This is a genomic window from Microbispora catharanthi, assembly GCF_006334915.2.
GTDB classification, from domain to species: domain Bacteria; phylum Actinomycetota; class Actinomycetes; order Streptosporangiales; family Streptosporangiaceae; genus Microbispora; species Microbispora catharanthi.
Map to the genome: position 1 here is coordinate 517,441 of NZ_VDMA02000002.1, position 45,295 is coordinate 562,735.

The following is a 45,295-nucleotide window of genomic DNA, read 5'->3' on the forward strand; positions in this document are numbered from 1 at the left end:
GAACTGACCACTCCCGCCGGGACCGCGTTCATGATCCGGGAGCTTCACGGGCATACTTGACCAACCCGATCTTGACCGGTGATGATTGCGTGCATCCGTCCCCCCGGGGGTGACGTGAACGGGACCGAGCACGCGCCGCACACCGGAATCCGGCTGGTCGTCGTGGACGACGACGACATCAGCCGTGCCGGGATCACGGCCATCCTCTCAGCGGTCGAGGAGCTTGAGATCGTCGCCTCGCTCGACCATCCCGCCGCGACCGCGTGGGGCGAGCAGTGGCGTGGCGTCGACGTCGTCCTGGTGGACGCCGCGGACGAGCGCAGGAACGACGACCAGTTCCCCGGCGTCTCCGTCGTCGAGTCCGTACGCCGCCACCGCGACCGGCGCGAGACCCGCGTCATCGTCTTGACCGGGCATTTCTTCGACGGCGCCGTGCGGCGCCGGGTCCGCGAGGCCGGGGCCGACTTCTTCTACCACCGCAGCGAGCTGGCCGACGCCGCCGCCCTGCGGGCCGCCGTGCTGCGCCGGGCCGGCCGGCCGGTGCCCGAACCGGAGGACCCCGAGGAGGAGATCCGCCTCGGCGTCTCGCCGCACAGCCGGGTCAACGCCGCCGTCGCGCACGCGCTGGCCGAGAGCCTGCCAGAACGGCTGGCCGAGCGGGCCAATCCCCGGTCCCGCGCCTGGGAACGGCTGCGCCGGGAGTTCAACCGGCACGCCCGCCTCCAGACGATGACGTCCGACGGCCGGCTGCCCGACCGGACGCAGGACACGCCGTCGCTGCCGCAGATCTCCCGATTCCTGACATGGGCGACCAAGGTGAAGACCCGGCGGCCCCCGCCAGATGGCTGAGCCGCTGCCCCCCATCGGCGAGGTGGCGGCCGGCTCGGTCCCGTACGGCCTGCGGCGCGTGTACCTCAACATCCGGCTGGCCTGCCGGGTCGCCTGCGTGATGATGACCATCGCCATGGGCACGCTGCCGCCCGCCGTCGCCTGCGCGGCCGGAGCCGCGTGCTGCGCCTACGACCTGCTGGCCTTCCGCTTCTTCCGCCGGGGCGGCCGGATCCGGCTGCGCTACCGCCTCGCCCTGGACTCGGCCGACGTCGCCGCCTGGGCCCTGGCGCTCGGCCGTCCCCTGGACGCCCCCTCACTCCTCGCCGCGCCGCTCGCCGCCGAGACGGTGATCGAACGCGGGGCCGCCGGCGTGCTCGTGCCGCTGGTCGTGGGCGGCGTGACGTCCCTCGCGTTGCGTCTCGGGAGCCGTCCCGAGTCGGTCGCCCCTTTCGTCTGGCCCGCGTTCGGCCTCGTCCAGGGGCTGCTGCTCGCCCGCTACCTGCAACGACGGGTGCACCGGCGGCTCCGCACCGCCGCCGCCGAGCGGGAGGCCGCCTACAGTCAGGCCGTGCTCGCCGGGCGCAACAGCGTCGCCGTGGGGGCCGACACGATCGTGGACGTGCTGACCCGCACCTGGCCGCTGCTCGCCGTGCCCGGCCGGTCGGCGGGCTCCCCGCTGTCCGCCTGGCGGCGCCGCCTCGCCGAGGAGACGGCGGACCACGCCGAATACCTGCGTACGGCGTTGCTCCGCTGGGAACAGCGCCACAACGCGTCCAGCCCCGACCTCTCCCGGGACGTCGAGTTCCCGCCCGCGGCGGACGGCGGCCTCCTGCTGTCGCCCCCGCAGGTGGCCGCGCTCGGCGCCGCCCTGGACGCCCTGGGACTGTCCGGCCGGGTGGAGGTGGCGGTGACGCGGGCGTCCCCGCTGGGCGGGGAGCAGACCCTGCGGGTGGCCGGGCGGCGCGTGGTCCTGCCCGCCGACGGGCGGCCCTCCGTGCCGCCGCTGGATCTCGGCCCGCCCATCATCGCCATCGGAGGCGCGGGCTCGCTCGTGCACTCCTGGCCCGACATGGACGGCGTGCCGCTCGCCGCGACCGTCCCCCTGGCCCTGCTCGCGTGGTGCCTGGCCTGCTGGGCGCACGTTCTGGTCGCCCGGCGCGGGACCGCCGCGCACGGCGCCGTGCTCGCGGCGGCGCTCGGCTACGGCGCCCTGGACGCGGCGGTCTCCACCACACTGCTCGGCAACGTCAGCGCCGGAGGGCTCACCCGGCTGCCCTTCCTGCACTTCCTGCTCTGGACCGGCCCCCTGGCGGCCATGTACCTGCGAGACCTCACCCCTCGCCGTCGCGCGGGCGCGGTGGCGTTCCTCCTCCTCGTGGTGTGCGGGTGCGCCTGGCTGCTGCCGCACGTCGTCTCCCTCGCCGACCTGTCGGCCCTCGTGTGGCCGCTCGCCCTGACCGCCGGCGCGTCCGGGTTGCGCGACCTGCTCGACCACGACACCCGCGCCTTCGCGGACTCCGTCGTACGCGCTCACGACGCGGCCGCCGCCGCGGGCTTCGCCACCGGCCGGGACGACGTGCTGCGACTGGTCGAGGACGCGGTCAACGAGGCGTCGGAACGCGTCGCGGTGCATCGCGACGTGCTCGACCCCGCCTTCGTCCCCGAGATCGAACGCCGCCTCGCCCTGGTCAACGAGCGGCTTGTCGCCATTCGATGCGGCTGATGTTCCCATCGGGCCGGTGCGCGATCCGGCCCCGCGAATCGCGCAGGACGTGCGGTTACCGTCGAGAAAACCCTCTTCACGGCAGGGGATTCCTCTCATGCGCGGATTCATCGCACTCACGGCGGCGACGACGGCCGTCGCAGCCCTCGCGCTCATTCCCGTGAGCGCCGCCGAAGCCACGACGACCACCTTCCAGAGCCTTCGGTCCTACCGGTCCGTGGTCAGCGCCACCTCGGGCTGGCAGAGCACCGGGGTGAACGTGCGGCGGGGCGACCGTTACAGCGTCGAGTACCTGCGCGGCTCCTGGACGGTCGACGCCGCCAGGTTCGACCGGGTGGACGCCGACGGCTACGACTGGGACACCGACGCCCGCATCTACCAGGGCTGCAAGATCCTCGACGACGAGACGTACGGAACCCTCCTCGCCAAGACGGGGCGCTCGCTCACGGCCGTGGGAGGCTACGGCAGACTGCGGGCGGGCGGCTCCGGGCCACTGCGGCTGCGGATCAACGACGCCGACGGGTGTCTCGGTGACAACGCCGGCCGGATCACGGTCGTGATCCGTGTCTGGAGCGATCACTACTGGGGCTGAACCGCCGCCGGGCATGACGAGGCCCCCGATCCGGGCGGGATCGGGGGCCTGTGCCGTACCGGAATCAGCGGCGGAGCCGCGTCACCTCTAGTAGATCGGGCGGGAGGAGGAGCGCAGCCGCTCCAGCGCCTCGGCGAGAATCTGCGCGCCGTCCTTGTCGCTACGGCGCTCCTTCACGTACGCGAGGTGCGTCTTGTACGGCTCGTTCTTCGGCGGAGCAGGCGGGTTCGACTGGTCCTGCCCGGCCGGCAGCCCGCACCGCGGGCAGTCCCAGAACTCGGGGACGGCCGCGTCACTGGCGAAGCTCGGGCGCGTCTCGTGCATGTTCGCGCACCAGAACGGGACCCGCACACGGGGGGCGGCCTCGCCGCGTTCGGCCTCTCCCATGGGGCCGGCGCCGACTCGGCTGCCACGGATCGCGTTGCCACTACCCACCGATGAACTCCTTGCTCGATCGCCCCGCGGACGGGGGGAGGTGAATCTCTGTCACGCGTGGCCGGAGGCCGTCCGCTACGGCTTGAGCAGGAAGCCCAGCGCGATGATGCAGACGAACCAGACGATGCCGGTGATGATGGTGAGACGGTCCAGGTTACGCTCCACCACCGACGAACCGCCGAAGGAGGACGAGAACCCGCCTCCGAACAGGTCGGACAGGCCGCCGCCCTTGCCCTTGTGGAGCAGGACGAGCAGCACCATCAGAGCGCTCGACAGGATGAGGGCGATGGAGATTCCGATTGTCACCGTAGACCTGTTCCTATGTCCGGGCGTGCACGACGCGTTGTGCACGATGCCATCGGCGTGACGATTCAATTGTGTTCTTTGAGGGTACGACCTGGTGTCAAGTCGCACCCCCCAAACGGCTCAGCTAGCCGGCGGTCTCGCCAAATCGGCAGATCTTGGCGAATTCTCCCGCGTCGAGGCTGGCCCCTCCCACGAGGGCGCCGTCGATGTCGGCCTCCGCCATGATGCCGGCGACGTTGTCCGACTTCACCGAGCCACCGTAAAGGATACGGACAACAGAGGCCACATCATCACCGTAAAGCTCGGCGAGTCGCGTCCTGATGGCGCCGCACACCTCCTGGGCGTCCTTCGGCGTGGCGACCTCGCCGGTGCCGATCGCCCAAACCGGCTCGTACGCGATCACGATGGACTTCGCCTGCTCGGCGGGCACGCCCTCCAGCGCACCGTCGAGCTGCGCCAGCGTGTGCTCGACGTGGCGGCCCTCCTGGCGCACCGGCAGCCCCTCGCCCACGCACAGGATGGGCGTCAGCGAGTGCCGGTAGGCGGCCTTGACCTTGGCGTTGCACAGCGCCTCGTCCTCGCCGTGGTACTGCCGCCGCTCCGAGTGCCCCACCAGCACGTACGTGCAGCCGAGCTTGCCCAGCATGACCCCGGAGATCTCCCCGGTGTACGCCCCGGAGTCCTGCGCCGACAGGTCCTGGGCGCCGTAGGCGATGCGGAGCTTGTCGGCGTCCACGAGCGTCTGCACGCTGCGCAGGTCGGTGAACGGCGGGATGACCGCGACGTCCGCCTTGTCGTAGTCGCGGTCGGTCAACGTGAACGCCAGCTTCTGCACCAGGTTGATGGCCTCGAGGTGGTTGAGGTTCATCTTCCAGTTGCCGGCGAACAGCGGCTTGCGGGCCATCTACTCCTCCAGCGCCGCGAGTCCGGGCAGCGTCTTGCCTTCGAGGTACTCGAGGCTCGCGCCGCCACCGGTGGAAATGTGCGAGAAGCCGTCCTCGGGCAGGCCGAGCCTGCGCACGGCCGCCGCCGAGTCGCCGCCGCCGACCACGGTGAACGCCTTGGAGTTCACCAGCGCCTCGGCCACCGCGCGGGTGCCGCCGGAGAACGCGTCGAACTCGAACACGCCCATCGGGCCGTTCCAGAACACGGTCTGGGCGTCGGCCAGCTTCGAGGCGAACAGCTCCCGGGTGCGGGGGCCGATGTCGAGGCCCTCGCGGTCGGCCGGGATCGCGGTGGCGTCCACGACGTCGTGCGGCGCGTCGGCGCCGAACTCCGTGGCGGCCAGCACGTCCACCGGCAGCACCAGCTCGACCCCGCGGGAGGCCGCCTCGTCGAGGAAGCCCTTGACCTGGTCGATCTGGTCTTCCTGCAGCAGCGACTTGCCCACCTCGTGGCCCTGGGCCTTGAGGAACGTGTAGGCCATGCCGCCGCCGATGAGCAGGCGGTCCACCTTGGACAGCAGGTTCGCGATCACGCCGAGCTTGTCGGAGACCTTCGCGCCGCCCAGCACGACGACGTACGGCCTGGCCGGGTCCTCGGTGAGCTTGCGCAGCACCTCGACCTCGGCGAGGATCAGGTCGCCCGCCGCGTGCGGCAGCCGCTTGGGCAGGTCGTAGACGCTGGCGTGCTTGCGGTGCACCGCGCCGAAGCCGTCGCCGACGTAGAGCTCGGCGAGGGCGGCCAACTTGCCGGCGAACTCGCCCCTGACCGCGTCGTCCTTGGACTCCTCGCCCGGCTCGAAGCGCAGGTTCTCCAGGAGAGCGACCTGCCCGTCCTGCAGGCTCGCCACCACGCTCTGCGCGGACTCGCCGACCACGTCGGCGGCGAACGCCACGTCCTCGCCGAGCAGCTCGGCCAGCCGCCGGGAAACCGGGGCGAGCGAGTACTTCGGCGTGACGGAGCCCTTGGGGCGGCCGAGGTGGGCGGCGACGACGACCTTCGCGCCGCGCTCGATCAGCTTCTTGATCGTCGGCACCGACGCCCGGATGCGACCGTCGTCGGTGATCGTCTCCCCGTCGAGGGGGACGTTGAGGTCGGCGCGCACGAACACGCGCCGGCCCTTCACGTCGAGCTCGTCGATTCCGATCATCAGAGGGAGGCGCCCACGTACTCGATGAGGTCCACGAGACGGTTGGAGTAGCCCCACTCGTTGTCGTACCAGCCGACGACCTTCACCTGGTTGCCGATGACCTTGGTGAGGCCGGCGTCGAAGATGCAGGACGACGGGTCGGTGACGATGTCGCTGGAGACGATCTCGTCCTCGGTGTAGCTGAGGTAGCCCTTGAGCGCGCCCTCGGCGGCGGCCTTCAGCGCGGCGTTGACCTCCTCGACGGTGGTCTCGCGGCCGACCTCGACCGTGAGGTCGGTGGCCGAGCCCGTCGGGATCGGCACGCGCAGCGCGTAGCCGTCGAGCTTGCCCTTCAGCTCCGGCAGGACCAGGCCGATGGCCTTGGCGGCGCCGGTGGAGGTCGGGACGATGTTCAGCGCGGCGGCGCGGGCGCGGCGCAGGTCCTTGTGCGGGCCGTCCTGCAGGTTCTGGTCCTGCGTGTAGGCGTGGATGGTGGTCATCAGGCCCTTCTCGATACCGAAGGTGTCGTTGATGACCTTGGCCATCGGGGCCAGGCAGTTGGTGGTGCAGGAGGCGTTGGAGATGATCGTGTGAGCGGCCGGGTCGTACTTCTCGTGGTTCACGCCCATGACGATCGTCACGTCTTCGTTCTTCGCCGGGGCGGAGATGATGACCTTCTTCGCGCCGTTGTCGGCGTGCACCTTGGCCTTGGTGGCGTCGGTGAACAGACCGGTCGACTCGACGACGACGTCCACGCCGAGGTCGCCCCAGGGCAGCTTGGCGGGGTCGCGCTCGGCGAACGCCTTGATCGCCTTGCCGTCAACGGTGATCTCGTCCGCCGAGGCCTTGACCTCGTACGGCAGGCGGCCCAGGATGCTGTCGTACTTCAGCAGGTGGGCCAGCGTGGCGTTGTCGGTGAGGTCGTTGACGGCGACGATCTCAATGTCCTTGCCGCTGGCCGCCACAGCGCGCCAGAAGTTGCGGCCGATACGGCCGAAGCCGTTGACGCCTACGCGGATGCTCACGGATCCGATCTCCCTCGTACGTCGTGCGCCGGGTACCGGCGCCAGGGCTGTGTTAAACCTCAATGACAGACCTTATCGGACCCAAATTGGTGTAGACCACCGGGCCGTGCTTTGACGGCGTGTCAGGCCGGACGAGCCGGTGAGCGGGCCCTTCCCGCACGACGGCGACCCCGCCACACCCGGTCCACCGGGCCCTCGCCCAGGCGCCCGCCGCCGCGTCCTCGGGCGGCTGAAAGGTGGCGCGGCGCGCACGCCGCACCCGGTGCGCCGGGCCGGGACGGAGCCGGGAAGGCGTCGCTACTGCACGAGCATGTCCGCGGTGAGGTTGGCCTCGGTGTTGGCGATGCCGAGATCCTGGGCGCGCTTGTCGGCCATCGCGAGCAGCCGCCGGATGCGCCCGGCGATGGCGTCCTTGGTCAGCGGCGGGTCGGCGATCTGGCCGAGCTCCTCCAGGGACGCCTGCTTGTGCTCGACCCGCAGCCGGCCGGCGATCACCAGGTGCTCGGGGGCGTCGTCGCCGAGGATCTCCAGTGCCCGCTGCACCCTCGCGCCGGCGGCGACGGCCGCCCTGGCCGACCTGCGCAGGTTGGCGTCGTCGAAGTTGGCCAGGCGGTTGGCGGTGGCCCGCACCTCGCGGCGCATCCGCCGCTCCTCCCAGGCCAGCACGCTGTCGTGGGCGCCTAGCCGGGTCAGCAGCGCGCTGATCGCGTCGCCGTCGCGCACGACCACGCGATCGACGCCGCGCACCTCGCGCGCCTTGGCGTGGATCTTGAGCCGCCGGGCCGAGCCGACCAGGGCCAGCGCCGCCTCCGGCCCGGGGCAGGTCACCTCCAGCGACATCGACCGGCCGGGCTCGGTCAGCGAGCCGTGCGCGAGGAACGCGCCCCGCCAGGCCGCCTCGGCGTCGCAGGTGGCCCCGGAGACGACCTGCCGTGGCAGCCCGCGCACGGGACGCCCGTGGTTGTCGATCAGGCCGGTCTGCCGGGCCAGCGCCTCGCCGTCCTTGTAGACGCGCACGACGTAGCGCGAGCCCTTGCGCAGCCCCGCGGGGGCCAGGACCAGCACCTCGGCCTTGTGGCCGAAGACCTCGCCGATGTCCTTGATCAGCCTGCGGGCGGTGGCGTTGGTGTCGAGCTCGGCCTCGATCACGATGCGCCCGCCCACCAGGTGCAGCCCGCTGGCGAACCGCAGCAGCGTCGAGACCTCCGCCTTGCGGCAGCAGGGCTTGAGCACCGGAAGGCGGCTCAGCTCGTCTTTCACCACACCCGTCATGGCCATCAGCTCGTGTCCTCCCCCAGACAGACTCTGCCCGTCAGTCTCTCGCACCTGGCGGACACGCAATCACCGCTTCTCACGGAAAATCTCATCCAGGACAGCGGCAAGACGTGGTCCGTCGTGCCGTGCAGATCCGTCAGAGGCGGCCACATCGGCCAAAACGACCCGGCCGCCCATCGACCAGGCCGCCTTCTCCAGCGCCCTCGGGTCGGCGACCACACCGCCGTCGGCGATGACCGCGTCGACGACCAGTGCGGGGGCGTGCTCACCGAGCACCTCCAGGTGCCGTTCCGGCGAGAAGCCGTCGGTCTCCCCCGCCTGCGGCGCGAGGTTGAGGATCACCAGCCGCCTCGCGCTCGTCTCGTGCAGCGCCCGGGCGAGTCCGGGCACCTTCAGGTGCGGCAGCACGCTGGTGAACCAGGAGCCCGGCCCGAACACCACCCAGTCGGCCGCCTCGATCGCCTCGATCGCCTGGGGGCAGGCGGGCGGGTCGGACGGCACCAGCGAGATGGAGCGCACCCGCCCGGGCGTCAGCGCGCAGGCGACCTGCCCGCGCACCGTCGTGACCGTCCCGTCCAGCTCGACCTCCGCCTGGATGTCGAGCGGCACGGAGGCCATGGGCAGCACCCGGCCGTGCGCGCCGAGCAGCCGGCCCACCCATTCCAGGCCCACGACGGGATCTTCCAGCAGCTCCCAGAGCGCGACGATGAGGAGGTTGCCGACGGCGTGGCCGTGCAGTTCGCCCTCGCTTCTGAAACGGTGCTGGACGACTTCGCTCCAGGTCTGGCCCCACTCGTCGTCGCCGCACAGGGCCGCGAGCGCCATCCGCAGGTCACCGGGCGGGAGAACCCCCAGCTCGCGCCTGAGACGCCCACTGGAGCCGCCGTCGTCGGCCACCGTCACCACGGCCGTCAGGTCGTCCGTGACGGTCCTGAGGGCCGACAGGGAGGCGTACAGGCCGTGGCCGCCGCCGAGCGCGACGACCTTGGGACCGCTCGCGGCGGTGGCGGGGTGCGGGGAAAGCATCGGTCTGCCGGGGGTGGGGGACTTCCGGGGATGATCGGGGACGGAGGGGTCCGCGGGTTTTTCCGGGGCGGGGTCCTTCATCGTCCTCCTCGCCTCGCCACGAGCACCGCTCTGCGGAGCCGTGGCGCTCATGTCGTGCCGATCGGCCCGGCCCCGGCGCCTGCCGGGGCTCGCCGTACGAGGTTCCGCCCGCGGGCCCGCCGGCGGACCGGGCGGGGGCCGTCACTCGCGGCCCGTGTCCCGGTGGCTGACCTGGACGTCCATGCCGCGCTCGCGCAGGCGGGCGCCGAGCTGCTCGGCCATCGCGACGCTGCGGTGCTTGCCTCCGGTGCAGCCCACGGCGAGGGTCGCGTAGCCCTTGCCCTCGCGCGTGTATCCGGCGGCCACGACGCCGAAGACCTCCTCGTAGCCGTCGAGGAACTCCTTGGCCCCGGGCTGGCTGAGCACGTAGTCGCGCACGGGGGCGTCGAGCCCGTTCATGGGCCGCAGTTCCGGCACCCAGTGGGGGTTGGGCAGGAACCGGCAGTCCACGACGAGGTCGGCGTCGACCGGCAGGCCGTACTTGTAGCCGAAGGACACCACGTTGACCTTCAGCCCCGGGCGGTCCTCGCCGCCGAAGAACGACACGATCTTCTTCCGGAGCTCGTGGACGTTCAGCAGGGACGTGTCGATGACGAGGTCGGCGTTGGCGCGGACCTCGCGCAGGATGCCGCGCTCGCGATCGATCCCGTCGACGAGCCGCCCGTCACCCTGGAGAGGGTGGGGACGCCGGACGTTCTCGAACCTGCGGACCAGCTCCTCGTCGCTCGCCTCCAGGAACACCACTCGGACGCCGACGCCGCGCCCGTCGAGTTCCTCGATCGCCGCGTTCAGGTCGGTGGTGAAGGCGAGGCTGCGCACGTCGACCACGGCCGCGACGCGGTCGGTCGCCATGTTCACCCGGCCCGCCTCCTCGGCGAGCGAGGACAGCAGCCCCGGCGGCAGATTGTCGATCACGAACCAGCCGAGGTCCTCCAGAGCCTTCGCGGCGGTGCTGCGCCCCGCCCCCGACATTCCGGTGATCACCACGAATGCCGGCTCAGTCGTGCTCATCGCCCGCTCACCGCCTTGCCGCCCATGTCAGCTCGCCCAACGTCAGCCCCGTCCACCGTCCGCCCACGCCGGGATGGCCTGGCCCGCCCGCAGGGGACCGGGCCCCCTCCCCACGGGAGGGACCTCTGGTGCCGGAGCATGACACCTCTTCACCTGATCGCGCCACCGCCACGCCGGGCGACCCCGACGGCGCCCTCCCCGCTGCCCCTGCCTGCTGCCCCGGCCGGGACGGGACATGCCGAGGTGCTCGCGCGAGCACCTCACGACCCCTGCCCCGCCGGGGACGGGCTCTCACCGCGCAGCGCCGCGACGATGGCCTCGGCGGTCGCACGGCCGATGCCGGGGACCTCGCGGATCTCCTCCGCGCTCGCCTCCCGCAGCCGCTTCACCGAGCCGAAGTGCCGCAGCAGGGCCTGACGGCGTGCCGGGCCCAGGCCCGGCACGTGGTCGAGCGCGCTCTCCTTGAGCGATTTCGACCTCTTCGTCCGATGGTAGGTGATGGCGAACCTGTGCGCTTCGTCGCGGACGCGCTGTAACAGATAGAGGCCCTCGCTGCTGCGCGGCAGGATCACCGGCTGGTCGTCGCCGGGCAGCCAGACCTCCTCCAGCCGCTTGGCCAGCCCGCACACCGCGATGTCGTCGATCCCGAGCTCGTCCAGGGCGCGCTGGGCCGCCGCCGCCTGCGCCGGGCCGCCGTCCACCACCACGAGGTTGGGCGGGTAGGCGAACTTGCGAGGACGGCCGGTCTCCGGGTCGATCGGCGTCGCGGCGCCGCCGCGCTCGGCCGCTCCGTACCCGTCCGCGTCGTACCCTGCCCCGTCGTGCGCCGCCCCGTCGTGCGCCGCCGCGTCCTCCGTCTCCGCGTCCAGCTCGCCCGTCGCCGCCCGCTCCTCCAGATAACGCTTGAACCGCCGGCAGATGACCTCGTATATCGAGGCGACGTCGCCTTCCGCGGTCCTGATGGAGAAACGGCGGTACTCGCTCTTGCGGGCCAGGCCGTCCTCGAAGACCACCATCGAGGCCACGACGTTCTCGCCCTGGATGTGCGACACGTCGTAGCACTCGATCCGCAGCGGCGCCTGGTCGAGGTCGAGGGCGTCCGCGATCTCCTGCAGGGCCCGGCTGCGCGTGGTCAGGTCGCTCGCGCGGCGCAGCTTGTGCTGGGCGAGCGACTCCTTGGCGTTGCGCTCCACGGTCTCCATGAGGCTCTTCTTGTCGCCGCGCTGGGGAACGCGCAGGTCGACACGGGAACCCCGCTGCTCGCTCAGCAGCTCGATCAGTGCGGCCTCGTCCGGGGGCCGCGCCGGCACCAGGATCTCGCGGGGAATCGTCGCCTCGCCGTACATCTGGAGCAGGAACTGCTCCACCAGCTCGCCGGGGCCGGCCTCCTCGACCTTGTCGACCACCCAGCCGCGCTGCCCGCGGATCCTGCCGCCGCGCACGTAGAAGACCTGGACCGCCGCCTCGAGCGGGTCCTCGGCGAGGGCGATCACGTCGCAGTCGGTGTCGTCGCCGAGCACGACCGTCTGCTTCTCGAGGGCCCGTTGCAGCGCCTGGATGTCGTCGCGCAGCCGCGCGGCCCGCTCGTACTCCTCCACGGCCGCCGCCTCGCGCATCTCGCGCTCCAGCCGCTTGATGAAGCGGCCGGTGTTGCCGGCCATGAAGTCGCAGAAGTCCTCGGCGAGGGCGCGATGCTCATCGGGGGTGACCCGGCCGACGCAGGGCGCGGAGCACTTGTCGATGTATCCCAGCAGGCAGGGCCGCCCGATCTGGCCCGCCCGCTTGAAGACCCCCGCCGAGCACGTCCGCACGGGGAAGACGCGCAGCAGCAGGTCGACGGTCTCCCGGATGGCCCAGGCATGCGAGTAGGGGCCGAAGTAGCGGGTGCCCTTCCGCTTGGCCCCGCGCATCACCTGCACCCGGGGGAAGTCCTCCCCCATCGTCACGGCCAGGTATGGGTACGACTTGTCGTCGCGGTACTTGACGTTGAACCGGGGGTCGAACTCCTTGATCCAGGAGTATTCGAGCTGGAGCGCCTCGACCTCGGTGCCGACCACCGTCCAGTCCACGGACGCCGCGGTCGTCAGCATGGTCTGCGTCCGCGGGTGCAGGCCGGCGAAGTCCGCGAAGTACGAGTTGAGCCGCTGCCGCAGGCTCTTCGCCTTGCCCACGTAGATCACCCGGCCACCCGGGTCGCGGAAGCGGTAGACGCCTGGCGACTCAGGAATCGATCCGGGCGCCGGTCGATAAGTTGCCGGATCCGCCACACCCAAAGACTACTGGGCCCCGCCGACATTCCCGTCGCCCTCGCGGCGGCGGGACACGAACCGGCCTTTACGCTGTAGATCGCCGTGCCGCCCTGCCCCATGGAGACGTGGCCGGTCGCCGGTGCTCTCGCGCTTGACCGTCAGGATGGCTGGACTTCGTCGAAGAAGGCGAGGGCTTCGGTGGGGTCCGGGCTCACGAGGCGTTCCAGACCGGCCGTCGTGATCTTCGCCCACCTGCCGGCCCGTGCCCACATCTGCTCCTCGAAAGCGCGGATGGCCTCGTCCAGATCGCCAGGGCCCTGGCTGACGGCGACGGACTCGGCGAGTTCGGCGCCTTCCAGCATCGCGAGGTTCGCACCCACCCCCAATGGGGGCATCAGGTGGGCGGCGTCGCCCAGCAGCGTCACCCCGGGGACGTGGGTCCAGGTGTGGGGCGCGGGCAGGACGTAGAGGGGGCGGTGGACGAAAGCGGTGCCGTGGCGGAGGAGGTCGAGGACGGGAGCGGCCCAGCCGTCGAACAGAGCCAGCAGGCTTGATCGCACGGCCTCGGCGTCAGCCAGGTCCAGACCTGCGTCCAGGCCCGCGCGCCGGTTCAGGCCCATATGCCGGTCCAGGTTCGTGTGCCAGTCCAGCGGCGCGCGGAACTGGGCGTACACCTTGACGTGGCCGCCGCTGTTGCGCTGGGCGACGAGATTGCGGTTCACGCCGTACACAGCCATGGCACCGTCGCCGATCAACCGGGCGAGGTCGGGGTAGCGGGTGTCGACGTCGTCCAGGGAGGTCTCGACCGAGGTGACGCCGGTGTAGTGCGGCGTCGCGGACGAGACCGCCGGGCGGACCCGGGACCAGGCGCCGTCCGCGCCGACCACAAGGTCGAACGTCTCCTGTCGCCCGTCCGCGAAACGGACCAGCACGCCATCCCCGGTCCCCGGCACCACCTCCGTCACACCCCGCCCCCACTGAACGTCCAGGGGGCCGAGCAGCAGGTCGCGGAGTTGCCCGCGGTCGATCTCCGGATTGGCCCGGTCATCCGGACGGGGTTGCCAGTCGCGGAGGACGGTCCCGTCCGGGCCCAGGATGCGCATGGCCTGCCCCTCGGGGCGGGACAGCGCCTGGAACTCCGCCAGCAGCCCCGCCTTGTCCAGCGCGAGCTGGCCCAGATTTTCGTGCAGGTCCAGCGTGCCACCCGGGGGACGGGCGTCGGGGGCGGGATCGCGTTCGAGGACGGTGACGGGGTGATCGTGGCGGTGCAGGACGCGGGCGAAGGTAAGGCCGGCGGGGCCGCCCCCGATCACGGCGATACGATGTCTCATATCTATACACTGTATTGCTCTGAGACGGTGTATCGCAACCAGTACGATGCATGCATGACTGTGTGGGACCGGCCGGAGCCGCCGACTCGCCCCGTGCCGCTCGACCGGGAGCGCATCGTCGCCGCCGCCATCGCGCTGGCCGACGAGGGCGGGCTGGAGGCGGTGTCGTTGCGCAAGGTCGCCGCCCGGCTGGACGTCGGCCCGATGCGGCTGTACGGATACATCTCCACCAAGGAGGAGCTGTTCGACCTCATGGTGGACGAGGTCTACGCCGAGATTCTCCCCGGGGAGCAGCCCGGTGACTGGCGGGAGGTGCTACGCATCCTCGCCCACCGCACCAGGCAGGCCGCTCTCCGTCACGAATGGCTGGCCGACCTGCTCGGCGGCCGTCCGGCCCTGGGCCCGAACGCCCTCGCCGTGACTGAGGCCACGCTGGCCGCCTTCGACGGCCTCGCCGACCTCGAGACCGTCATGCGCGCTGTGGAGACGGTCAGCGCCTACTTCACCGGCGCGATCAGGCGCGAGATCGCGAACCTGCGGGCCGAGCGCGCCACGGGCCTGTCCGAGCGCGACTGGCAGCGCGCCTCCGGACCGCATGTGATGAGGATGCTGGCCACGGGCCGCTTCCCGGCACTGGCCAAGGTCGTGCACGACGGCACGGAGGTGGACGCTGAGGCGTCCTTCGCGACCGGCCTGGACTGGGTCCTCGACGCCGTGGCCGCCAAACTCGCCCGGCCGCCGGCGTGACGTTCAATCGCTTGGGATGCCGTGGGCGGCCGCCCGCCATCGCGCACGCTTCCGCGCGATGACGGGCGGCGAGGTCTCCTGGCGCCCGCAGGCGAGGGAGTGCTCGCCCGCCTGCGGCCACCGGGCACCGAGCCCGCCCGAAACACCGGACCCGGTGGCCCCCGTCAGGCGAGGGTGATGCTGTCGCCGCTCACCGTGATCTTCTTCTCGGCCAGCGGCTTGGCCGCCGGGCCGTTGGTCACGGAGCCGTCCTTGGCGCTGAACTTGCTGCCGTGGCACGGGCAGACGATCTCGTTGTTCGAGACGCTCGCGACCGGGCAGCCCTGGTGGGTGCACTTCGCGCTGAACGCCTTGAACTCGCCGGCCGCCGGCTGCGTGACGACGACGTCCTGGTCCTTGAAGACCTTGCCGCCGCCCTCGGGGATGTCGGAGGTCTTCGCGAGCTCGCCTCCGCCCTGTGCCGCCTGGGACTGGCCGTCCTGGGACCCGCCCTGGTCCGCCGACGCCGTCATGTCGTCCCCGTCGGAGGCACCGCACGCGCTCAGCGCCACCGCCAGCCCGGCGCCTCCGGCGCCGAAGATCACGGCCCGGCGTGTCGTATCCGTCATGCTCATCCTTCCCTGATGCGGCGGCCCGGGACGTCCACGGCCCCGGGTCCTTCCCCTGCGCGACGCGTCACCCTGTGTGTCCTCAGGTACGGCCATCACCCCGTGGCCGGTTCACAGTGACGCGGTCGGAAGCAGAACAGTAGGGAGAAATCATGAGACGAACACTCATACGCCCAAAATCTTGCGCAGGAACGCGCCGGTGTGGCTCTCCTCGACCCGGGCGACCTCCTCGGGCGTGCCGGCGACGATGACCCTGCCGCCTCCGGACCCGCCCTCGGGCCCCATGTCCACGATCCAGTCGGCGGTCTTGATGACGTCGAGGTTGTGCTCGATCACGATCACCGTGTTGCCGGCGTCCACGAGCCGGTTGAGCACGCCGAGAAGCCGCCTGATGTCCTCGAAGTGCAGGCCGGTGGTGGGCTCGTCCAGCACGTACACGGTGCGGCCGGTCGAGCGCCGCTGCAGCTCGGAGGCGAGCTTAACCCGCTGCGCCTCGCCGCCGGACAGGGTGGTCGCGGGCTGGCCCAGCCGTACGTAACCGAGACCGACGTCGTTGAGGGTCTGCAGGTGACGGCGGATGGCGGGGATCGCCTCGAAGAACTCCAGCGCCTCCTCGATCGGCATGTCGAGGACCTCGGAGATCGTCTTGCCCTTGTAGTGGACCTCCAGCGTCTCCCGGTTGTATCGGGCGCCGTGGCAGACCTCACAGGGGACGTAGACGTCCGGCAGGAAGTTCATCTCGATCTTGATGGTGCCGTCGCCGGAGCACGCCTCGCAGCGCCCGCCCTTGACGTTGAAGCTGAACCGGCCCTGCAGGTAACCGCGGACCTTCGCCTCGGTCGTGGCCGCGAACAGCTTGCGCACATGGTCGAAGACGCCCGTGTACGTCGCCGGGTTGGACCTCGGCGTACGGCCGATCGGCGACTGGTCGACGTGGACGACCTTGTCCACCAGGTCGGTGCCGACGACTCGGGAGTGCCGTCCTGGCACGGTCTTCGCGCCGTTCAGCTCCTTGGCCAGCGCGGCGTACAGGATGTCGTTGACCAGCGTCGACTTGCCGGACCCCGAGACGCCGGTGACCGCCGTGAAGACGCCGAGCGGGAACTCGACGTCCACCCCCTTCAGGTTGTGCTCACGGGCGCCCTTCACGACGAGCTGCCGCTTCTTGTCCCGCGGACGCCGGATCTCCGGCGCGGTGATCGCCTTGCGTCCCGACAGGTAGGCGCCGGTCAGCGACTCCTCGCTGGCGAGCAGGTCCTGCACGGTGCCGGACACGACGACCTGGCCGCCGTGCTCGCCCGCGCCGGGGCCGATGTCGACCACCCAGTCGGCGGCGGCGATCGTGTCCTCGTCGTGCTCGACCACGATCAGCGTGTTGCCCATGTCGCGCAGCCGGATCAGTGTCTCCAGCAGGCGCTGGTTGTCCCGCTGGTGCAGGCCGATGGACGGCTCGTCCAGCACGTACAGCACGCCGACCAGGCCGGAGCCGATCTGGGTGGCCAGCCGGATCCGCTGCGCCTCGCCGCCCGCCAGCGTGCCGGCGGCGCGGTCGAGGGTGAGGTAGTCGAGGCCGACGTCGAGCAGGAAGCCCAGCCGGGCGTTGATCTCCTTGACCACCCGCTCGGCGATGTGCATGTCCCGCTCGGACAGCCGCAGGCCGGACAGGAACTTGGCGCAGTCGGCGATCGACATGCCCGAGACCTCGGCGATCGAGGCCTCACCCACGGTCACGGCCAGCGAGACCGGCTTGAGGCGGCGGCCCTTGCAGGCCGGGCAGGGCACCTCGCGCATGAAGCCCTCGAACCGCTCCCTGCTGGCGTCGCTCTCCGACTCGGCGTGCCGGCGCTGGACCCAGGGGATCACGCCCTCGAACTCGGTGTAGTAGGACCGCTGCCTGCCATACCGGTTGCTGTAGCGGATGTGGACCTGCTCGTCGTGGCCGTGCAGGATCGCCTTCTGCGCCTTCTTCGGCAGCCGCTCCCAGGGGGTGTCGAGGTCGAAGCCGAGCGCGTTGCCCAGCGCCTCAAGCAGCCGCACGAAGTAGTCGCTGGTGTGGCCGTTCGCCCACGGGCTGACCGCACCGTCGCCCAGCGTGCGCTCGGGGTCGGGCACAAGGAGGTCGGGGTCGACCTCCATGCGGGTGCCGAGGCCGGTGCACTCGGGGCAGGCGCCGAAGGGCGAGTTGAACGAGAACGACCGGGGCTCCAGCTCCTCGAACGACAGGTCGTCGTAGGGGCAGTAGAGGTGCTCGGAGTAGAAGCGCTCACGGTTGGGGTCGTCGTCGGGAAGGTCGACGAAGTCGAGCGTGATCGTGCCGCCGGACAGCTGCAGCGCCGTCTCCACCGAGTCGGTGAGCCTGCGCCGCGCGCTCTCCTTCACCGACAGCCGGTCGACGATCACCTCGATGTCGTGCTTCTCGTACTTCTTGAGGGTGGGCGGCTCCTCCAGTCGCACGATCGTGCCGTCCACGCGGGCGCGGGCGTAGCCCTTGGTCTGCAGCTCGCGGAACAGCTCGGCGTACTCGCCCTTGCGGCCGCGGATGATCGGGGCGAGGACCTGGAACCGGGTGCCCTCCTCCAGTTCGAGCACACGGTCCACGATCTGCTGCGGTGTCTGGCGGGCGATCGGGCGCTCGCACTGCGGGCAGTGCGGCTTGCCGATGCGCGCCCAGAGCAGACGCAGGTAGTCGTAGACCTCGGTGATCGTGCCGACGGTCGAACGGGGGTTGCGGCTGGTGGACTTCTGGTCGATGGAGACGGCCGGGGAAAGGCCCTCGATGAAGTCCACGTCGGGCTTGTCCATCTGACCCAGGAACTGCCGGGCGTACGCGGACAGGGACTCCACGTATCGCCGCTGTCCCTCGGCGAAGATCGTGTCGAAGGCCAGGCTGGACTTGCCGGAGCCCGAGAGCCCGGTGAAGACGATCAGAGCGTCTCGCGGGAGGTCGAGCGAGACGTCCTTCAGGTTGTGTTCGCGTGCGCCACGCACGATCAGGCGGTCAGCCACGGTGGTCCCGATAGGTCGATGAGGTGAATGGAGGTGCACGGGCAGGCTATCCAGAGCCACCGACAATTTCGGGGGGGGCATCGTCCGGCGGCCGGAGGGGGCGGCCCCGCGTGCTTTCGTGGGACACGCTCCGTGAACCAGAGTATGAGCTTCGTCAAACCCGCGCCCGGCATCCGCGCGAAACCCCTGCTCATACAACCGCCGGGGGCGCCGTCCTCTTCCCTCGCGGTTACGGGGACGGCGGCCGGGGAGTCCAGGGTCCATGATTCTGTCCATGTCCGTTATCGACGAGATCGAGCGGGAGCTGACCGAGGCGACCGAGCGCCTGCTGGCGACCGCCGCCCGCCTCACCGACGAGGATCTCCGCGCGCCGTCCCTGCTGCCCGGGTGGACGAGGGGACACGTGCTCGCGCATATCGCCCGCAACGCCGACAGCTACGTCAACCTGCTGGCCTGGGCACGCACGGGGGTGCGCACCCCGCAGTACGCGTCGGCGCGGGCCCGCGAGGCCGGCATCGAGGCGGGCGCCGGCCGCCCGGCCGGTGAACAGCTCGCCGACCTGCGCGACAGCGCGGAGCGGTTCGCCGCGGCGGTCGGGCAGATGCCCGCAGAGGCGTGGACCGCGCCGGTCTCGGGGATGAACCCGCCCGACCACCCCGCCTGGTACGTCCCGATCCGCCGGCTCAGGGAGGTCGAGGTGCACCACGCCGACCTCGGGGCAGGCTACGGATGGGCCGACTGGCCCGAGACGTACGTGAGGCGAGAGCTGTACGACACGATGCTCTGGCTCGGCGACGAGAGCCCGGTGGGCGAGGTCGTCGCCCTCGACCCGGGCACCGGCGATGTCCTGAGGACGTGGACCGGCCTCGGCGACGGCCCGGCCGTGGAGGGCACGCCGCGCGAGCTGCTCGCCTGGCTCACGGGCAGGACCGACGGCACGGGCCTGCGACTCGCTTCACCTCAGGGGCACCTCCAGCAGGCCGGGAGGCCGCCGTCCCCGCCGCCCTGGCCGAAGCCGTCCCCGGCGGGGCTGCCCGCCGAGCCACCGTCGTCCTGGCCGCCGCCGGGAACCAGAGAGGAACGATCATGACCTATACCGGAAACGTCACCAAGGGCGGACCCGCCGAGGTACGCGAGGTCCCCGGGCTGACGATCTCGAAGATCGAGGTCGGCGACTTCGGCAACAACGCCTACCTGCTCCGGTGCACGGAGACCGGCGACGGGCTGTTGATCGACGCGGCGGCCGAGCCCGACCGGCTCCTCGACCTCATCGGCGACATGCCGATCAGCTCGATCGTGACCACCCACCGGCACCGCGACCACTGGGGGGCCCTGAAGGAAGTCGCCCGCGCCACCGGCGCGCAGACCGTCGCCCACCCCCTCGACGCCCCCGAGCTGCCGGTGAAGATCACCCGGGAGGTCGGGCACGGCGACCGGGTGACGGTCGGCGTGGTGACGCTGGACGTCATCCACCTGCGCGGCCACACCCCCGGCTCGATCGCGCTGCTCTATCAGGACCGCCACCTGTTCACCGGCGACTCCCTGTTCCCCGGCGGCGTCGGCAACACCCAGAAGGACCCGGCGCGGTTCGAGCAGCTGTTCACGGACGTGGTGGAACGGATCTTCGATCGTCTTTCCGACGAGACGTGGGTCTACCCCGGCCACGGCAGGGACACCACGCTCGGCGCCGAGCGGCCGCACCTGCCCGAGTGGAAGGCCCGCGGCTGGTGACGTGACACACGCCAGGACGGCCGGCGTCCCGCAGCGGACGGCCGGCCTCGTCCCGGCGCCTCCGGTCCGATCGAGCCGGGGCCGTGTGATCCGTGCGGCGTGAGCCGAACCACCCGATCCGGATCGCATGATTCGGGGACGCGTGAGCCGGTTCTCGTGATTCGGAGGGCTCCTGTGGGGCAGCGGCTACCGCACGGACCGTCGGAGGAGCCCCGGATGACCCCCCTCGTGACCCCCCTCGCGAGCACGGCCGCGTGGAGCGGCGACGACACCCGCCTCATCGTGGCCGCCCTGGCCGGCATCGCGGTCATCGTGCTGCTGATCACGAAGCTGCGGACCCACCCGTTCCTCGCCCTCGCGCTCGGCTCGGGTGTGCTCGGCCTGGTGGCCGGCATGGCCCCCGAGAAGCTGATCGACAGCTTCTCCGCCGGACTCGGCTCGACCGTGGCCGGCGTCGGTGTGCTCATCGCCCTCGGGGCCATGCTGGGCAAGCTGCTGGCCGACTCGGGCGGGGCCGAGGAGATCGTGGACGGCATCCTGCGTCGCAGCGGCGACCGCGCCCTGCCGTGGGCGATGACGCTCATCGCGGTGCTCATCGGACTGCCGATGTTCTTCGAGATCGGGCTGGTCCTGCTGATTCCCGTCATCCTGCTGGTGGCCCGGCGCAGTGGCCGTCCGCTGCTGCTGATCGCGATCCCCGCTCTGGCGGGCCTGTCCGTCCTGCACGGCCTGGTGCCCCCGCATCCCGGGCCGCTGGTCGCGATCGACACGCTCAAGGCGGACCTCGGGCTCACGCTCGGGCTGGGCCTGCTGGTGGCGATCCCGACCGTGGTCGTGTCCGGCCCGCTGTTCGCCAGGTTCGCCGCCCGGTGGGTGCGGCCGGCGCCGCCCGAGCGCCTCGGACGCGAGCAGACCCAGGAGTCTGAGAACACGGTGCCGGGGGACGCCGACCGCCCCCGGCCGGGGTTCGGCGTCACGGTGGCCACGATCCTGCTTCCTGTCGTGCTGATGCTGGGCCGGGCCGTCGCGGAGATCGTCCTGCCGGAGGGCCACGCGGTGCGCACCGTGTTCGAGGTCCTCGGCACTCCCCTGATCGCCCTGCTGATCGGCGTGATCGTGGCGATGTTCACGCTGGGCCGCGCCGCGGGCTTCGGCCGGGCCCGGATCTCCTCGGCGATCGCCGACTCGCTGCCGCCGATCGCCGGGATCCTGCTCATCGTGGGCGCGGGCGGGGGATTCAAGCAGACCCTGATCGACTCGGGCGTCGGGAAGGTCATCGGCGAGGCCGCGCAGGGAGCCCACGTGCCCGTGCTCGTGCTCGGCTGGCTGATCGCCGTCGGGATCCGGCTGGCCACCGGTTCCGCCACGGTCGCCACGATCTCCGCCGCCGGGATCGCCGCGCCGCTGGCGGCCGGGCTCTCCCCCGCCCACGTCGCCCTGCTCGTGCTCGCCATCGGCGCCGGGTCGCTGTTCTTCTCCCACGTGAACGACGCCGGGTTCTGGCTGGTCAAGGAGTACCTCGGGATGTCCGTCGGCGAGACGATCAGGAGCTGGTCGGTGATGGAGTCGATCATCTCGGTGGTGTCGTTCTGCTGCGTGCTCCTGCTCGGGCTGGTGGTCTGAGGACCGCGGAACGGCGTCCGTATAGTGGTCGGCGCACACCGTCCTTCCCCTGGAGCCCGGGCACCTCATGGAGATCACTGGAATCGAACTGCGCCGGATCGCGATGCCGCTCGTCGCGCCGTTCCGGACGTCGTTCGGCACCGAAACCAGCCGCGACGTCCTGCTGGTGCGGGTGGTGACGCCGCGGGCCGAGGGCTGGGGCGAGTGCGTGGCGATGTCCGAGCCGCTGTACTCCTCCGAGTACGTGGACGCGGCGGCCGACGTGCTGCGGCGCTTCCTGATCCCCGCGCTGCCCCGCGAGCTGGACCCCCAGGCCGTCGGTCCCGCCCTCGCGCCGTTCAAGGGCCACAGGATGGCCAAGGCGGCGCTGGAGGCCGCGGCGCTCGACGCGTCGCTCCGGATCACCGGCGAGTCCTTCGCCCGCTACCTCGGCGCCACCCGCGACCGCGTCCCCTGCGGCGTCTCGGTCGGGATCATGGGCTCGGTGGCCGAACTGCTCGACATGGTCGGGGCGTACGTCGAGGAGGGGTACGTACGGGTCAAGCTGAAGATCGGGCCGGGGTGGGACGTGACGCCGGTCCGCGCGGTCCGCGAGCGCTTCGGGGAGGACCTGCTGCTCCAGGTGGACGCCAACGCGGCCTACACCCTCGCGGACGCCCGTCACCTGTCCCGGCTGGACGACTTCGATCTCCTACTGATCGAGCAGCCGCTGGCCGACGACGACCTCGTGCAGCACGCCCGGCTCGCCCGGTCGATCCGCACGCCGATCTGCCTGGACGAGTCGATCGAGTCGGCCGCCCACGCGGCGGCGGCCATCAGCCTCGGCGCGTGCTCGGTGATCAACATCAAGCCGGGGCGGGTGGGCGGATACCTGGAGGCCCGGCGCATCCACGACCTGTGCCGCGCCCACGGCGTCGCGGTGTGGTGCGGCGGCATGCTGGAGACCGGGATCGGGCGGGCGGCCAACGTCGCGTTGGCCGCGCTGCCCGGCTTCACGCTCCCGGGCGACACCTCCGCCTCCCGGCGCTACTTCCACACCGACGTGACCCCGCCGTTCGAGCTGGACGGCGGGCACCTCGACGTGCCGGACGGCCCGGGGCTGGGCGTGACCCCCGTCCCGGACGTCCTGGACGAGGTCACCACGGCGACGGAGTGGATCCGGCTGTGACGCGATCCGGCTGTGACGGGCCCGAACCGGTCAGACGTCGCCGAGAGCCCAGGTCAGGCGTCGCCGAGGGCAGGGTGCGGCCGGGGCTCGCCGGTGGTGAAGACCTTCACGATGCGGTCGGCCGCGAGAGCGGGCTCCTCCGCGCTCTCGACCACGTCGCCCCAGGACCAGCGGTAGAACCAGCCATCCGACATCGCGACGCAGTCCACGGTCTCGGTGAACAGCGCCGCGTCCGGGTCGCGGACCTTCAGCGACGGCGGGTCGGGGCGCAGGGACGCCTCCAGCCCTCGCAGCTCAAGCTCCCGGGCCAGTTTGCCGAGGAAGTACGTCCGGGTGTGCTCACGAGGCATGGCGACCAGGGCTCCATTGGACTAGGCGTTTTCTCCACGTGATTGGCCCGGGCCCAAGGTGGCGGGCCCCAGCCGACCGGGGCCCTGTTCGTGCGACGACGTCAGCCCGCGTTCTCCGAGCGTCGTTCCCTGCGCTGCTGCTGTTTGAACATGAGAACGCGAAGCGGAATCGCGGACACGATCGCGATCTGCATGGTGGCGCCCACCTTGATCAGCTGGTCGCCGCCCGTGAGACCGGCCGCCCAGATCGTCAGGCAGGCCACGTTGATCAGCATCCAGGCCAGCACGACGGCGGCCAGGTTGCCCTTCGGCTTGGGGTATTCGATCCGGCTGACCATGAGCCAGGCCACGGCGAAGATGGCGGCGAGCGTGACGTAGTTCGGCTGGAAGAGCAGCACGATCGACACCACGGTCATCGCGCCCATCGGGATCGGCAGCCCCATGAAGTCGCCGCTCTTGGTCTTCACGCAGGCGAAGCGGGCCAGCCGTACGACGCCGGCGAGCAGGACGGACCCGGCCGCGCACAGCACCAGCCACAGCGGGAGCTTGCCGGAGAAGCCGGCCCAGATCATCACCATGAAGGCGGGAGCGAAGCCGAAGCTGATCACGTCGGCGAGGTTGTCCAGCTCGGCGCCCATCGCGGACGCGCGGAACTTCCTGGCCACCAGGCCGTCGAACAGGTCGCAGGTCGCGCCGATGAGCAGCAGCACCACGGCCGTGCCGAAGAAGCGCGGGTCGGGGACGAACTTGACGCCGGCCTGCAGGTTGCTGATCGCCGACCAGGCGAGCACGCAGACGGCGAGGAAGCCGCTGAGGGCGTTGCCGAGCGAAAGGGAGTCGGCGGCAGACAGGCGGAAGGCCTTGCCGACGGGCCCGCGCGGCTCCTCATCCACCTCCTCCACCGGCCAGGCGGCTTCGGCCCCGAGGTCAGATGTGGTCAAGGCGTGTCACCCCCGCGACAGTCCGGGTGCCGACGGTGACCGCCGGCTTGATGCCCTCGGGCAGGTAGACGTCCACCCGGGAGCCGAAACGGATCAGTCCGACCCGCTCGCCCTGGGCGACCTTCGCGCCCGCGAACAGGTAGGGCACGATGCGGCGCGCGACGGCGCCGGCGATCTGCACCATCTCGATGTCCCCGAGCGCGGTGTCGAAATGCCACACGACACGCTCGTTCTTGTCGCTGTCCTTGTTGAACGCGGGCACGAAGCCGCCGGGCACGTGCTCGACCGCGGTCACCGTGCCGGCCGCGGGCGCCCGGTTGACGTGCACGTTCAGCGGGCTCATGAAGATCGCGACCCTGGTGCGGCCGTCCGGCCACGGGTCGATGCTCTGCACGACGCCGTCGGCGGGCGAGATGAGCCTGCCCTCGCCGGGCGCCCGCTCGGGGTCGCGGAAGAACCACAGCATCCCGCCGGTGAGGGCGGCGAGCGGCGCCGCGGCCAGCGCCCAACGGGGCGACCTGCGGGTGAGAACGGCGGTGACGGCCGCCGCCGCGGCGGTCGGAGCCAGCCACGGGGAGACCCCGCGTGCGAGCCTGACTCGGCCCCGGGCACTTCCCGCGAGCCCGGATTCAGGGCCGCGGGGCAACGATTCGTTGGACACAGATGACCTTTGTACTCTTCTGGCGACTATGGAGCGGCATGCGAGCTAACGATCGATATTACCGATCCGGCAGTCAATGCGTGGCACAACGAGAACAAGCAAACAGGGTGAGTGCCCGTTTCGCTAGCCCTGCGGGGCTTCCGCCTGAGACGCCTCCGTCTGGGAGGCTTCCGCCGGAGTAATGGTCCTGTCGTCGCGACGAGCCTTGATGAGACTGGCGACGGTGGTCACGGCCATGGTCGCGCCGATGACCGCCAGCGACACCCAGATGGGGATCTGAGGGGCCCAGGGGACCTCGTTCTCGTGAAGTGCTTCGAGAATCAGCTTAACCCCGATGAAACCGAGGATGAACGCCAATCCGTAGCTGATGTAGACCAGCCGCTGCAGCAGTCCGCCGAGCAGGAAGTAGAGCTGACGCAGCCCCATCAGGGCGAACGCGTTCGCGGAGAACACGATGAAGGCCGCCTTCGTGAGGCCGAAGATGGCCGGGATCGAGTCGAGGGCGAACAGCAGATCCGTGGTGCCGATGGCGATCATCACGATCAGCATGGGCGTCACCATGCGCCTGCCGTCCACCCGCACGGTCACCCGGGAGCCGACGTAGTCGGGGGTGGTCGGGAAGACCCGCCGGGCCCAGCGCAGGAGGATGTTCTCGTTGAACTCCTCGTCCTCCTTGTTGTGGTCCCGGACCAGCGTGTACGCCGTGTAGATGAGGAAGGCCCCGAACGCGTACAGCAGCCAGCCGAAGCGGCTCAGCGCGGCGGCCCCGATGGCGATGAAGATCCCGCGCATGACGAGCGCGAGGACGATGCCGACCAGCAGGACCTTGTGCTGGTAGATCCGGGGCACCCCGAAGCGGGTCATGATGATGTAGAAGATGAACAGGTTGTCGACGCTGAGGCTGTATTCCGTCAGATAGCCCGCGAAGAACTCGCCACCTGTCCCGGCACCGGCCCAGACCGTTAACCCGATGCCGAACAACACGGCCAGGCAGACGTAGAAACCCACCCAGATGCCGGCCTGCCGCATGGAGAACTCGCGTGGTTCACCACGATCGACGATCCACAGGTCGACGGCGACCACGACGACGAGACCCACGATGACCAGGGCCCACAACCACAGGGGCGCATGTACCACGATTACCTCCGGCGCGCGCTGAACACACTGCCGGAGGTCTCTCCCGCCCGTACGCGCACGGCGGACCGACGGCCCCGGGTGCTGACACCGTGATGACGGAACCGCCGCGAAGGGATACTCCCCCCCAACCCGTCCAGTATATGGATCAGACTTAGCGTCACCTAATCCTTGCCGGAACGTCGTCGTTCGTCGGAGAAAACAGGCGACGGCTCACCAGGCCGACGGTCTTGCGTCACCGGCGCGAGAGGGTGGTCGCACCCTCCCGCCACCCCGGTCGCCACTACGGCGCCAGCCCGTACGCCGCGAGCACCGCTCGCAGCGCCGCGTCCTCGTCGGGCAGCTCGCGGCCCCGGCGCGCGGACGCCTGCGCCAGGCGGGCGGCCAGGGCGGGCTCGCCGAGCAGGCGGCCGATCTCCCGGCTCAGCGCCCCGGGGTCCTGCGGCGGCACCAGCAGGGCCGCCTCGCCCACCATCGCGGGAACGCCGCCCACCCGGGTCGCGATGATCGGCCTGCCCGCCCGCAGCGCCTCCTGGACGCTCAGCGGCTGCCCTTCCCATCTGCTGGGCACGATCACCGCCGTCGCGACCTGGAGCAGGTCTGCCGGCTCGGCCCAGCCGTACAGGACCACGGGCAGTTCCTCGGCGTCGACGCGGGCCTGAAGCTCCTCGCGCAGCGGTCCGTCGCCCGCGATCACGAAGACCGGGTCCCCCTTGTACGGCCCGGCCGCCGCGTCGAGCAGCGTCTCCAGGCCCTTCTGCTGGGCCAGCCGGGCGACCGTGAGCAGGATCGGCCGCTCCTGCGCGGCCTGCGGCGCGTGCCCCGCGCCGGACAGCCGGGTGGCGATCTCGGCCCGCACGTCCTCGGCCGAGCGGGCGGGTTCTGCGAGCGGCGGCGCGGGCACCACCGCGAGGTCCACCCCCCGGGCGCCCCTGGCCCGCATGCGCTCCGCGACGTCCGGCGAGATGGCCAGCACGCGGTCCGCACGGCGGGCGACGATCCGTTCCAGCAGCCGGTAGACCGCGCCGATCGCGCCGCCCGCCGTGACCGCGTTGTGCAGGGTGACCACGAGGCGCGGCCACCCCCGCGACCCCGTGAGAGCGAGCGCGGCCAGCGCGCCGGCCCGCAGTCCGTGGGCGTGGACGACGTCCGCGCCGCGGGCGAGCCCGCGTAGACGCAGAGCGGTCCGCAGGTCGTGCGCGGGGTGCGGCCGGTCGGCGATGTCGACCTCGGCGAAGCCCGCGCCGGTGCCACTGAAAGAGAAGGCCTCCTCGGTGCCGCCGGGACCCGCGACCAGCACGCGGTGTCCCCGCGTGACCAGCCCGCCGGCGAGCATCCGCACGTGCCGGGCCACGCCCCCCACGCTCGATCCCAGCACGAGCACGACACGACTCACGCCCGCTCCTCGTCCCCGGCTCGGAGTCCGGCCATGCCGGAGGCGTGCGATTCGGCGCCTCGCCAGACGCTGTGCCTACTGATCCGCTCGCTCATACCGCCTCCTCGGCCGACGGGTCCGCCGGGCTCGCACCTCTTCCACGCCTCACTCCGGACAGGGCGGCGGTAACGTCCCCGCGGTCCACGAGCGCGGCGACGAGGACTCCCGCGACCACGGCCGTCAGACCTGCCAGAGCGGCCGTCAGGAGGCCGCCCCACGGTCCTTCGCCCGACAGGGGAAGCCGGGCGGCCGCCGCGCCCGCGAGGAAGCCCGCGCCCCCGCCCAGCAGGGCGGCCAGACCGGCCCGCGAGACGCCGTGGGCGGCCCGCGCGCCTCGCGCCCGCACGACCGAGGCCAGCAGCAGCCCGGCCCCCACCGTCATGCCGGCCGCCTGGCCGAGCGCGAGCCCGCCCAGGCCCCAGCCGTCCGGTAGCACGAGGACGAACGCCACCTGGGCCACGGCGACGACCAGCCACCCGGCGACCTGTCCCCGGGCCGCCGCCCTGCCCTGTCCCGCGGCGTACAGCACCCGGCTGAGGTGGGCCACCAGGCCATACCCGATGAGCCCCGGCGCGAACAGCGCGATCCCCCTGGCGAACTCCGTCGCGGCGACCGCGGTGTCGGCCCCGGCGAGGAAGACGTGCGCGACCGGCACCGCGACCGCGGCGAGCGCGCCGGCCGCCAGGCCGCAGACCAGCACGACCGCGCGCGTCGTCCGCGCCGCCAGCGCCGCGAAGCCCTCGCCCGTGTCCTCGGCCTGCGCCCGCGCGGCGAGCGCGGGGAACGCGCTGGTCGCGATGGGCACCGCGAGCACGGCGTACGGCACCTGGTAGATCGCCCACGCGTAGTTGTAGGCGGGCAGCGCGCCCCCGCCGACGCGGTTGGCGACGGGGATGAGGATCGCCGCGGCGGCCTGCTGGGCGACCAGCGCGCTCAGCCCGGCCAGGGCGAGCCGCCGCACCTGTACGGCGACGCCCTCGGGAAAGCGGAGCGTGGGCCGCCACCGCAGGCCGAGCCGCCACGTGGGCCCGACCACGGTGACGACCAGAGCCAGCACGCCGAGCGTCGTGCCCGCCGACAGCGCGATCTCGGCCGGTCCTGGCACCGTTGCGGGGTCCTTGTGGCCGCCGCTGAGCGGCCCGAAGGCCAGGTAGGCGACGATGACCACCACGCTCGACACCAGCGGCGCCAGCGCCGGCCCCGAGAACCGGCGATGGGCCTGCAGCACGCCGTAGAGCACCACGGCCATGCCGTACAACGGGATCTGCGGCGCGAAGACGACGAGCATGCGCGCGGCCACGGCGGCGACCTGACCGGCGTCGCAGTGGTCTATCTCGGCGCCGACGAGCAGCCTCGCCACCGGTGCCGCGACCAGGGCGGTCAGCGCCGCGAGCGGCACCAGCAGCACGACCACCCAGGTCAGCAGCGCGGAGGCGATCCGGCCGACCTCCGCACGTGCCCCGCCGTCCGATCTTGCGGCGGCGCCGGCGAGCACCGGGACGACCATCCCGGCGAGCGCGCCGCCCACCACGACCTCGAAGACGATGTTCGGCACGTTGTTGGCCGTGTAGTAGGCGGTCGCCAGGCAGTTCGTGCCGACCGTGCGCGCGAACGCCAGTTGCTTGGCGAAGCCGGTCACCCGCGCCAGGACCGTGATGACCCCGATGAGGACCGCCGCCCCCGCGATCCCCGCCCCGAGCCGTCTAACCATGCCGCTTATCCATGCCGCTTATCCATGCCGGTGCCGTACGCCTCCGCGCACGGCCCTGGTCGACCAGGTCACCCGCGCGACCCCGACGTGCCGGGGGTGGTCTGCGGAGCGCGGCGGCCGAGCATGTCCAGGCGGTTGAGCACCGGGTTGCCTGCGATGACCTTGGTGAAGCTGACCTTCTCCGAGGCGGCGGTGAGAGCGGCGACGACACCGAAGGCGGCGATCCGGCCGGGCCTGCCCAGCCGGGCGGTGGCCGCCAGGCCGAGCAGCGCGCCGAGCGCGTTCGCCCCGGCGTCGCCGAGCATCGCCCGCTCGCCCAGGTCCTCGGGCAGCAGCGCCGCCGCCGCGCCCAGCGGAACGGCGGTCAGCGCGGCGGCCCGGGCGGAGCGCGGGCCGTACGGCGCGGCGATCGAGGCGGCCAGCAGGGGAACCCCGGCCAGCAGTCCCACCTTGATCGCGCGGCCGGGCCGCAGGTCGAACAGATTGGCCAGGTTGGCGCTGCCGGCGATCAGCGCACCGTCGACGAGCGTGTCGAAGGACCGCGCCACCGCGCCCCCGTCCCGGGCGTCACGGGGGGCGAGCGCCGCCGCGGCGAGCCCGGTCGCGCCGATGCCGAGGATCTTGACCGCTCCGCTGGTCACCTCACCGCGCGCGAGCGCGGCCAGATGGCCCTTGAACCCCTTCGACGAGGTCGTGCCGAACAGGTCGTCGTACGCGCCGAGGACGCCGCTGCCCGCGCCGGCGAGCACGGCGGCCGCGCGGGCCCGTACGGGGAGTCCGGGGGCGAGGGCGGAGGCGGCGACGGCGCCGGCGGCGAACGCGGGGCCCTCCAGCAGCGTGACCGGCTCGCCCCGGTGGTTGACCCGGGTCCAGTACTCGTCGGCGGTCTTCTCGTCGCCGATCGGCGGGCGGCGCCGGAACGCGGCGAAGGCGGCGCGCGCGGCGGCCGCGCCGAGCGCGGCGCCGACGGCGGCCCCGAGGGCCGCGGCGGCGCGGGTGCCGGCCTGGGGACGTCTGGCCACGGCTGTTGCCCTTCTCTGTGTGATCGTCAGGCGTGGTGTGCCGGCCGGCGGCTCAGCCCCGGCTCGCCGCCGGGGTGGGGGTCTGGCTGGGCGCGGTCACCGTGGGCTCGAACGCCGTCGCGCCGCTGCCGATACCGTACGCGCCCGAACGGCCGGCCAGTTGCTCCCGCAGAGCGTAGACCACCACGACACGGCCCGCGGCGAAATCGACCGTGTCGACGGTCGAGACCGCCGAGGCCACGCCGCCGGTGTCGTGCAGCGCCGCGATGACGCCGCCGTTGGCGGAGGCGGTGACGGTGCCCGCCAGGACGGTGCCGAGAGCTCCGCCGTCGAGGCCGGCCGCGACCGAGACGAGCGCATTCGTCTGCCGATCGGCGTCCTCCCCCTCGTACGGCTGGGCCGGCGCGAGCACGATGGCCATCGTCGCGCGCTGCTCGGGGTCGCCGTTCAGGGTCAGGAAGTCGCCCGCCTGGAACGCCTCCAGCACGCCGGTGGCCGCGGGGTTCGCCCGGCCCGCCTGCGCGCGGTCATTGGTCACGATCGCGCCGGCGAGCATCGCGGCGGCCTTGTCGTACGGCGTGGCCCCGTCGGGGAAGGCGGTGCCGGCCGGGGCGAGGTTGGTGGCCAGCCCGTCCACCACGCTCGCCTGTTCGGCGTCGACGAACTTCTCGGTCAGGCTGACCCTGCCGGTGTAGGCGGCGCCCGCGCTCGTGACCAGCTTCTCGACCGGGTCGCGCAGGGCGGCCGACGCGCCGGGAGCCTCGACGAGCACGACGCGCTCCCCCGCGAGCTGGCCGCGCACGAGCTCGGGCAGGTGGGTCGTGACCAGCGAGTCGGAGCCCTCCTCGCGGCTCTGCAGCTGCGAGATCTGGGCCAGGTTGCTCTCGTTGGCCTTCCGCAGGGACGCGGTCATCTCCTCTGCCGACTTGAAGAACGTGGGCTCGAGCACGGTGCTGCCCAGCACGATGCCGACCGTGAGCGCGAGGAAGATCGCCACGATCGAGACGAGGTGATAACGGAAATCGATCACGAGAAGAGTCCGACCAGCCAGAAGATGAAGCCGTTCCAGGCCACGCGCAGGCCGTTCAGCCACACCTGGCCGATCGGCGATACCGAAAGGACCACACCGATCGTGACCAGCGTGGTGGCCACGAGCAGCAACAGGGAGGGCGTGGAGATCCGGCTGCGATAGAGCCTGCTCACGCCCTTGGCGTCCACGAGCTTGCTGCCCACCCGCAGGCGGGTGAGGAAGGTGCTCGCCGCGCCAGACCTCCCCTTGTCCAGGAACTCGTCGAGCGTCCAGTGGGTGCCGACCGCGACGATCAGCGTGGCGCCCTTGTCGTCCGCCAGGAGCATCGCGATGTCCTCGCTCGTCCCGGTCGCGGGGAACACGACCGCCTCCTGGCCCAGCTTGTGCACCCGCTCGAGCCCCGGCGCCCGCCCGTCGCGGTAGGCGTGGACGACCAGTTCGGCGCCGCAGCACAACGCCTTCTCCGAGACGGAGTCGAAGTCGCCCACGATGATGTCGGGCGCGTACCCGGCCTCCAGGAGCGCGTCCGCCCCGCCGTCCACGCCGATCAGCACCGGGCGGTACTCCCGGATGTACGGCCGGAGCGTGGCGATGTCCTCCTTGTAGTGGTAACCCCGCACCACGATGAGGGCGTGGCGGTTCTCCAGGGAGGTGCGGATGTCGGGCACGCCGACCCCGTCGATCAGGAGGTCGCGCTCGCGCCGGACGTACTCCATCGTGTTCGCGGCGAAGGCCTCGATCTGGACGGCGAGGCCCGCGCGGGCCTCGGTCATCGCCGCTTCGACGCTCTCGGCGGTCTGCGGCTGCCCCTTGCCGACCAGTTCCTCGCCGAGGTAGACCATGCCGTCGTGGACGCGGATCACGTCGCCGTCGGCGATCCGCTCGAACAGTTCCGGCGACGCGTTGTCGATCAGGGGGACGCCCGCGTCGATCAGGATCTGCGGCCCGAGGTTGGGGTAACGGCCGCTGATGCTCGCGGCGGCGTTGACCACGGCCGCCACGCCGCACGCGACGAGAGCCTCCCCGCTGACCCGGTCGATGTCGACGTGATCGATAATCGCGATTTCCCCGGGCTTGAGGCGCTTGGTCAGCCTCTTCGTCCGCCTGTCGATTCTCGCCACTGCCGTCACCCCGGGAAGGCCGTCGGCCTTCCTGCGGCGGAGGCCCGGAACATTCAAGCTCGGGACCTTCATCATGACCATCCTGCCAGAGGCGGCGACCGCCACGCTTCCACACCCCACGGCTCGTCTGAATTGTCACTGCAAGTCAGGGATGTTGCCGAGGTGCGCCGACCGGGGGCAGCCGAGCCAACGCACACCTTCCGCGACGCCGTCCGCCCCCGTTCCTCCGCCCCCTTGTGCCGGGGCTTGACTGCTTCCCGGCGCGCCCTGCTCCAAACGTCACCCCCGCGCGCCCCGCCGAGTGTACGCGCCGGGCGGGCCGGCGGCGGCGAGCAGCGGCAGGTCGGTGCGACCGCGCGACCCGTGCGACCCGTGCGACCCGAAACGCACCGCACCGCACTGCATCTGCACCAAGCCGCACCTGCACCGCACCGCACCGCACCTGGATCGGCGACGGCCGGAGGCCTCAGCCCGTGGGCTGAAGGGCCCTCAGCCGGCGGCCCGGCGACCCGGGCGCTTGGCCGCTCCCGAGGACGCCTTCTCCCAGGCGGCCTTGTCGGCGGCGGCGATGGACAGCAGCTCGGCGGCGTGCGCCCGGCCGAGCTCGGAGTCCTCCAGCCCGGCGAGCATCCGCGACAGCTCCCGCTCGCGGCCTTCCTGGTCGAGCGTCACGACGCCGCTGCGGACGACCCTGCCGTCGCTCGCCTTCTCGACCACGAGGTGCTGGTCGGCGAAGGCCGCCACCTGCGGCAGGTGGGTGACCACGATGACCTGCGCCGTCCTGGCGAGTTTGGCCAGCCGCCTGCCGATCTCCACGGCCGCCTTGCCGCCCACCCCCGCGTCGACCTCGTCGAACACGAACGTCGGAACGGGGTCGGCCCCGGCGAAGACCACCTCGATGGCGAGCATCACCCGGCTCAGCTCGCCGCCGGAGGCGCCCTTGGTCAGCGGCAGCGGCGGCGCGCCGGGATGGGACGCCAGCCGGAGCTCGACCTCGTCCACGCCGTGCGAGCCGAAGCTGTCGATGGCGGTGATCGCCACGCTCACCCGCGCGTGCGGCATGGCGAGCGCGGTCAGCTCCTCGGTCACCGCCTGGCCGAACCGGTCGGCGGCGACCGTGCGGATGGCCGTCAGCTCACCGGCCAGCTCGCCGAGCCGCTCGGTGAGCTCGCCGTGCTCCCGCGTCAGCTCCCCGATGCGCTCGTCGTCGCCTTCGAGCTCCGTCAGCCTCTCGGCGGCCCGCTGCGCCCATGCGAGCACGGCCGTGACGTCCTCGCCGTACTTGCGCATGAGCCCGTTAAGCGCCGCCCTGCGCTCCTGCACCGCGGCGAGCCGCGCCGGGTCGGCCTCGACCGACTCGGCGTACGCGGCCAACTCGGTCGCCACGTCGGAGACCAGGTAACCGGCTTCGGCCAGGCGGTCGGCGAGCCCGGCGAGCGCGGGATCGAAGTCGCGTACGGACTCCACGGCCGTCTTCGCGTGACCGAGCAGCGACACGGCGTCCTGCACGTCCTGCGCGCTCGACATCGGATCCCCGAGCAGCGCGGCGTGCGCGGTCGTGGCGGCGGTGCGCAGCGCGTCGGCGTGGGAGAGCCGCTCGGCCTCCTCCTTCAGCTCGGCGTCCTCCCCCGGCCTGGGCTCGACCTTCTCGATCTCCTCGAGGCCGAACCGCAGCACGTCGGCCTCCTGCGCCCGCTCTCTGGCCTTGACGGTCAGCTCGTGGAGCAGGTCGCCCACCTGCTTGTGCCGCTTGTATGCCTGCTCGTAGGCCCGCAGGGGTTTGACCAGCTCGTCGCCGGCGTAACGGTCGAGCGCCGCGCGCTGCCTGCCGGGCTGCAGCAGCCGCTGCTGGTCCATCTGCCCGTGCACGGCCACGAGGTCGTCGGCGATGTACGTCAACGTGCCCACCGGCACGGCACGGCCGCCCAGCCAGGCTCGGGAGCGACCCTCGGCGGAGACCGACCGGGAGATGATGAGCTGCCCGTCCTCGACCTCGCCGCCGACGTCGGCGACCTGCTGAGCCACGCGGCCCCCGGGCTCGATCACGAGCGTGCCCTCGATCAGCGCCTTGTCGGCGCCCGGCCGGACCCTGGCCGGGTCGGCCCGCCCCCCGAACAGCAGGCCGAGACCGGTGACGACCATCGTCTTGCCGGCCCCCGTCTCACCCGTGACGACGGTGAATCCCGGCGACAGCTCCAGTACGGCCTCGTCGATCACGCCGAGCCCCTGGATGCGGACCTCCTCGACCCGTGGCCGCACTGGTCCCTCCCGTTTTGCCGACCGAACTCGCCAGAGATCCTACGCGTAACTCGTCAAGATTTTCGAGGACAGCGTGTCCGGACCGCGACCCGAACGAGAATCTGTGGACACGAAAGCCCTGCTCATCCGGCATATCACCACCAACCGCCACAACCCGCTGTGGATTGCGGCGCCTCACGCGGTCAGCCGGAGCGTACGCGGCCCCGCCAGCCCTGCACCGGCAGGCCGAACTTCGCGACCAGGCGGTCGGTGAAGGGCGCCCCGGTGGTCTCCACACCGAGCAGGCGGGCCAGCCGTACGGGCACCTCGCCCCTGCGGACCTCCACCCGGGCGCCGGGCGGGATGTCGAAGCGCCGGCGGCCGTCGCACCACAGCACACCGGCACTGGTGTCGGGGAGGATCTCCAGCGCGAGCGTGGACTTCGGCGACACCACCATCGGCCGGGCGAACAGGGCGTGTGCGCTGTTGGGCACCAGGAGCAGCGCCTCCACCTCGGGCCAGACGACGGGACCGCCGGCCGAGAAGGCGTACGCCGTCGATCCGGTGGGGGTCGCGCAGATCACGCCGTCGCACCCCCAGCGCGACAACGGGCGGCCGTCGACCTCCGCGACGACCTCCAGCATGCGGTCCTTCTTCTCGACCGACGCCTCGTTGAGAGCCCAGGTCCGCGCGAGAACCGACCCGTTCAGGCGCACGACGGCATCGACCGTCATGCGCTCCTCGACCTCGTAGCGGCCCTCGACCACCAGGTCCACCACGGACGCCAGATCCTCCACCTCCGCCTCGGCGAGGAAGCCCACATGCCCCAGGTTCACACCGAGCAGCGGCACCGCGGCCGGGCGGGCCAGTTCGGCGGCGCGCAGCAGCGTGCCGTCACCGCCCAGGACGATGATCAGCTCGGCCTCCTCCAGCGCCGCCCCGTTCTCCGGGACCACCTCGACATGGGCGCAGCCGAGCTCCTCCGCCTCCTCGTCGAGGACCCGGACGTTGATGCCCGCCCCGATCAGCCGTTCCATGACCAGGCGGGCGCTGCGCACGGCCGCCTCCCGGCCCGTGTGCGCCGTCACCAGGACGGTCCTCTTGGCGTCCGCCCGGTCGCCCGCCGCGCCGCCCGTGCTCATCGTGCTCATCGTCTCCACGCCTCGCCGCCCGCGCTCACCGGGGTCCCTCCGCGACCGCCGTGTCGATGGCCGCGTCCACGTCGGGCACGGGGTCGTGTCCCGGCCCCTTCCCGAGCCACAAAACGTATTCCACGTTCCCCGACGGCCCCGGCAACGGGCTCGCCGTCACGCCCTTCACCGTCAGGCCGAGCGAGCCCGCCGCCGCCGCGACGTCCCGCACCGCCTGCGCCCGCAGGTCCGGGTCGCGTACGACGCCTCCCGCGCCCACGCGCTCCTTGCCGACCTCGAACTGCGGTTTCACCAGCATCGCGAACTCCGCCGCCTCGGCCGCGCAGCGCACCAGGGCCGGGAGGACGAGCCGGAGGGAGATGAAGGACAGGTCCCCGACGATCAGCGTCGGCGGCTCGCCCACCATCTCCGGGGTCAGGTCGCGGACGTTGACCCGCTCCATCACCGTGACCCGCTCGTCCGTGCGCAGCGACCAGGCGAGCTGGCCGTACCCCACGTCGACCGCGAGCACGTGGGCGGCGCCATGCCTGAGCAGCACGTCGGTGAAGCCGCCGGTCGAGGCTCCCGCGTCGAGGCACCGGCGTCCCTCGACGCGGAGCCCTTGGAACGCGCGCAGCGCGCCGAGCAGCTTGTGGGCGCCCCTGGACACGTAGTCGGGGCCCTCGGCCGTCTCCGTGACCACGATGGGGGCGGCCGTGTCCACCTGCGTGGCCGCCTTGCCCGCCACCCGACCTCCGACGCTGACCCGGCCCGCCTCGATGAGCTGGACCGCCTGCTCCCTGGACCGGGCGAGCCCACGGCGTACGAGCTCGCTGTCCAGCCGGACACGCTTCATCGGGCCCGCCCCGCCGCGCCGTCGCGTGCCGTCCGGCCCTGCGTCCGCGCCCGGCTCGCGGTGTCCGCGGCCGCTCCCGTGGCGCTCACTGACCACTCTCCCGGCCGCCGTGCGCTTCGGGCCGCCGCCCGCCCGCATCCTCCACGGACGCGAGCACCGCTTCGAGGCCGGCGAGGACCTGTTCGAAGACGCCCACATGCTCGGACACCGGCGCGTGAGCCAGCCGTCCGAGGGGCGACAACGCGGCCTGCACGCCGTCGGCGCCCGAGGCGAGGTGCTCCCCGGCCGCGATCCCGCTGTCCGTCATGGTCCCTTCCTGCTCCGATCAGCTGCCCCGTCACGTCTCCCCGTGCGCGGCCGCACGCGCGCTCCCGGGCTTCGGCCCGGCTCTCGCCGGATAGGGTCCCGGACGTCGCCGTACGACACGCGGCCATGCCGCGGGTCCCGTGCGAGCCCCTGCGGCGCTGGTCGCCTCGACGCTATCGGACCCCACCGACGATCGTGCGCCGTCCGGCCGTTCCACAGGGGATCGCGGCCTTCCCCCGCATGATCTCGCCTCAGGCCTCGAGGGAGGCCATGCTCGCCTCGCCGTCCCTTTGGTTGCGAAATCTACGGCTCGCGGACCGCCGGACGCGTGCCGTGACCTTTCCATGACCCGACGCGGATTTCGCGCAGGCCGCCCGTGGAAAGCTACTGTCGGTAGGTAGAGGGGAATCACATCGTCGACCGGTGATCCGTGCGCGGTTCACAAGCGGACACGGTCCGCGAGAAGACACGGTCCGCGAGGAGAAGGGCAGGCGCATGGCGACCGTCGAGGAATGCCGGGCGGCGCTGGACAAACTCGTCGAGCACTTCGACGAGATAAGCGAGGAGGACCGTGCCAGGCACGTGGTCGAACGCCGGCTGGCCTGCCGGATCTCCGACCTCGGCGTGACCTTCTACGGCCGCATCCACCGGGGCGGGCTCGACCCCTTCAAGGAGGTGCCCCCGGAGGACGGCCGGCCCGCCGAGGTCAAGCTGACGCTCAAGAGCGAGGACCTGGTCTCGATGGTCAACGGCGAACTCGACATGGGCCGCGCGCTGCTGGGCGGCCGGGTCAAGATCGACGCGAGTCTCGGCGATCTGCTGCGCCTTCGCAAACTCCTCTGACCGCTGCGCCAGAGCCGCGACGCACCCCCGCGCCGAGACATACGCGCCGAGACTACGCCGCGCAGACGGCGGGGCCCGAACCGCGAAACGCGGTCACCGGTGGCGGCCGTCTCGGCGTCACACCGTGGTCCGGCGTGTGAGCCGGTGAACGGCCACCTGTGCTGACGTGGATCAGCCGTCCTGAGAGTGGACGACGCCGGTGCCGCGGTAGCCGTTCGGCTCCTGGAAAGAGGTGCTGCTTCCCGCGGCCTCGAACGCCGACCGACGACGCCGTGACGCGTGTGCGCCCGGCGACGCCGCCACCACGCCGGTCAGCGGCCAAGCGCCGCCAGGGCGGCCTTCACGGCGTCCTCGTCCGCTTGGCCGTCCCCCGCCGCCTCCCAGGCGGCGGCGCACGCCGCGCGCAGCCCCTCGACGGGGTCGCCCTCCCCGGAGAGCACGAGCTCCCCGTCCTGCCACACGGCCGTCCACCCGCCGCAGGTCCAGCCGCCCGAGCCGCGCCGTACGGGGACCACGGGGACGTGCAGGCCGGACAGGTCGGCGGCGATGTGGGTGGGACGGTGATGGGGCGCGGCGGTGAGCACGTCCAGAGGAGTGGCGACGCCGGTCAGCACGAGCAGGCTGTCGACACCGGCCCGGGTCGCGCCCTCGATGTCGGTGTCGAGCCGGTCGCCGACGATCAGCGGCCTCTCGGCGCGGGTGCGGATCATCGACTCGCGGTGCAGCGGCGGCTCAGGCTTGCCGGCGACCACGGGCTCGACGCCGGTCGCGGTGGCGATCACGCGGCTCATCGACCCGTTTCCGGGCTGCTCGCCCCGGCCGGTCGGCATGGTCGTGTCGCCGTTGGCCGCGACGAACCACGCCCCCTGACGTACGGCGAGCGCCCCTTCGCACAGCAGCCCGTAGGACAGGTTGTCGGCGATGCCCTGCACCACCGCGGCGGGCGCGTCCAGGGCCGTGGTCACGGGGCGCAGGCCGTGCTCGCGCAGGGCCATCCGCAGTCCCATGCCTCCTACCACCAGGACGGCGGAACCCCCCGGCACGTGCTCGGCGACCAGCCGGGCCGCCGCCTGCGCGGACGTCACCACGTCCTGCGGGGCGGCCGGAATGCCCAGATGGCCGAGATGCTGGGCGATCGCCCCCGGCGTGCGGGACGCGTTGTTGGTCACGAACGCGAGCCGCACGCCCTGCTCCCGGGCCTTCACCAGCGCCTCCGGCGCGCCGGGGACCGCGTGTTTGCCGAGGTAGACGACACCGTCGAGGTCGAGCAGCAGCGTGTCGTAGGCGTCCACGAGCACGCCGGTGGTTTCTGGCATGTCGGAAGTATGGCCTACGGTCACGCCCGCCTCGCCCGCAGCGTGGCCCTGACCTGCTTCAGCGCCGACACATAGTGCCGCAGGTCGGGGCGCATCGCCACCGCCACCGCGAGAGGCTCCTGCGCTCCCTCGATGTCCCCGCTTCGCCACAGCGACAGGCCGAGACCGAAGTAGGCGTAGTCCTCGGCGGGGTTGGCGTCGACGATCCAGCGGAAGCTGCCCGCGGCCTCGTCGTAGCGCTTCGAGTTGAACTGGGCCCGGGCGAGGGCCTCGCGGATGCTGCGCGAGTCGGGCTCGGCCTGTGCGGCGTGCTCCAGGATCGCCGCCGCCGCGGCCGGACTGCCCTCCTCGAGCAGTTTCATGCCACGCTTGAACCACTCATAGACGCCACCGGAAGGCGTACCGCCCGGATCATTGGAAGAAGCAGCGGCCTCGTTTCGTCCTTCGATCATGGGGTAAGCCCTCCTGCACTCCGATTTCACAAGCAACCGGGCACCGCAGCGTCGGGGAGTCCGGGCACTTATGGCAACATGCCCGGTATGGAGAGTTCTGAACGGGCGGGACTGGTGCTACGTCCGTTCCACGGCGTCCGTTACGCGGTGGACGATCTGGCCGCTGTCACCTCCCCGCCGTACGATCTCATCTTCCCTGACGAACTGCGGGAACTGCTCAGTCGTCATCCGAACAACGTAGTGCGCCTGATCCTTCCCGGGATCAGCCACTACGGCGAGGCGAGCGCCACGTTGAGCGAGTGGCTCTCCGATGGAGTGCTGACGGTCGACTCCCTGCCCGGCCTGTACGTGTACGAGCAGAGCGGCGTCGGCTTCCTGCAGCGGGGCCTGATCGGAGGCGTCGGGGTCGGGTCGACCGCGATCCTTCCGCATGAGAACGTCCTGCCGGAGCCCGTCGCCGACCGGCTCGCCCTGATGCGGGCGACGCAGGCCAACTTCGAGCCGATCTTCCTGTTGTACGAAGGCGGGGGCACCGCCTCCCGGCTCGTCGACGACGTGGCGACACAGCGTTTCCCCCTTATGGACGTCCGGACCCGTGAGGGCGTGCACCACCGGCTCTGGGCGGTGACCGACCCCCACGAGATCGAAGCCGTCGCGGAGGACCTGCATGATCGTCAGGCGCTGATCGCCGACGGTCACCACCGTTACGCCACTTACGAGGCGCTGCAGAAGGACCACGTGGGTCCCGGCCCCTGGGACTACGGCCTGGCGTACCTGGTCGACTCCACGGCCTACCCGCCCGATCTCAGGGCCATCCACCGTGTCATCCCGGGGCTGCCCCTGCAGGAGGCCGCAGCCCGCGCCAAGGGCGCCTGGCAGGTCCACGAGTTCCCCTCGATCGAGGACGCCCTCGCGGGGCTGGCCACGGCGACCGGCCCCGCCTTCGTGCTCGCCGGCGAGGGACCCGCCCATCTGCTGACGGATCCGGACCCGCTGCAGGTCGAGCACGCCATGCCGTCCGGGCAGTCCCCGCGGTGGCGGATGCTCGACACCTCGGTCCTCACGACGTTCCTCCTGCCCAAGGTGTGGGGAATCAACGACAGCGAGCAGTCGGTGATGGTCGTGCACCACGACCCGCTCGCCGCCGTGGAGAGGGCGCGCCGCCTCGGCGGGACGGCGGTGCTACTGAATCCGCTGTCCACGGACGACGTCCTCACGGTCGCGGCGCAGGGTGAGCGGGTGCCGCGCAAGTCGACCTCGTTCGGTCCCAAGCCCCGTACGGGCCTGGTCATGCGGACCTTCGCCACTGACTGATCACCTCGTCGCCGGGCTCCGCCGAGACGGCGTCGTCCCCCTCGTCTGTCGCACGGGCAGGGGCGATCTCACCGGCATCACCGGCCTGACCGGTCTCGGCGGCGGTTCCGTCGTCGGCGTGGGGCGTTCTCCTGCGTGGCCTGCCGCGGGGCGCGGCCGGTTCGACGCGGCGTGCCGTACGGACCTCGATCTCGTAGCGACTGCCGCCGCGCCACCAGCGGCGGCGCAGCGCGCCCTCCACCTCGACCAGATCATCGAGCTGCCAGCCGGCCAGCATGTCGCGCACGCCGTCGTCGAGCGTCGCGCACTCGATCGCGTCCGACCGCTGATGGCCCGAGCGGCCTCCCGGCCTGCGGACCGCGAGACGCCACTGCGTCAGCAGGGCTCCGCTCGGCAGTTCCCGGTGTGCCGGCACCATGGACAGCCGCCCGGCCAGCACCACCTCGTTGCGGTGCATGTGATCTCCTCTCTGCCGTGGAGATCACTATGCGTGACCAGGTTGGGCCGGCGCGGCCCTGAATGCCATTCTGTGAATACCGGTTCTAGTTTCAGGAGTGGGCTGTGGACAACGTGACTCCACTCGGCGGCGACGTCTACGAGATCGACACGCGGATGGCGGGCTATTCCGGCATCACCGCGGGCTATCTGATCCTCGGCGACCGCCCCTGCCTCGTCGAGACGGGCACCTCGACCTCGGCTCCCGTGGTCAGGGACGCCCTGTCCTCCCTCGGGGTGGGACCGGACGACCTCGCGACCGTCGTGGTCACCCACATCCACCTGGATCACGCAGGAGGCGTGGGGGACATCGCGAACTACTATCCGTCCGCGGAGATCGTCGTCCATGAGAAGGGCGCCCGTCATCTCGCCGATCCCTCGCGGCTCATGGCGAGCGCCAAGATGGTGTGGGGCGACAAGCTCGACGTACTGTTCGGCGCTCTGGCGCCGACCGACGCGGCCCGCATCAGGGCCCTCGGCGACACCGGGACGATCGACCTGGGCAACGGCCGCGCCCTGGCGAGCCACTACTCCCCCGGCCATGCCAAACACCACGTCGGCCTGCTGGACTCGCTCACCGGCGACCTGTACGTGGGCGACGCCGCCGGCGTGTATCTGCCCGAGACCGGGGACCTGCGGCCCGCCACGCCGCCGCCGGACTTCGACCTCGACGTCGCCCTCGGCTCGATCGCGCTGTTCACGGCCCTGAAACCGCAGCGGCTGCTGTTCAGCCACTACGGACCGGTGAAGGACGTGCCTTCGACCCTCGAACGGTCGGCCGAGGAACTCCGGATATGGGTGGATCTCACCAGACGGGCCAGGGACGAGGGACTCGACCTCGATCACGCCGTCGCCATGGTGCGCGACCGGACGCGGGAGCGGTACGCCGCGCTACGCGCCGACGAGGCCACCGCCGAGCAGTTCGAGCTGCTGAGCGGCGCGCCGTCGAACGTCGCGGGGATCATGCACTGGCTGGACCGTACCCCGCGCTGACTCCTGGCCCCAGAAAGACCCGGCCCCTGAGGCGCGGCTTCCGCCGGAAAAGTAAACGGGCGCCGCCGAGGCGGCGCCCGTACGGAAGGAACGTCAGGGCTGGCGCTTCGCCCGCTCCTCGGCGTCCTCGGCGTCCACGGGGTCGTCGAGCACGTCGCCGAAGTTCGGCTCGATGAACGCGGGGCCGTAGGACGGCGCGCTCTTGGCGGAAGGCCGCTCGGCCCCCTCATCGGCGTCGCGCGTCTCCTCGGCACCCGGTGCCGGCGTTGCCACAGGCGCCACCGGTTCGGACACCTCGCCGGCCGAGGACGTCTCGGCCACATCGTCGCCCGCGGAGTCGCCGTCCGCCGAATCCTCGGTCAGCTCGTCCTCGTCGGAGAGGTCGTCCTCCCGGGGGGCGCCGGGGAGGTCCGCCTCGTCCTCCTCATCCTTGACCGCCTCTTGAGTGCCCTCGTCGCCGATTTCCTCTTCATCGTCGGCAAGGTCGTCCAGGAGGTCACCGGACTCGGCGCCGGACTCGTCGTAGTCCTCCTCCAGGTCCTCGATCAGTCCGCCGGTCAGTTCGGCGTAGCGTTCGGCCGCGTCGGTCTCGCCGTCCTCGTCGAACGCCATGGCACGAGCGAACCAGTCGGTCGCCGCTTCTTCGTGCCCCGCGTCGGCCAGGGCGTCCGCGTACGCGAACGCGAGGCGTGCCGACCACGGCTTCGGCTGAGGGTCGCGCAACTCCGGAACCCGCTGCAGCGTGATCACGGCCGCGTCGTGCTGGCCGAGGTCACGACGGGCCCCGGACTCCACGATGGCCAGCTCGATCTTGCCCGCGCGGTCCAGCCGTTCGGCCTCGCGCGACCGGACGAGGTCGAGCGCCCGCTCGGGCCGCCCGAGCCCGCGCTCGCAGTCCGCCATGATCGGCAGGTACTCGTCCGAGCCGCTGATCCGTCGGGCGGCCCGCAGGTCACCCAGCGCCTCGGCGTACTGACCCGCGTGGTAAGCGGCGATCCCGGTGGCCTCGCGCACCACGCCGATCCTGCCCGCGAAGCGGCGGGCCACCTTGGCGTGCTCGTAGGCCTTCTCCGGATCCTCCGCACTCAGCGCACGGGCGGCCGCCACGAGGTGGCCGGCCACGAGGTCCGCCAGGTCGTTCGGCAACGAGCGAAGCTCCGCACGCGCCTCCCGGTCCAGCTCGTCCGGCGTGATGTCCGGGTCGAGCGGAGGAATCTCCTCCCGCGTCCTCGGCCTGCTCGGCTCGTCCGGCCTGCCGTAGCGGCCACGGCTGCCGCCCCGCTCGTCGCGGCTGAAGGGACGCGCCGCGCCGCGCTCGCCGCTGAACGGCCTGGACTCGTCACGGTCCCTGCCGAACGGCCGGGCACCGCGATCGCCGCCGAACTGGCGCCGTGGCCGGTCGCCGGAGCCCGACTCGCGCCCGCGGAACGTCCGAGCCCCCTCCTCACGGTCGCGGCCCGAACGCCTGTCGTCGCGGTCCCGGAAGGACCCCCCGGGCCGGTCCCCCGACGAACGGCTCGGCCTGTCGCGGAACGAGTCCCGGTCGCGGTAGCGGTCGCCACCTGCGTCCTGCCGGTCCCCATAGGGGCGCCTGGGCCTGTCCCCGCCGCCCCTGCCGTCGCGGTCGCCGAACGAACGCCGCGGCCGCTCCTCGCCACCGAAGCCTCGATCGGTGCCCCGGTCGCCACCTCGATCGCCGTACGGGCGCCGGGGACGGTCCTGGCGCTCGTACCCGCTTCCGCCCCTGTCGTCGCGGCTGTAACCACGCTCCTGGTCCGTACGTCGCGGCGGGCGACTGCCAGACCCGTCACGATCACCGCGCTCATACCGAGGCGTGAAAGAGCGCCCTTCCCGGTTCTCCCGGTTCTCCCGGTTCTCCCGACCCTCACGGCCGTCGCGCTCCCGGGAGCCGTAGCGCCCGCCGAAACCGCCGCCCTGGCGCTGCGGGCGGTCTCCGTACCCGCCGCCGCCTTCCCGCCGATCCGTGCGGCGCTCGCCGTACGGCCGGCTGCCGCGGTCGTCGGAACGGAACGGGCGTCCGCCCCGTTCCTCGCGATCCCGGGAGCCCTGTCCGCCTCGGAAGCCGTCGCGGTCCCCATAGGGGCGGCGCGGCCGATCGGTGCGGAAGGCGTCCCGGTCCTGATAGACGCGCTCCCCGCGTCCTTCGGAGTCTCCGGCTTCCCTGCGTCCCTCGAAGCCGCCGGCCCCGCGCGGCCGGTCACCACCGCGATCGAAGCTCCGTCTCCCGTCGCGGTCGCGGTACCCGCCGCGATCGTCGGTGCGGCCACCCGCGCGATCTCCGCTGTCGAAGGGACGGCGACCCCGGTCATCCTGGTCGCGGTAGCCGCCGCGCCTGTCACGATCCCCATAGGAGCCGGTCGCCCTGTCGTCACGACCACGCGATCCGAACCGTCCCCCGGACGGTCCGCCCTGGTCGCGGGAGCCGCGCCTGTCGGACTGGAACGGGCGCTCGCCGCGGTCGTTCCGGGAGCCTTCTCGCCGCTCTCCATAGCGACCGCCGAAGCCGCCGCTTCCTCCGTTACCGCGGAATCCTCCGGCGCGCTCAGCCCGGTCTCTGCTCTCTTCGCGGTTGTCTCCGCCACGGCCCGCGCCGTCGCGCCCGTCTTCTCTGTTCACTTCTGTCCTCTGTTGCTTGCTCACCGCGTCCGGTTCGCCGGCCGCAGGGCTCTGTCTTCCCACTGTCCTGACTATTGGGGATCCGCCCCATACCCGATGAGTTCCAGGGAAGACATGTGGTTTGCGCCGCAGGTCCGCTGAGATCGCGTCCGCCGCAGCCTTCGCTTCTCGTCCGATGCGACGAAGGCCACCCGTGGGGGTGGCCCGGCATTGCCAGCCTAGCGCGCCGTCACCACCACCCGGGCCTCGACAAGAGCTTTCGTTCCCCGTCAACCCGGGCTTCGGCGTGGTGAAGACATGGCCTCATAAATGCGGAAGGGCCACCCCAACGGGTGGCCCTCCACAAAGATTGTCCGGCGGTGTCCTACTCTCCCACACCGTCCCCGGTGCAGTACCATCGGCGCTGACAGGCTTAACTTCCGGGTTCGGAATGTAACCGGGTGTTTCCCTGCCGCTATGACCGCCGTAACC

At 71.8% G+C, this 45,295-nt stretch carries 41 protein-coding genes and 1 rRNA gene (1 of these 42 cut by a window edge); 12 read left to right on the forward strand and 30 right to left on the reverse strand.

From position 1 onward, the window contains the following. The 4 genes from FH610_RS05535 to FH610_RS05550 all read left to right on the forward strand — a co-directional run. Positions 1 to 7, forward strand: the final stretch of a protein-coding gene (locus tag FH610_RS05535) for a serine/threonine-protein kinase (RefSeq protein ID WP_139573148.1). The gene continues 1,646 nt to the left of window position 1, outside the view; 7 of the gene's 1,653 nt are visible here — the last part of the coding sequence; the start codon falls outside the window, past its left edge; its stop codon occupies positions 5 to 7. A gap of 107 nt (positions 8 to 114) precedes the next feature. Further along, positions 115 to 849 (forward strand): response regulator transcription factor, encoded by a 735-nt coding sequence (locus tag FH610_RS05540; protein WP_161627924.1) that lies wholly within the window; start codon positions 115 to 117, stop codon positions 847 to 849. After that, the gene (locus FH610_RS05545; protein ID WP_139573150.1) at positions 842 to 2,554 is read left to right on the forward strand and encodes a hypothetical protein; all 1,713 of its coding nucleotides are present in this window, start codon (positions 842 to 844) and stop codon (positions 2,552 to 2,554) included. The genes FH610_RS05540 and FH610_RS05545 overlap by 8 nt, the downstream gene beginning before the upstream one ends. Before the next feature lie 97 nt (positions 2,555 to 2,651). Next, entirely contained in the window at positions 2,652 to 3,146 is a 495-nt protein-coding gene (locus FH610_RS05550; RefSeq protein WP_139573151.1) for a hypothetical protein, read from the forward strand. 87 nt (positions 3,147 to 3,233) lie between these two features. Here the strand turns inward: FH610_RS05550 and FH610_RS05555 are convergent, their stop codons facing one another. The 10 genes from FH610_RS05555 to FH610_RS05600 all read right to left on the reverse strand — a co-directional run bounded on the left by FH610_RS05555 (position 3,234) and on the right by FH610_RS05600 (position 13,956). Continuing rightward, on the reverse strand, positions 3,234 to 3,581 hold the full coding sequence (locus FH610_RS05555; protein WP_139573152.1) for an RNA polymerase-binding protein RbpA: 348 nt from the start codon (positions 3,579 to 3,581) through the stop codon (positions 3,234 to 3,236). 75 nt (positions 3,582 to 3,656) lie between these two features. Beyond that, a complete protein-coding gene (secG, locus tag FH610_RS05560; protein WP_030507323.1) occupies positions 3,657 to 3,887 on the reverse strand; it encodes a preprotein translocase subunit SecG in 231 nt (76 codons plus the stop codon). Positions 3,888 to 4,011: 124 nt separating this feature from the next. Then, positions 4,012 to 4,791, reverse strand: a complete 780-nt coding sequence (gene tpiA / locus FH610_RS44220; RefSeq protein WP_139573153.1) for a triose-phosphate isomerase — start codon at positions 4,789 to 4,791, stop codon at positions 4,012 to 4,014. After that, a complete protein-coding gene (locus FH610_RS44225) occupies positions 4,792 to 5,979 on the reverse strand; it encodes a phosphoglycerate kinase (RefSeq protein WP_139573154.1) in 1,188 nt (395 codons plus the stop codon). Then, the gene (gene gap, locus FH610_RS05575; RefSeq protein ID WP_139573155.1) at positions 5,979 to 6,983 is read right to left on the reverse strand and encodes a type I glyceraldehyde-3-phosphate dehydrogenase; all 1,005 of its coding nucleotides are present in this window, start codon (positions 6,981 to 6,983) and stop codon (positions 5,979 to 5,981) included. Before gap ends, FH610_RS44225 begins: the two co-directional genes overlap by 1 nt. A gap of 297 nt (positions 6,984 to 7,280) precedes the next feature. Next, positions 7,281 to 8,261, reverse strand: a complete 981-nt coding sequence (gene whiA / locus FH610_RS05580) for a DNA-binding protein WhiA (RefSeq protein WP_139573156.1) — start codon at positions 8,259 to 8,261, stop codon at positions 7,281 to 7,283. 63 nt (positions 8,262 to 8,324) lie between these two features. Next, on the reverse strand, positions 8,325 to 9,284 hold the full coding sequence (locus tag FH610_RS05585) for a gluconeogenesis factor YvcK family protein (protein ID WP_139573252.1): 960 nt from the start codon (positions 9,282 to 9,284) through the stop codon (positions 8,325 to 8,327). 222 nt (positions 9,285 to 9,506) lie between these two features. Beyond that, positions 9,507 to 10,376 (reverse strand): RNase adapter RapZ, encoded by an 870-nt coding sequence (gene rapZ / locus FH610_RS05590; protein WP_079319418.1) that lies wholly within the window; start codon positions 10,374 to 10,376, stop codon positions 9,507 to 9,509. A 260-nt stretch (positions 10,377 to 10,636) separates the two neighbouring features. Next, positions 10,637 to 12,643 (reverse strand): excinuclease ABC subunit UvrC, encoded by a 2,007-nt coding sequence (gene uvrC, locus FH610_RS05595; RefSeq protein ID WP_139573157.1) that lies wholly within the window; start codon positions 12,641 to 12,643, stop codon positions 10,637 to 10,639. A gap of 140 nt (positions 12,644 to 12,783) precedes the next feature. Then, positions 12,784 to 13,956, reverse strand: coding sequence for an FAD-dependent oxidoreductase (locus FH610_RS05600; protein WP_139573158.1), 1,173 nt, complete (start codon positions 13,954 to 13,956; stop codon positions 12,784 to 12,786). A 54-nt stretch (positions 13,957 to 14,010) separates the two neighbouring features. On the opposite strand from FH610_RS05600, the gene FH610_RS05605 reads away from it, so the two are divergent. Next, a complete protein-coding gene (locus tag FH610_RS05605; RefSeq protein ID WP_139573159.1) occupies positions 14,011 to 14,703 on the forward strand; it encodes a TetR/AcrR family transcriptional regulator in 693 nt (230 codons plus the stop codon). Between the two features lie 164 nt (positions 14,704 to 14,867). Here the strand turns inward: FH610_RS05605 and FH610_RS05610 are convergent, their stop codons facing one another. Together FH610_RS05610 and uvrA are read right to left on the reverse strand one after the other, a co-directional pair. Continuing rightward, entirely contained in the window at positions 14,868 to 15,311 is a 444-nt protein-coding gene (locus tag FH610_RS05610) for a Rieske (2Fe-2S) protein (RefSeq protein ID WP_139573160.1), read from the reverse strand. 165 nt (positions 15,312 to 15,476) lie between these two features. Next, complete coding sequence (gene uvrA, locus FH610_RS05615; RefSeq protein WP_139573161.1) at positions 15,477 to 18,317, reverse strand: excinuclease ABC subunit UvrA; 2,841 nt, start codon at positions 18,315 to 18,317, stop codon at positions 15,477 to 15,479. A 274-nt stretch (positions 18,318 to 18,591) separates the two neighbouring features. Between uvrA and FH610_RS05620 the strand changes: the two genes are divergently transcribed. The 4 genes from FH610_RS05620 to menC all read left to right on the forward strand — a co-directional run bounded on the left by FH610_RS05620 (position 18,592) and on the right by menC (position 22,839). Further along, positions 18,592 to 19,407 carry a maleylpyruvate isomerase family mycothiol-dependent enzyme gene (locus FH610_RS05620; RefSeq protein WP_139573162.1) on the forward strand — a complete coding sequence of 272 codons (816 nt, stop codon included), beginning with the start codon at positions 18,592 to 18,594 and terminating at the stop codon, positions 19,405 to 19,407. Beyond that, positions 19,404 to 20,048, forward strand: a complete 645-nt coding sequence (locus FH610_RS05625) for an MBL fold metallo-hydrolase (protein ID WP_139573163.1) — start codon at positions 19,404 to 19,406, stop codon at positions 20,046 to 20,048. The genes FH610_RS05620 and FH610_RS05625 overlap by 4 nt, the downstream gene beginning before the upstream one ends. Before the next feature lie 216 nt (positions 20,049 to 20,264). Then, complete coding sequence (locus FH610_RS05630; RefSeq protein ID WP_139573164.1) at positions 20,265 to 21,671, forward strand: GntT/GntP/DsdX family permease; 1,407 nt, start codon at positions 20,265 to 20,267, stop codon at positions 21,669 to 21,671. A 67-nt stretch (positions 21,672 to 21,738) separates the two neighbouring features. Continuing rightward, on the forward strand, positions 21,739 to 22,839 hold the full coding sequence (gene menC, locus FH610_RS05635) for an o-succinylbenzoate synthase (RefSeq protein ID WP_139573165.1): 1,101 nt from the start codon (positions 21,739 to 21,741) through the stop codon (positions 22,837 to 22,839). A 53-nt stretch (positions 22,840 to 22,892) separates the two neighbouring features. Here the strand turns inward: menC and FH610_RS05640 are convergent, their stop codons facing one another. From FH610_RS05640 to FH610_RS05700, 13 genes are all read right to left on the reverse strand, one after another. Then, a complete protein-coding gene (locus FH610_RS05640) occupies positions 22,893 to 23,189 on the reverse strand; it encodes a hypothetical protein (protein WP_030507339.1) in 297 nt (98 codons plus the stop codon). Positions 23,190 to 23,290: 101 nt separating this feature from the next. After that, the gene (gene pssA / locus FH610_RS05645; RefSeq protein ID WP_139573166.1) at positions 23,291 to 24,130 is read right to left on the reverse strand and encodes a CDP-diacylglycerol--serine O-phosphatidyltransferase; all 840 of its coding nucleotides are present in this window, start codon (positions 24,128 to 24,130) and stop codon (positions 23,291 to 23,293) included. After that, a complete protein-coding gene (locus tag FH610_RS05650; RefSeq protein ID WP_139573253.1) occupies positions 24,117 to 24,776 on the reverse strand; it encodes a phosphatidylserine decarboxylase in 660 nt (219 codons plus the stop codon). The genes pssA and FH610_RS05650 overlap by 14 nt, the downstream gene beginning before the upstream one ends. 138 nt (positions 24,777 to 24,914) lie before the next feature. Next, positions 24,915 to 25,928 carry a TerC family protein gene (locus FH610_RS05655; RefSeq protein WP_240808777.1) on the reverse strand — a complete coding sequence of 338 codons (1,014 nt, stop codon included), beginning with the start codon at positions 25,926 to 25,928 and terminating at the stop codon, positions 24,915 to 24,917. Positions 25,929 to 26,208: 280 nt separating this feature from the next. After that, positions 26,209 to 27,321: a glycosyltransferase family 4 protein gene (locus FH610_RS05660; RefSeq protein ID WP_240808778.1), complete on the reverse strand. Its 1,113-nt coding sequence runs from the start codon at positions 27,319 to 27,321 to the stop codon at positions 26,209 to 26,211. 91 nt (positions 27,322 to 27,412) lie between these two features. After that, positions 27,413 to 29,071 (reverse strand): murein biosynthesis integral membrane protein MurJ, encoded by a 1,659-nt coding sequence (gene murJ / locus FH610_RS05665; protein ID WP_139573167.1) that lies wholly within the window; start codon positions 29,069 to 29,071, stop codon positions 27,413 to 27,415. Between the two features lie 68 nt (positions 29,072 to 29,139). Then, entirely contained in the window at positions 29,140 to 30,093 is a 954-nt protein-coding gene (locus FH610_RS05670) for a hypothetical protein (RefSeq protein WP_139573168.1), read from the reverse strand. 52 nt (positions 30,094 to 30,145) lie between these two features. Then, positions 30,146 to 31,123 carry a copper transporter gene (locus FH610_RS05675; RefSeq protein WP_139573169.1) on the reverse strand — a complete coding sequence of 326 codons (978 nt, stop codon included), beginning with the start codon at positions 31,121 to 31,123 and terminating at the stop codon, positions 30,146 to 30,148. Then, the gene (steA, locus tag FH610_RS05680; RefSeq protein WP_167538685.1) at positions 31,120 to 32,316 is read right to left on the reverse strand and encodes a putative cytokinetic ring protein SteA; all 1,197 of its coding nucleotides are present in this window, start codon (positions 32,314 to 32,316) and stop codon (positions 31,120 to 31,122) included. The genes FH610_RS05675 and steA overlap by 4 nt, the downstream gene beginning before the upstream one ends. A 417-nt stretch (positions 32,317 to 32,733) precedes the next feature. Next, positions 32,734 to 34,503 carry a DNA repair protein RecN gene (recN, locus tag FH610_RS05685; RefSeq protein ID WP_139573171.1) on the reverse strand — a complete coding sequence of 590 codons (1,770 nt, stop codon included), beginning with the start codon at positions 34,501 to 34,503 and terminating at the stop codon, positions 32,734 to 32,736. A gap of 182 nt (positions 34,504 to 34,685) precedes the next feature. Beyond that, complete coding sequence (locus tag FH610_RS05690; protein WP_139573172.1) at positions 34,686 to 35,633, reverse strand: NAD kinase; 948 nt, start codon at positions 35,631 to 35,633, stop codon at positions 34,686 to 34,688. A 25-nt stretch (positions 35,634 to 35,658) separates the two neighbouring features. Then, entirely contained in the window at positions 35,659 to 36,468 is an 810-nt protein-coding gene (locus FH610_RS05695; RefSeq protein ID WP_139573173.1) for a TlyA family RNA methyltransferase, read from the reverse strand. Between the two features lie 85 nt (positions 36,469 to 36,553). Then, on the reverse strand, positions 36,554 to 36,775 hold the full coding sequence (locus FH610_RS05700; RefSeq protein WP_139573174.1) for a hypothetical protein: 222 nt from the start codon (positions 36,773 to 36,775) through the stop codon (positions 36,554 to 36,556). Positions 36,776 to 37,269: 494 nt separating this feature from the next. On the opposite strand from FH610_RS05700, the gene FH610_RS05705 reads away from it, so the two are divergent. After that, on the forward strand, positions 37,270 to 37,617 hold the full coding sequence (locus FH610_RS05705) for an SCP2 sterol-binding domain-containing protein (RefSeq protein ID WP_139573175.1): 348 nt from the start codon (positions 37,270 to 37,272) through the stop codon (positions 37,615 to 37,617). A gap of 311 nt (positions 37,618 to 37,928) precedes the next feature. Here FH610_RS05705 and FH610_RS05710 read toward each other — a convergent pair whose 3' ends face one another. Together FH610_RS05710 and FH610_RS05715 are read right to left on the reverse strand one after the other, a co-directional pair. Continuing rightward, positions 37,929 to 38,933, reverse strand: coding sequence for an HAD-IIA family hydrolase (locus tag FH610_RS05710; RefSeq protein ID WP_139573176.1), 1,005 nt, complete (start codon positions 38,931 to 38,933; stop codon positions 37,929 to 37,931). 20 nt (positions 38,934 to 38,953) lie between these two features. Beyond that, positions 38,954 to 39,295 (reverse strand): tetratricopeptide repeat protein, encoded by a 342-nt coding sequence (locus FH610_RS05715; protein WP_240808779.1) that lies wholly within the window; start codon positions 39,293 to 39,295, stop codon positions 38,954 to 38,956. 177 nt (positions 39,296 to 39,472) lie between these two features. Here FH610_RS05715 and FH610_RS05720 point away from each other — a divergent pair, with 177 nt between their 5' ends. After that, entirely contained in the window at positions 39,473 to 40,699 is a 1,227-nt protein-coding gene (locus tag FH610_RS05720; protein WP_240808780.1) for a DUF1015 family protein, read from the forward strand. On the opposite strand, the gene FH610_RS05725 is transcribed toward FH610_RS05720, so the two are convergent. After that, the gene (locus FH610_RS05725; RefSeq protein WP_139573179.1) at positions 40,674 to 41,156 is read right to left on the reverse strand and encodes a single stranded DNA-binding domain-containing protein; all 483 of its coding nucleotides are present in this window, start codon (positions 41,154 to 41,156) and stop codon (positions 40,674 to 40,676) included. The two genes, FH610_RS05720 and FH610_RS05725, sit on opposite strands and share 26 nt — an antisense overlap. A gap of 104 nt (positions 41,157 to 41,260) precedes the next feature. Between FH610_RS05725 and FH610_RS05730 the strand changes: the two genes are divergently transcribed. Beyond that, entirely contained in the window at positions 41,261 to 42,187 is a 927-nt protein-coding gene (locus tag FH610_RS05730) for an MBL fold metallo-hydrolase (protein ID WP_240808781.1), read from the forward strand. Positions 42,188 to 42,280: 93 nt separating this feature from the next. Here the strand turns inward: FH610_RS05730 and FH610_RS44230 are convergent, their stop codons facing one another. Together FH610_RS44230 and rrf are read right to left on the reverse strand one after the other, a co-directional pair. Further along, positions 42,281 to 44,824, reverse strand: a complete 2,544-nt coding sequence (locus FH610_RS44230) for a hypothetical protein (protein ID WP_240808782.1) — start codon at positions 44,822 to 44,824, stop codon at positions 42,281 to 42,283. Positions 44,825 to 45,175: 351 nt separating this feature from the next. After that, a 5S ribosomal RNA gene (rrf, locus tag FH610_RS05740) occupies positions 45,176 to 45,292 on the reverse strand. Between the last annotated feature and the right edge of the window lie 3 nt (positions 45,293 to 45,295).

Excerpts from the sequence above, each read along its gene's own strand:
- FH610_RS05545 (WP_139573150.1), top strand. The coding sequence starts at position 842 with ATGGCTGAGCCGCTGCCCCCCATCGGCGAGGTGGCGGCCGGCTCGGTC.
- FH610_RS05610 (WP_139573160.1), bottom strand. The coding sequence starts at position 15,311 with ATGACGGATACGACACGCCGGGCCGTGATCTTCGGCGCCGGAGGCGCC.
- FH610_RS05720 (WP_240808780.1), top strand. The coding sequence starts at position 39,473 with ATGGAGAGTTCTGAACGGGCGGGACTGGTGCTACGTCCGTTCCACGGC.
- FH610_RS05630 (WP_139573164.1), top strand. The coding sequence starts at position 20,265 with ATGACCCCCCTCGTGACCCCCCTCGCGAGCACGGCCGCGTGGAGCGGC.
- FH610_RS05620 (WP_139573162.1), top strand. The coding sequence starts at position 18,592 with ATGTCCGTTATCGACGAGATCGAGCGGGAGCTGACCGAGGCGACCGAG.
- tpiA (WP_139573153.1), bottom strand. The coding sequence starts at position 4,791 with ATGGCCCGCAAGCCGCTGTTCGCCGGCAACTGGAAGATGAACCTCAAC.
- murJ (WP_139573167.1), bottom strand. The coding sequence starts at position 29,071 with ATGGTTAGACGGCTCGGGGCGGGGATCGCGGGGGCGGCGGTCCTCATC.
- FH610_RS05700 (WP_139573174.1), bottom strand. The coding sequence starts at position 36,775 with ATGACGGACAGCGGGATCGCGGCCGGGGAGCACCTCGCCTCGGGCGCC.
- FH610_RS05725 (WP_139573179.1), bottom strand. The coding sequence starts at position 41,156 with ATGCACCGCAACGAGGTGGTGCTGGCCGGGCGGCTGTCCATGGTGCCG.
- menC (WP_139573165.1), top strand. The coding sequence starts at position 21,739 with ATGGAGATCACTGGAATCGAACTGCGCCGGATCGCGATGCCGCTCGTC.
- FH610_RS05605 (WP_139573159.1), top strand. The coding sequence starts at position 14,011 with ATGACTGTGTGGGACCGGCCGGAGCCGCCGACTCGCCCCGTGCCGCTC.
- FH610_RS05690 (WP_139573172.1), bottom strand. The coding sequence starts at position 35,633 with ATGAGCACGATGAGCACGGGCGGCGCGGCGGGCGACCGGGCGGACGCC.
- steA (WP_167538685.1), bottom strand. The coding sequence starts at position 32,316 with ATGAAGGTCCCGAGCTTGAATGTTCCGGGCCTCCGCCGCAGGAAGGCC.
- FH610_RS05585 (WP_139573252.1), bottom strand. The coding sequence starts at position 9,284 with ATGCTTTCCCCGCACCCCGCCACCGCCGCGAGCGGTCCCAAGGTCGTC.
- FH610_RS05705 (WP_139573175.1), top strand. The coding sequence starts at position 37,270 with ATGGCGACCGTCGAGGAATGCCGGGCGGCGCTGGACAAACTCGTCGAG.
- FH610_RS05550 (WP_139573151.1), top strand. The coding sequence starts at position 2,652 with ATGCGCGGATTCATCGCACTCACGGCGGCGACGACGGCCGTCGCAGCC.
- FH610_RS05695 (WP_139573173.1), bottom strand. The coding sequence starts at position 36,468 with ATGAAGCGTGTCCGGCTGGACAGCGAGCTCGTACGCCGTGGGCTCGCC.
- FH610_RS05710 (WP_139573176.1), bottom strand. The coding sequence starts at position 38,933 with ATGCCAGAAACCACCGGCGTGCTCGTGGACGCCTACGACACGCTGCTG.
- rapZ (WP_079319418.1), bottom strand. The coding sequence starts at position 10,376 with ATGAGCACGACTGAGCCGGCATTCGTGGTGATCACCGGAATGTCGGGG.
- FH610_RS05715 (WP_240808779.1), bottom strand. The coding sequence starts at position 39,295 with ATGAAACTGCTCGAGGAGGGCAGTCCGGCCGCGGCGGCGGCGATCCTG.
- FH610_RS05640 (WP_030507339.1), bottom strand. The coding sequence starts at position 23,189 with ATGCCTCGTGAGCACACCCGGACGTACTTCCTCGGCAAACTGGCCCGG.
- whiA (WP_139573156.1), bottom strand. The coding sequence starts at position 8,261 with ATGGCCATGACGGGTGTGGTGAAAGACGAGCTGAGCCGCCTTCCGGTG.
- FH610_RS44225 (WP_139573154.1), bottom strand. The coding sequence starts at position 5,979 with ATGATCGGAATCGACGAGCTCGACGTGAAGGGCCGGCGCGTGTTCGTG.
- FH610_RS05625 (WP_139573163.1), top strand. The coding sequence starts at position 19,404 with ATGACCTATACCGGAAACGTCACCAAGGGCGGACCCGCCGAGGTACGC.
- FH610_RS05600 (WP_139573158.1), bottom strand. The coding sequence starts at position 13,956 with ATGAGACATCGTATCGCCGTGATCGGGGGCGGCCCCGCCGGCCTTACC.